Origin of the sequence: Gordonia effusa NBRC 100432 (assembly GCF_000241305.1) — a bacterium.
Classification (GTDB): Bacteria; Actinomycetota; Actinomycetes; order Mycobacteriales; family Mycobacteriaceae; genus Gordonia; species Gordonia effusa.
On sequence record NZ_BAEH01000046.1, the window covers coordinates 1 to 57671 of the forward strand.

At 62.9% G+C, this 57671-nt stretch carries 56 protein-coding genes (1 of these 56 running past the window's edge); 12 read left to right on the forward strand and 44 right to left on the reverse strand.

All coding sequences use genetic code 11. The annotated features are described in order from the left end of the window. Window positions 1–606: 30S ribosomal protein S2 (rpsB, locus tag GOEFS_RS07950; protein ID WP_040524766.1), on the reverse strand; the 606-nt coding region annotated here is incomplete at its 3' end. Window positions 607–835: 229 nt separating this feature from the next. Here rpsB and GOEFS_RS07955 point away from each other — a divergent pair. Beyond that, window positions 836–1132: a DUF503 domain-containing protein gene (locus GOEFS_RS07955; protein WP_040524767.1), complete on the forward strand. Its 297-nt coding sequence runs from the start codon at window positions 836–838 to the stop codon at window positions 1130–1132. Window positions 1133–1347: 215 nt separating this feature from the next. Further along, window positions 1348–1869, forward strand: a complete 522-nt coding sequence (locus GOEFS_RS07960; protein WP_083837265.1) for a M23 family metallopeptidase — start codon at window positions 1348–1350, stop codon at window positions 1867–1869. 46 nt (window positions 1870–1915) lie between these two features. Here the strand turns inward: GOEFS_RS07960 and GOEFS_RS07965 are convergent, their stop codons facing one another. The 3 genes from GOEFS_RS07965 to GOEFS_RS07975 all read right to left on the reverse strand — a co-directional run bounded on the left by GOEFS_RS07965 (window position 1916) and on the right by GOEFS_RS07975 (window position 4470). Beyond that, window positions 1916–2581, reverse strand: coding sequence for a M15 family metallopeptidase (locus tag GOEFS_RS07965; RefSeq protein ID WP_007317385.1), 666 nt, complete (start codon window positions 2579–2581; stop codon window positions 1916–1918). A 20-nt stretch (window positions 2582–2601) separates the two neighbouring features. Beyond that, the gene (locus tag GOEFS_RS07970; protein WP_007317386.1) at window positions 2602–3531 is read right to left on the reverse strand and encodes a tyrosine recombinase XerC; all 930 of its coding nucleotides are present in this window, start codon (window positions 3529–3531) and stop codon (window positions 2602–2604) included. 75 nt (window positions 3532–3606) lie between these two features. Next, window positions 3607–4470 carry a siderophore-interacting protein gene (locus GOEFS_RS07975; protein WP_007317387.1) on the reverse strand — a complete coding sequence of 288 codons (864 nt, stop codon included), beginning with the start codon at window positions 4468–4470 and terminating at the stop codon, window positions 3607–3609. A gap of 161 nt (window positions 4471–4631) precedes the next feature. Here GOEFS_RS07975 and GOEFS_RS22400 point away from each other — a divergent pair, with 161 nt between their 5' ends. Further along, window positions 4632–5804 carry a DUF418 domain-containing protein gene (locus GOEFS_RS22400; protein WP_007317388.1) on the forward strand — a complete coding sequence of 391 codons (1173 nt, stop codon included), beginning with the start codon at window positions 4632–4634 and terminating at the stop codon, window positions 5802–5804. Between the two features lie 8 nt (window positions 5805–5812). On the opposite strand, the gene GOEFS_RS07985 is transcribed toward GOEFS_RS22400, so the two are convergent. From GOEFS_RS07985 to GOEFS_RS08105, 25 genes are all read right to left on the reverse strand, one after another. Beyond that, window positions 5813–6943, reverse strand: a complete 1131-nt coding sequence (locus GOEFS_RS07985; protein WP_007317389.1) for a lipase family protein — start codon at window positions 6941–6943, stop codon at window positions 5813–5815. Window positions 6944–6956: 13 nt separating this feature from the next. After that, a complete protein-coding gene (dprA, locus tag GOEFS_RS07990; protein ID WP_007317390.1) occupies window positions 6957–8084 on the reverse strand; it encodes a DNA-processing protein DprA in 1128 nt (375 codons plus the stop codon). Then, window positions 8081–9592 (reverse strand): YifB family Mg chelatase-like AAA ATPase, encoded by a 1512-nt coding sequence (locus GOEFS_RS07995; RefSeq protein WP_007317391.1) that lies wholly within the window; start codon window positions 9590–9592, stop codon window positions 8081–8083. The genes dprA and GOEFS_RS07995 overlap by 4 nt, the downstream gene beginning before the upstream one ends. Before the next feature lie 8 nt (window positions 9593–9600). After that, a complete protein-coding gene (locus GOEFS_RS08000; RefSeq protein WP_040524770.1) occupies window positions 9601–9999 on the reverse strand; it encodes a YraN family protein in 399 nt (132 codons plus the stop codon). 108 nt (window positions 10000–10107) lie between these two features. Continuing rightward, window positions 10108–11601 carry a MutS-related protein gene (locus GOEFS_RS08005; RefSeq protein ID WP_138917937.1) on the reverse strand — a complete coding sequence of 498 codons (1494 nt, stop codon included), beginning with the start codon at window positions 11599–11601 and terminating at the stop codon, window positions 10108–10110. Then, complete coding sequence (locus GOEFS_RS08010) at window positions 11598–13217, reverse strand: MutS-related protein (protein WP_007317394.1); 1620 nt, start codon at window positions 13215–13217, stop codon at window positions 11598–11600. The genes GOEFS_RS08005 and GOEFS_RS08010 overlap by 4 nt, the downstream gene beginning before the upstream one ends. A 103-nt stretch (window positions 13218–13320) precedes the next feature. Then, the gene (locus GOEFS_RS08015) at window positions 13321–13629 is read right to left on the reverse strand and encodes a DUF2469 domain-containing protein (RefSeq protein ID WP_007317395.1); all 309 of its coding nucleotides are present in this window, start codon (window positions 13627–13629) and stop codon (window positions 13321–13323) included. Between the two features lie 33 nt (window positions 13630–13662). Continuing rightward, window positions 13663–14346, reverse strand: a complete 684-nt coding sequence (locus tag GOEFS_RS08020) for a ribonuclease HII (RefSeq protein WP_007317396.1) — start codon at window positions 14344–14346, stop codon at window positions 13663–13665. Between the two features lie 8 nt (window positions 14347–14354). Then, window positions 14355–15245 carry a signal peptidase I gene (lepB, locus tag GOEFS_RS08025; protein ID WP_007317397.1) on the reverse strand — a complete coding sequence of 297 codons (891 nt, stop codon included), beginning with the start codon at window positions 15243–15245 and terminating at the stop codon, window positions 14355–14357. An 18-nt stretch (window positions 15246–15263) separates the two neighbouring features. Then, window positions 15264–15605, reverse strand: coding sequence for a 50S ribosomal protein L19 (gene rplS, locus GOEFS_RS08030; RefSeq protein WP_007317398.1), 342 nt, complete (start codon window positions 15603–15605; stop codon window positions 15264–15266). Between the two features lie 196 nt (window positions 15606–15801). Next, window positions 15802–17103 carry a hypothetical protein gene (locus tag GOEFS_RS08035; RefSeq protein ID WP_007317399.1) on the reverse strand — a complete coding sequence of 434 codons (1302 nt, stop codon included), beginning with the start codon at window positions 17101–17103 and terminating at the stop codon, window positions 15802–15804. Beyond that, window positions 17103–17420: a YbaB/EbfC family nucleoid-associated protein gene (locus GOEFS_RS08040; protein WP_040524749.1), complete on the reverse strand. Its 318-nt coding sequence runs from the start codon at window positions 17418–17420 to the stop codon at window positions 17103–17105. Before GOEFS_RS08040 ends, GOEFS_RS08035 begins: the two co-directional genes overlap by 1 nt. Window positions 17421–17673: 253 nt before the next feature. Further along, window positions 17674–18351 (reverse strand): tRNA (guanosine(37)-N1)-methyltransferase TrmD, encoded by a 678-nt coding sequence (gene trmD, locus GOEFS_RS08045; protein ID WP_007317401.1) that lies wholly within the window; start codon window positions 18349–18351, stop codon window positions 17674–17676. A 5-nt stretch (window positions 18352–18356) separates the two neighbouring features. Further along, complete coding sequence (gene rimM, locus GOEFS_RS08050; protein WP_007317402.1) at window positions 18357–18878, reverse strand: ribosome maturation factor RimM; 522 nt, start codon at window positions 18876–18878, stop codon at window positions 18357–18359. A gap of 19 nt (window positions 18879–18897) precedes the next feature. Further along, complete coding sequence (locus GOEFS_RS08055) at window positions 18898–19140, reverse strand: RNA-binding protein (RefSeq protein ID WP_007317403.1); 243 nt, start codon at window positions 19138–19140, stop codon at window positions 18898–18900. Continuing rightward, window positions 19137–19607, reverse strand: a complete 471-nt coding sequence (gene rpsP, locus GOEFS_RS08060) for a 30S ribosomal protein S16 (RefSeq protein ID WP_007317404.1) — start codon at window positions 19605–19607, stop codon at window positions 19137–19139. The genes GOEFS_RS08055 and rpsP overlap by 4 nt, the downstream gene beginning before the upstream one ends. Window positions 19608–20034: 427 nt before the next feature. Beyond that, window positions 20035–21123 (reverse strand): amidohydrolase family protein, encoded by a 1089-nt coding sequence (locus tag GOEFS_RS08065; protein WP_007317405.1) that lies wholly within the window; start codon window positions 21121–21123, stop codon window positions 20035–20037. 30 nt (window positions 21124–21153) lie between these two features. Continuing rightward, window positions 21154–22731, reverse strand: a complete 1578-nt coding sequence (gene ffh, locus GOEFS_RS08070) for a signal recognition particle protein (protein ID WP_007317406.1) — start codon at window positions 22729–22731, stop codon at window positions 21154–21156. Between the two features lie 37 nt (window positions 22732–22768). After that, the gene (locus tag GOEFS_RS08075) at window positions 22769–25207 is read right to left on the reverse strand and encodes a [protein-PII] uridylyltransferase (RefSeq protein WP_007317407.1); all 2439 of its coding nucleotides are present in this window, start codon (window positions 25205–25207) and stop codon (window positions 22769–22771) included. Window positions 25208–25243: 36 nt separating this feature from the next. Then, window positions 25244–25582 carry a P-II family nitrogen regulator gene (locus GOEFS_RS08080; RefSeq protein ID WP_007317408.1) on the reverse strand — a complete coding sequence of 113 codons (339 nt, stop codon included), beginning with the start codon at window positions 25580–25582 and terminating at the stop codon, window positions 25244–25246. 58 nt (window positions 25583–25640) lie between these two features. Next, entirely contained in the window at window positions 25641–26987 is a 1347-nt protein-coding gene (locus GOEFS_RS08085; protein WP_007317409.1) for an ammonium transporter, read from the reverse strand. A 206-nt stretch (window positions 26988–27193) separates the two neighbouring features. Further along, window positions 27194–28696, reverse strand: a complete 1503-nt coding sequence (ftsY, locus tag GOEFS_RS08090) for a signal recognition particle-docking protein FtsY (RefSeq protein WP_007317410.1) — start codon at window positions 28694–28696, stop codon at window positions 27194–27196. A 65-nt stretch (window positions 28697–28761) separates the two neighbouring features. Next, window positions 28762–32361, reverse strand: a complete 3600-nt coding sequence (gene smc / locus GOEFS_RS08095; RefSeq protein ID WP_007317411.1) for a chromosome segregation protein SMC — start codon at window positions 32359–32361, stop codon at window positions 28762–28764. Window positions 32362–32445: 84 nt separating this feature from the next. After that, window positions 32446–32727, reverse strand: a complete 282-nt coding sequence (locus tag GOEFS_RS08100; RefSeq protein ID WP_007317412.1) for an acylphosphatase — start codon at window positions 32725–32727, stop codon at window positions 32446–32448. Between the two features lie 5 nt (window positions 32728–32732). Continuing rightward, window positions 32733–33140 carry an OsmC family protein gene (locus tag GOEFS_RS08105; RefSeq protein ID WP_007317413.1) on the reverse strand — a complete coding sequence of 136 codons (408 nt, stop codon included), beginning with the start codon at window positions 33138–33140 and terminating at the stop codon, window positions 32733–32735. 334 nt (window positions 33141–33474) lie between these two features. Here GOEFS_RS08105 and GOEFS_RS08110 point away from each other — a divergent pair, with 334 nt between their 5' ends. The 3 genes from GOEFS_RS08110 to GOEFS_RS08120 all read left to right on the forward strand — a co-directional run bounded on the left by GOEFS_RS08110 (window position 33475) and on the right by GOEFS_RS08120 (window position 35724). Then, entirely contained in the window at window positions 33475–33825 is a 351-nt protein-coding gene (locus tag GOEFS_RS08110) for a hypothetical protein (RefSeq protein ID WP_007317414.1), read from the forward strand. 67 nt (window positions 33826–33892) lie between these two features. Then, complete coding sequence (locus tag GOEFS_RS08115) at window positions 33893–34531, forward strand: ABC transporter ATP-binding protein (protein WP_007317415.1); 639 nt, start codon at window positions 33893–33895, stop codon at window positions 34529–34531. Continuing rightward, window positions 34528–35724, forward strand: a complete 1197-nt coding sequence (locus GOEFS_RS08120) for a DUF6297 family protein (protein WP_007317416.1) — start codon at window positions 34528–34530, stop codon at window positions 35722–35724. The genes GOEFS_RS08115 and GOEFS_RS08120 overlap by 4 nt, the downstream gene beginning before the upstream one ends. A 61-nt stretch (window positions 35725–35785) precedes the next feature. Here the strand turns inward: GOEFS_RS08120 and mutM are convergent, their stop codons facing one another. The 6 genes from mutM to rsmD all read right to left on the reverse strand — a co-directional run bounded on the left by mutM (window position 35786) and on the right by rsmD (window position 40081). Further along, window positions 35786–36673 (reverse strand): bifunctional DNA-formamidopyrimidine glycosylase/DNA-(apurinic or apyrimidinic site) lyase, encoded by an 888-nt coding sequence (gene mutM, locus GOEFS_RS08125; protein ID WP_007317417.1) that lies wholly within the window; start codon window positions 36671–36673, stop codon window positions 35786–35788. Between the two features lie 30 nt (window positions 36674–36703). Next, on the reverse strand, window positions 36704–37417 hold the full coding sequence (gene rnc / locus GOEFS_RS08130; RefSeq protein ID WP_040524774.1) for a ribonuclease III: 714 nt from the start codon (window positions 37415–37417) through the stop codon (window positions 36704–36706). A 37-nt stretch (window positions 37418–37454) separates the two neighbouring features. Beyond that, window positions 37455–38024, reverse strand: a complete 570-nt coding sequence (locus tag GOEFS_RS08135; RefSeq protein WP_245549791.1) for a YceD family protein — start codon at window positions 38022–38024, stop codon at window positions 37455–37457. Between the two features lie 23 nt (window positions 38025–38047). Further along, complete coding sequence (locus tag GOEFS_RS08140; protein ID WP_040524752.1) at window positions 38048–38845, reverse strand: DivIVA domain-containing protein; 798 nt, start codon at window positions 38843–38845, stop codon at window positions 38048–38050. A 107-nt stretch (window positions 38846–38952) separates the two neighbouring features. Next, on the reverse strand, window positions 38953–39441 hold the full coding sequence (gene coaD / locus GOEFS_RS08145; protein ID WP_007317421.1) for a pantetheine-phosphate adenylyltransferase: 489 nt from the start codon (window positions 39439–39441) through the stop codon (window positions 38953–38955). A gap of 91 nt (window positions 39442–39532) precedes the next feature. After that, window positions 39533–40081 (reverse strand): 16S rRNA (guanine(966)-N(2))-methyltransferase RsmD, encoded by a 549-nt coding sequence (rsmD, locus tag GOEFS_RS08150; protein ID WP_040524753.1) that lies wholly within the window; start codon window positions 40079–40081, stop codon window positions 39533–39535. A gap of 187 nt (window positions 40082–40268) precedes the next feature. On the opposite strand from rsmD, the gene ectA reads away from it, so the two are divergent. From ectA to GOEFS_RS08170, 4 genes are all read left to right on the forward strand, one after another. Beyond that, on the forward strand, window positions 40269–40796 hold the full coding sequence (gene ectA / locus GOEFS_RS08155) for a diaminobutyrate acetyltransferase (RefSeq protein WP_040524775.1): 528 nt from the start codon (window positions 40269–40271) through the stop codon (window positions 40794–40796). Window positions 40797–40886: 90 nt separating this feature from the next. Then, on the forward strand, window positions 40887–42158 hold the full coding sequence (gene ectB / locus GOEFS_RS08160) for a diaminobutyrate--2-oxoglutarate transaminase (protein WP_007317424.1): 1272 nt from the start codon (window positions 40887–40889) through the stop codon (window positions 42156–42158). Then, window positions 42155–42592, forward strand: a complete 438-nt coding sequence (locus GOEFS_RS08165; RefSeq protein ID WP_007317425.1) for an ectoine synthase — start codon at window positions 42155–42157, stop codon at window positions 42590–42592. The genes ectB and GOEFS_RS08165 overlap by 4 nt, the downstream gene beginning before the upstream one ends. A 404-nt stretch (window positions 42593–42996) precedes the next feature. Then, on the forward strand, window positions 42997–43878 hold the full coding sequence (locus tag GOEFS_RS08170) for a Sir2 family NAD-dependent protein deacetylase (RefSeq protein WP_007317426.1): 882 nt from the start codon (window positions 42997–42999) through the stop codon (window positions 43876–43878). A 336-nt stretch (window positions 43879–44214) separates the two neighbouring features. Here GOEFS_RS08170 and proB read toward each other — a convergent pair whose 3' ends face one another. The 6 genes from proB to ndk form a co-directional block, all read right to left on the reverse strand. Further along, window positions 44215–45336, reverse strand: coding sequence for a glutamate 5-kinase (gene proB / locus GOEFS_RS08175; RefSeq protein WP_007317427.1), 1122 nt, complete (start codon window positions 45334–45336; stop codon window positions 44215–44217). Continuing rightward, entirely contained in the window at window positions 45333–46787 is a 1455-nt protein-coding gene (gene obgE / locus GOEFS_RS08180) for a GTPase ObgE (protein ID WP_007317428.1), read from the reverse strand. The genes proB and obgE overlap by 4 nt, the downstream gene beginning before the upstream one ends. Before the next feature lie 115 nt (window positions 46788–46902). After that, on the reverse strand, window positions 46903–47166 hold the full coding sequence (gene rpmA, locus GOEFS_RS08185; protein WP_007317429.1) for a 50S ribosomal protein L27: 264 nt from the start codon (window positions 47164–47166) through the stop codon (window positions 46903–46905). A gap of 14 nt (window positions 47167–47180) precedes the next feature. Next, the gene (gene rplU / locus GOEFS_RS08190) at window positions 47181–47492 is read right to left on the reverse strand and encodes a 50S ribosomal protein L21 (RefSeq protein WP_007317430.1); all 312 of its coding nucleotides are present in this window, start codon (window positions 47490–47492) and stop codon (window positions 47181–47183) included. Between the two features lie 259 nt (window positions 47493–47751). Further along, a complete protein-coding gene (locus tag GOEFS_RS08195) occupies window positions 47752–50751 on the reverse strand; it encodes an Rne/Rng family ribonuclease (RefSeq protein ID WP_007317431.1) in 3000 nt (999 codons plus the stop codon). A 426-nt stretch (window positions 50752–51177) separates the two neighbouring features. Further along, window positions 51178–51594, reverse strand: coding sequence for a nucleoside-diphosphate kinase (gene ndk, locus GOEFS_RS08200; RefSeq protein ID WP_083837270.1), 417 nt, complete (start codon window positions 51592–51594; stop codon window positions 51178–51180). A gap of 147 nt (window positions 51595–51741) precedes the next feature. On the opposite strand from ndk, the gene GOEFS_RS23215 reads away from it, so the two are divergent. Next, window positions 51742–52122 carry a hypothetical protein gene (locus tag GOEFS_RS23215; RefSeq protein WP_007317433.1) on the forward strand — a complete coding sequence of 127 codons (381 nt, stop codon included), beginning with the start codon at window positions 51742–51744 and terminating at the stop codon, window positions 52120–52122. Between the two features lie 12 nt (window positions 52123–52134). On the opposite strand, the gene GOEFS_RS08210 is transcribed toward GOEFS_RS23215, so the two are convergent. Genes GOEFS_RS08210 through GOEFS_RS08220 form a run of 3 tightly spaced genes read right to left on the reverse strand, consistent with a single transcriptional unit; the run spans window position 52135 to window position 56599 of the window. After that, window positions 52135–52548 carry a DUF4233 domain-containing protein gene (locus GOEFS_RS08210; protein WP_007317434.1) on the reverse strand — a complete coding sequence of 138 codons (414 nt, stop codon included), beginning with the start codon at window positions 52546–52548 and terminating at the stop codon, window positions 52135–52137. Continuing rightward, window positions 52545–53960, reverse strand: coding sequence for a bifunctional tetrahydrofolate synthase/dihydrofolate synthase (folC, locus tag GOEFS_RS08215; protein ID WP_007317435.1), 1416 nt, complete (start codon window positions 53958–53960; stop codon window positions 52545–52547). Before folC ends, GOEFS_RS08210 begins: the two co-directional genes overlap by 4 nt. Further along, window positions 53957–56599, reverse strand: coding sequence for a valine--tRNA ligase (locus GOEFS_RS08220; RefSeq protein WP_007317436.1), 2643 nt, complete (start codon window positions 56597–56599; stop codon window positions 53957–53959). Before GOEFS_RS08220 ends, folC begins: the two co-directional genes overlap by 4 nt. A gap of 185 nt (window positions 56600–56784) precedes the next feature. Here GOEFS_RS08220 and helR point away from each other — a divergent pair, with 185 nt between their 5' ends. After that, window positions 56785–57671: the 5' end (the start) of an RNA polymerase recycling motor ATPase HelR gene (gene helR / locus GOEFS_RS08225; RefSeq protein ID WP_007317437.1), read on the forward strand. It continues 1339 nt past the right edge of the window; the window shows 887 of its 2226 coding nt (coding positions 1–887); the start codon lies at window positions 56785–56787; its stop codon lies beyond the right edge, outside the window.

Genomic DNA, 57671 nt, shown 5'->3' on the forward strand with positions numbered 1-57671 from the left:
ACCCGGAATCGGGTAGTCGACGAGGTCGGGATCGCAGTTGGTGTCCAGGATAGCGATGACCGGGATGTTCAGCTTGCGTGCCTCACCAACAGCAATGTGCTCCTTGTTGGTGTCGACAACCCAAATTGCGGATGGCACCTTGGCCATATCGCGGATACCACCGAGTGTCCGCTCAAGCTTGTTCTTCTCGCGGGTCAGCATCAAGATTTCCTTCTTGGTGCGTCCCTCGAAGCCACCGGTCTGCTCCATGGTCTCGAGTTCTTTCATGCGCTGCAGGCGCTTGTGAACGGTCGAGAAGTTGGTGAGCATGCCACCGAGCCAGCGCTGGTTGACATACGGCATCCCGACGCGCGTCGCCTCGGCCGCGATCGACTCCTGGGCCTGCTTCTTGGTGCCGACGAAGAGGACGGTGCCACCGTGGGCGACAGTCTCCTTGACGAACTCGTAGGCCTTGTCGATGTAGGTCAGCGTCTGCTGCAAATCGATGATGTAGATGCCGTTGCGGTCGGTGAAGATGAATCGCTTCATCTTCGGGTTCCATCGGCGGGTCTGGTGACCGAAGTGTGCGCCGCTATCCAGCAGCTGTTTCATTGTTACGACAGCCATGTCGAAACACGTCCTTGTTGTTGCAGTTGTCATCGACGACGGGTTGCCGTCGATCCTGGCGCCCGCACCGGTAGAACCCAGATGACTGGGACTGCCCACACGGTGGTCGTAAACTTCCTATCGCAGGCGCGCGAAGTCACCCCGCCGAAGGCGAAGTGCATCGGTTAGCCTACGCCGCCGCGCGAGCTGGGCAAAATCGCCGGTCAGCGCACCGCGTATGCTCGTGCGAATGTGGATCGGCTGGATCGAATTCGACGTCTTGTTGGGGGACGTCCACTCACTCAAAGAAAAGCGTTCGGCTATCCGGCCGATCATCGCGGAAATCAAGCGTAAGTTCAGCGTCTCGGCCGCCGAGGTGGACAACCACGACCTTCATCGTCGGGCAGCGATCGGGGCCAGTGTGGTGGGGCCGGATCGTCGGCATGTCTCCGACGTCCTGGATTCGATCGAGCATCTGGTGGCCCGCCGTCCGGAAATCGAAGTCAATTCAGCGCGACGCCGGGTACTGGCGTCGGACGACTTCTGAGGCCCGGCGGCTGAAGTCTGCGGCGCCAAGGCTCCCCGAGGGATGCCTCCCCTCGCCTGACGTCAGATTGCAGACTCCAGCGTGCTAACTGCCGCCCGAGACCTGCAACGCCAACTCCCCCGAGGGGCATCTCCCCTCGCCCGACGTCAGATCGCAGTTTCCAGCCAGTTGCAAAGTCGCTGGATCCATCCGCCCCTACCGTGCGTCTAATAGAGATGACGCCTCTCTTCCGCTGGTCAAGTTTGTGTCTATGCCTCGCTTTCGTCAGCGCGGTAGCCCCGACCTTGGCCGACGCCGCACCACGCGGCTACGGGTGGCCACTGTCGCCCCGACCACGGGTGGTCACGCCCTACGATCCGCCCGACCAGCGGTGGCAATCCGGGCATCGAGGGGTCGACCTCGCCGCATCAGCGGGCTCATCGGTTCTCGCCGCGGGCAGCGGCACGGTGTCGTTCGCCGGTGATGTCGGCGGTAAACCCGTCGTGTCGATCAGGCACGCCGACGGCTTACTAACCACCTACGAGCCTGTCGACGCAATCGTGTCGAAGGGGCAGACCGTAACCCGAGGGCAGGTAATCGGCACCGTGACCTCCGGACACGCCGGCTGCCCGACGACGACCTGTCTGCACTGGGGCGCTCGGCGCGGATCAGGGTCGAGTGCCGTTTACCTCAACCCGCTGGCGTTAGTCGACGCGGTCCGTGTTCGGCTCAAACCCGTTGGCACAGTGGCCAATTGACCGCTGCGCGCAGCAGCGGTCAATTGACTGCTGCGCGCAGCAGCGGTCAATTGACTGCTGCGCGCAGCAACGGACGGTCTACTCCGGCACCCGGACCGTCGAAGTGCCACCATTCACCGCTATATGGCGCGAGGCCGCCGGCCTGCATCGCCGTTCGCAGTCGAGCGCGGTTCCCAACGGCGCTCGCGCTCACTCCGGCCGTCGCATAGGCGTGTGCACGGGCACTAAAGTCGTCGAATCCGGTACCCATGTCGAGCCGACGTCCATCGCGGGTCGCCAGGGTGACATCCACCGACCTCCCCGACTCGTGACTGCGCGCGTAATTCGTCGGCTTGGCGACCCAATTGGCGTCTGGCACAACCTGATACATGCGCACCTGCGCAGAATGCGGCCGATAGCAATCCCAGAAGACGAGACGATTGCCGGTTACGCGAAGTCTTGATGCCGCAACTCGTAGGCCATTCGCCATCGATCGATGTACCAGGCAGCGCGCATTGGTCGGATACAGCCGCTGTTTGACGAAATTCGCCGACGTCGCATAACGCAGATCCACGATGGCGTCGGGGACGACACTGCGGACATCGAGCAAACCCTCTGATGCGGCGGTCGGTGACACGGGCGCAACAGGTTCGGCATGGGCTGGTGCGGCAACCGCGCCAATCGCGGCAATCGCGGCAAGGACGGTGAACGTTAGGACCAGTCGGCGCAGCATGGCGTCAAGCGTAACTGCCATCACGCTCGCGGATGCGCTTGCTGGTGTACTTTGCGCAGACGTTCCACGCTGACATGCGTATAGAGCTGTGTGGTGGCGAGGGACGAATGCCCCAGCAGCTCTTGCACAACGCGAAGATCGGCGCCGCCTTCGAGCAAATGCGTTGCGGCGCTGTGCCGTAGGCCGTGCGGACCCATGTGTGGACCACCGGCGCGCTCGACGGCGTCAGTCACGACGGTTCGGGCCATCCGCTGGTCGAGTCGTCCGCCCCGCGCCCCCAGCAGCAAGGCCTGCCCCGAGCGATCGTTGGCCAACGCCGACCTCCCGCGAGTTACCCAGTCGTTCAAAGCTTTTCGCGCCGGCTCGCCGAACGGCACAGTTCGCTCCTTGTCTCCCTTGCCGATAACACGCAGGACCATTCGGTCCACGTCGACATCGCGCAGATCGAGCCCGCACAACTCCCCCACCCGAATACCACTGGCGTACAACAGCTCTACGATCACGCGGTCACGTATGGCGATGGGATCACCGACATCGCGCACGCCCTCTTCGACATCCGTTCGTGTCGACGACATCACCGCACTCGCCTGATCCGGCGCGAGGACCGGTGGAAGCGTGCGCCGACCTTTCGGTGCTACGAGACGTTGCGCCGGATCGACATCGAATACGCCTTCGCGGGTAGCCCACGAGCAGAAGGTTCGCGCCGACGACACCTGCCGGCTGATCGACGCACGCGCTGCGCCGCGTCGCGTGCTTTCGGCGAGCCACGCACGCAACAACGCGAGATCGATACCGTTGACGTCGACTCCCCGAGCGCCTGCGAACGAGACGAGCGCGCGCACATCACCGACATACGCGCGGATCGTGTGATCACTATGCGCCTTCTCCCACCGCAGGTAGTCGGTGTAGTCGGCGATCAGGCTGTGCTCGCGGGACGTCGAATCAGGCACCCAACCAGCAAACTCCGACGCCACCGCGCGAGCAAGCGCGACACTCGGTCCGTGATCAGATCGGAACGACGATGATCAGGCCGACGCTTCTTCGGCAGCGCGCAGGTCCGCCTTCCACGTCCGAAAACCTTCTTCGGTCCGACCGCGTCGCCAATATCCGGAAATCGACGCATTTTTCGCCCCGACGCCGCGCTCTTTCCGGATGTAGCCGCGCAGATTGTGCATGACGGCCTGCGCCTCTCCGTGGATAAAGACTTGCGGCTCGCCGTCGAGCCATTCGGCGTCTCGCACCGCTGCGATCAGCGGAGCGTTATCACCGGCGACATCGTCGGCTACCTCGCCCGCACCACCGCCGCGATGCACCCACGTGATCTCAGCGCCCGCGGGCGCGATCAGATCCAGTTCGTCGTCGACGCCGGCGACTTCGATGAATACTTTCGCGATTGCGTTGTCCGGCAACGCTTCCAATGCCGCGGCCACCGCCGGCAACCCCGCTTCATCGGCGGCCAGCAGATGCCACGGCGCGTCGGATCGAGGGCGATATCCACTGCCCGGCCCGAAGAAGTCGACAGATTCACCCGGTTGCACCGACGCCGCCCACGGTCCGGCGATCCCCTCATCGCCATGTACGACGAAATCAATCGCGATCTCTCGGTTGTCGCGGTCGTACTTGCGGACGGTGTAGGTCCGCAGAACTGGCTGCTGTTCCGGCGCGAATTCGTCGCGCAGGGTGCGTGGGGACGCATCCGCGGGCACCTCGACGCCAGGCGGCGCGAAGATCAGTTTGACGTACATGTCGGTATCCCAGGTCGCGCCGTCGTCGCTCAATTCGGCCGGAATGAAGTCGTCGAATCCGCTGCCGCCGAGGAATACCCGAACCATATGCGAGCCGATCTTTTCGCTTCGCAGGACGGTCATCGTGTTCTTACGTCGGGCCATTGCTGGCCTCCTTTCGGAGCAATCACTTCACTAATTACAAGCCCCATCCACGGTACACGGCAGAATTTAGGTGAGCCTAAGTCGAGGACTCCCGTCGCCATCCCATCCGGAGTGAATTATCATCAATTCGCATTTTCCTATCACAATTTTCGGGGGATCGATTGGAATCACACACCGCCAGGACCGGCCGAGACCGCCTGCACGGCATCGACGCCGCACGCGCGATAGCTATCTTCGGCATGTTCGCCGTCCATATCTTCTCGTTCGGCGATGTCCGGTGGAGCGACCCACATACGTATCCCGCACTCATCATCGGCCATTCGGCACCGACGTTCGTGATGATCGCCGGCATATCCATCGCGCTGTTCACCGGTGGCGTCACCCCGGTAACCGGCGACGAGTTGGTTCACGCTCGTCACACATTGCTCGTGCGAGCCTGTCTGATCGCCCTACTCGGCGGAATACTGCAGATGATCGGGTCGCCGGTCCTGATCATTCTGCTCGTCTACGGCTTCCTGTTCGCCGCATCGATCCCGTTGATCTCGGTCTCACCGCGACGACTATTGAGGGCGGCGCTCATCATCGCGGTCGTGATGCCCATAGCGATGCCCCTTCTCCATGCTGTCGTCGGAGCATGGGGCGCGCCGTACTACGTCCTGCCGGAAATCCTGTTCAACGGCGGATACCCGTTGCTCACATGGTCCTGCTATTTCCTCGTCGGGTTAGGCCTTGGCCGACTTGACCTTTCGGCTCGACAGATGGCGAACACACTCATTATTCGAGGCGCGGCAATCGCCTCGGTCGCTTACCTATCCGTCGCGGCGCTCGTGCCGATCCGCAACGCCCTGGACCCAGCGGGGACGGCACCAACGCCGAACGAGTTCCTTGCCCCATTCGAACGTCCGGGTGAGGGATTCCTCTGGACGCCGGCCAACCTCACGGGGCTAATCGCCGGGGATCCGCATTCGTCAACCCCCTTCGACCTATTCGGTTCGACCGGAATCAGCCTGGTCCTGATTGGTCTGTGCCTCAAGGTCTTTCACAGCCCCGGTGTGTTGAGTTGGCCGTTGCGCGCAGTCGGCAGAATGCCACTGACGATCTACATCGCACACGTCATCGCCCTGTCGGTCCTAACGCCCAAGTCGCACGCGGCCCCTGGGCAGGATCCGCAATGGTCTGATTTTTCGATCTGGGTCGCGTTCATGGCGATTTCCCTAGTGGGCGCCGCCTGGTGGCTCAGTTATCACCGCCGCGGTCCAGTCGAAGGCTGGATCGCAAACATCGCCCTCAGGAGCGCGGGGCCGCCGAAACGCGACCTCGTTCAGGATCCGTGACGTAGCGGCTACCGCCGGAAGTATCCGCCGATCGTCGACAGCGTGTCGTTTATCGAGCGCGGCACCACCTGCATATGGTTGGCGCCCGGGTAGGGCACCAGCGACACCTGAGCGCCGCCGACCTTCATCTCGGCTGCCAGCGCTGCGGTGACGGGATAGAACACGGTCTCATCGCTTCTTCCCTGCTCGATGCGAACCGGTGTAGTCCAGCCCGATGTCGGGACCGCCATGTAGTCGCGCAGAGCGGCAGCGACCGTCGGGTTCGCGAGTGACTTGGCGAAGAGCGAACCCAATGGCCGATTCGCGAATAGCGGCGACAAATCGAAAACGCACATCGACTTGACCCGCTGCGCCAACGCTCGCCCGGCCGGCGTCAGATAGTCGAGGATCCGCAAGTCCGGCCGGGCCACATCGAGGCCGTTGATGCCGTAAAGTCCAAGCCCGCCAAAGCCGTTGAGCGCACTGTTGGCCGGAATGTAGGGACCGAAAGCGGTAAACATCAACTCGATATGTGATGCCGGCGCGAGTGCGACCGTTCCACGCAAATTGAGGTCCGGCGCATAGCTTCGAGCCAGCCAGGCACCCCACAATGCCGCATGTCCGCCCTGCGAATGACCAAGGGACACCCAGTCTTTGGAGATCGCCGTGTCGCTGCGACGAGCCGCACGAACCATATCTAATACGGAATGTCCTTCTGATCGCCCGCCAAGATATTCCGCCTTGCTGCCGCCGCCGAGGCCGATGTAGTCCGTTGCGACGACGACGTAACCCGCTTTGAGCGCTGCTCCGATGGTCGGCTCAAGGCGATCTCGTTGCGCCCCCACAGACCGGCTGGGCGCACATTTCTCGGTGATACCGCTGGTGCCGTGTGCCCACGAAACCACCTTCCAGCCACCTGCTGGCGCCTTTCCCCGCGGGTAATAGACCGCTCCGAAGGAGCGGGCCGGGCGACCATTCTGGTCACGCGTCTCGTAGAGAATCCGCTGGCCTCGGGCCGCCTCGGCGGGGAGTTCCACGCGCGAGAGCGCCTCGGTGCTGATCACCGAGCCAGCTGAAGCCGCATTCGCGGGCGGCGCGACAAACAGCGTCGCACACACGGCAACCATCAATGCACCGAAAATTCCCCAGAACCGTCGCATAGGTGCGACGCTACTACGCCAACTTCCACCCGCCTTCGCTCGCCACCACCACGCCCGCAACATCCATCGCGGCCAGCGCAGATCGCACTACTGCCAGATCGATTCCCGCGGAGTAGGCAATCTGATCGACCGTCGTCGCCCCGCGCCGCGGAATAGCGTCGTGCACCTGCCTTTGTATCGGCGTCAGTCCATCCGTTGATCGGCTAGGGCTTTCGTTAGAACCACCCGCACCGTCTGGTCTGACCAACGACATCACCTCCGATGCAGTAGTCACCAACGTCGCCAAGCCGTCGGCAATCATGCTGTGGCAGCCGACTGACATCGCCGACGTCACCGGCCCGGGCACCGCCCCCAGCGGCCGGCCCAACTTACGCGCCCACGCCGCGGTGTTCGCCGCTCCGCTCCGACGTCCCGCTTCAACAACGACAACCGCCGACGACAGCGCCGCCACCAGTCGGTTGCGAGTCAGGAACCGATGCTTGGCGGCCGTTGTGCCAGGCGGATATTCGCTGATAACCACACCCGACGCCGCGATCTGTGCCAGCAGACGTGCGTGTCCGGCCGGATAGTCACGGTCGATGCCGCAGGCCAACACCGCGGCGGTAAGTCCGCCGGACGCCAGGACCGAGCGATGGGCCACGCCGTCAATCCCGTATGCCGCGCCGGACACTATCGGGCTTCCGTCCGCGGCAATTCCCGCCGCCAGGGACGCCGCCACGTACTCGCCATAACTACTCGCCGCACGCGAACCCACCAGCGCGACAGCACAATCCGCGGCGACGGTCAGTGTCGGCGACCCGCGCACCCACAACGCCAACGGCGGTCCGCCACGGTCCGCGGTATCCGCCTGCGCGAGAGCCATCAGAGACCACCCCGGCCACTCGTCGTCAGCCGGAGTAACCAAGCGCGCACCCACGCGGGACGCCGCGTCGAGATCGCTTATCGCCGAATCAATTTCGTATCGTGCCCGCGTGTTTGTCAGCAGACCGCCGTAGCCAGGCGGCACCACACGCCGACGTACCGCCTGCGCGGCGTCGATCGCGCCAATCTCCTCCGTGAGCGTACGCAGCGGGCCACACGGCGGCTCAGCAACTCGCGCCAAATACGCCCACGCCCGTTGCTCTTCGCTGTACGCGCTCATCGATACCCTCCCCGGTCGCGAAACAACAATGCCTGTGCCACATCGTCTTCGGTTGGCTGGTCACCGCCGCGCAAATCGGTGAGGGTCCAGGCGAGTCTTACCGCGCGGTCGGCACCACGGGCGGTCACCCGACCATCGCGCAGAAACAGTTCCACAGGATGTAAGACTTTGGGCGGCAGCCGAAATCGTTGGCGCAGTACCGAACCGGGAACCTCTCCGTTGGTCAGCCAACCAAATTCTGCCCATCGGTGCGCCGCTGCGGCGCGGGCCTCGACGACCCGGGTCCGGACCGCCGCGCTGGACTCGCCGGTCGCGGTCATCAGAGCCATATTCCCCGGCGGCTCCATCCGAAGCCGGATATCGACTCGATCCATCAGTGGCCCCGACATCTTCCCGAGGTAGCGTCGACGACTGATCGCCGAACATATGCAATCGACGTCGTGGGCTGGCGCACAGGCACATGGATTCGCGGCGAGTACCAATTGGAACCGCGACGGATAGTTGGCTTCGCCATCACGCCGCGCCACGCGAACTTCGCCCTCCTCAATCGGTTGGCGCAGGGAATCAAGAACTTTCGCGCCCATCTCGGCGCACTCGTCGAGAAACAACACGCCGCGATGTGCTCGCGATACAGCTCCCGGCGCGGCCATTCCAGTGCCACCGCCGAGCAGCGCGGTGATCGACGTCGAATGATGTGGGGCGATGAACGGCGGCTCGGTGATCAACGGATTCTTCGCCGGCAGAGTGCCGGCAATCGAGTGAATCGCAGTAACCTCCAACGATTCTTCGGTCCCCAGCGAAGGCAAAATGCCCGGCAATCGTCGCGCCAGCATCGTCTTTCCGATACCCGGTGGGCCCGTCATCATCAAGTGATGTGCTCCGGCGGCGGCGATCTCCAACGCGTAGCGTGCCTCCGACTGGCCCACGACATCGGCAAGGTCGGGCACCGGCGTCGGGTCGGGCGGCTCGGCGTCGGCGATAGTGTCCAGCGCCCGATCCCCCGCGAGCCAGGCCAGAACGTCGGAAAGGAAGTCGGCGCCTCCCACCTCGATATCCGAAATCAGAACGGCCTCAGCGACATTCGCGCGGGGCACCACCACCCGCGAGTATCCGGCACGACGCGCTTCAATCACCGACGGCAATACTCCGCGGACTGGCCGAACCCGACCGTCAAGTGCTAGTTCGCCGACAAACGCTGTCGACGCCAGTTTCGCTTCGTCAATCTCACCACCGGCAGCGATGATGGCCAAGGCCATCGCAAGGTCGAATCGTGACCCCGACTTCGGCAGATCAGCGGGAAACAGCATGATGGTGATCTTCTGATCAGGCACCTTATGCCCGGAATTGGTTACCGCCGCCCGGATACGCTCGCGTGACTCACGAATGCCGCCGTCGACATTGCCGCCAACAGTCACTCCCGGCAGTCCCTGTCCAACGTTCGCCTGCACCTCAACGACAGTCGCCGAGAACGCGTTGAGACCTATCGCGTACGACCTTCCGAGTGCCATCTCGCCGCCTATGCGTAGACGCCACGATGGTGTCGGATCTCAACTGGATGGCCATCCGGTGGTGCGGACAGATTCAGTTGCACCGCAACAACATCGAACCTGATCGACCGCCAATGCCGATCCTGGGCGGCCAACCACATGCGGGTCAACTTCCGCATCCGAGCCAACTTCGCCGCGGTGACCGCGTGGGCGGCGTCGCTGAACTTATCGGTAGATCGAGTCTTCACTTCGACGATGATCAAGTCGCAGCCGTCGGCCGCAATGATATCCAGCTCACCGTATCGATTGCGCCAGTTGCGTTCCAGCACAGTCCATCCCAGCTTCTGGCAATGGATAGCCGCAATGTCCTCGCCGCGCTGACCGACCGTTGACCGCCGGTTCGACGCGGGTACTTGGTTTCTCCCCATGACGCACACATTGACACCGCGGGCCGTCAGCCAGAAGAGTCATCGACGCCTCCCGTCAGGCTTCTGTGTACAACCTTCGACCTGTGGAAAATGCCGGGCAGCAATCCCCTACGACGCGGGCAAGTCCACTCCGAACACCGCCCGATACAAGTCCACGCCGTAACTCGTCTCCATCGGTCCAGAACTGACCAAGTGAAATGGCCGTGACTCGTCATCACACCGCTGTGCGCGGATGAAATGACCTTTGCCCGCGTCGTAGAAGCGTCGTGCCAACTCATACATATGTGTGACGTAACAGAGCTGATGCCCCGAATCGATAAGCGCCTCGACAATCTGAGCGGCTAATCCGGTCGCTTCGTGTTCGTTAGTCGACGCGAACGACTCATCGAGCAGGATCAGTGCGCCCGGCGCAAGGCGGTCGATGATCCGACTCATCCGCTCCAACTCCTCGTCGAGGTGCCCCTTGGTCATCGACGGATCTTCGGCATGAGTGAAATGCGTGTGTACTCCGGATCGGACTCCTGCTGCGAATTCCGTTGCGGCAATGGGCAATCCGGCCTGCATCATCATCTGCGCCACCCCAATGCTGCGCAGAAAAGTCGATTTTCCACCCTGATTGGCACCGGTGATCATCAATAGCGCCGCTCCGCCGGTATCGGCGTCATTGCCAACCAACGGCCCGCCGCGACGTAGTGCGAACCCCGCGTCGTACAGTCCACGACAGCGCCATTTCATGGAACCGCGCGGCTCTGGGACCGGCCAGCACATCGCGCCGCCCAACTCCAGCAAGGTGTGCTGTAACCGAACCGCCCCCAGATGAAATCCGAGTTCCCACTGCACGGTGGCGAAGAAACGCTCGAGGTTATCCGCGGCATCGGCCAACGTTGCCGCCACTTCGTGTAGACCTCGGCCTCGCACGTCGCCGAGGAGTTCACTCGCGGTCGGATCGTGTCGATCGACTCGGAATCCGTATCCGCGATCGGTAGAAACCAAGTCGCTGATCGCTTTTCGATGGGGTTGACGCACCAGATAACCTGTCGGTGCGTTACCCCGCCCCAGACCGGCACTGATCAACGCCCCTTGAGTGAACTCCAAATCGTCGAGATGACGTCGGACAGCGGCGAGATAGTCACGGTCGAAGGTGTCCGCAAGATACGCACAGAATGCGCTGAAGGGCGGCGACGTGAATTTCTCCCGATGGTCGCGCATGAGCGCGGTCAGTTGCGCTAACCTACGGGACAGTAATTCGACCGCCGACCGCGAGCGATACATAAAACGCTCAGGCGAGGTACGACCGATCGAGATTCGTACATGCTTGCGCAGGTCCTCCCCGGCCGCGACCGCAATGGCATACGCGCTCTGGACCGTAGCGAGATTCGATGCCGCGTCGGCGACGCCCTGCTGCCGGTAGACGATCGAATCCACACTCGCCGCCGCGTCGAATAGGGACACCGTCGCAACCTTGCACAGATACGGGTCGTCGCCACCCATAGCCGCGATAATCGGAGACAAACCAAGATCGGCCATCACCTCGTGCGCACCGTCGGGAGCTCGGGCGGCGACATCGCAGTCGCGGTCGGGGTACATCAGCCGGACTCTCACGGTCTACAGCGTTCGGTCACGTCTGAATAGGTCAGACGGTACTTCGCCGCAATAGCGGTGGCGTATGCGGTTCCCGGGGCACTGCGTCGCTCTACCCGAAATGTGCGCCGTGCGGGGTCGGCGCGATCAACCGCACTGACCATGCTCACCACGCCGTCGGCGGACTGTTCCAGCGATCCGACGGCGCTCACGTAGACGCAGACGCCACATCGCTCACGGAGTCTGCTCAACACAGCTTGGCCAAGTGCCCGTGCGTCTTTCAGCGACGTCGAGGCAAAGGTGTCGTTCAAAATCACCACCGAGTGTTCATCACCAGATTCGAGAATCTGCTCCATGCGCATCAATTCGTCCGCTAGTCGGCCACGGTCATCGATCGCGTTCTGCGCACGCTCGAAATGAGTGAAGATCCTTCCCACCGGCCGCACCCGAACACGTCGAGCGGACACCGGAACTCCTACGGCCGCGAAGTGATGAATCTGCCCGATCATGCGCGCGAAGGTCGACTTGCCAGCCTGATTCGGCCCGGACACGATGGCCGCCCACTCCGGTGGATCGAGATGAAAGCTGTTACTTACCAACGAATCTGACGACCCCGCGGAGCGGACCTGCGCCAGCAGCAACGCGACGTCGTATGCGTCGGAAATCCATGTCGAGGCCGTGTCTTCGACAATCTCCGGGTAACAGAAGATGGTATCTCGTCGGGTACTCCGCTCAGAAAGCTGCGCCATGAAAGCCCGGTAGCAGGTGTAGAACGACAGCTCGGATTCGGCCACGGCGATACGCCGGTCGACTAGTGAACGCGTCGTCGCGCGGAAGCGCTCGAGTTCGGCGAATTCGTCGGGGAAAAGCTTGCCAACGCCGGCAAGTATCCGCGATTCGACCGCGTTGAGATCAGCCGGTCGGCCTTCGCCGGCCGCGATATCGGGTCGAGCGAAGCGCGCTGAGAACGGGTCCGGCGTCGAGTCGGTAAGGAACCGACCGAGAATCTGTCGCGTCAAGATATTGAAGTCGCGCTCGTCGCGATGGTGCCGGATGGTCACATGATCGCCGGTCACCAGCAGGCAAAATCGTATGCGCTCCAACGCTTCTCGCATCCGCGCGGCGTCTTCCTTCATCTGTGCGTGGTTGCCCTGACCGACGTGCACACTGAGTCTTGCCGTCAACTCACTCAGCGGGGCCGACTGGGGTTGTGCCGCAATAAGTCCCGCGACAAATCGTTGCACCACGTCGAGATAGCTTTCGGCTGCGGCCAGATGCCAGCCAATCGCCTCAAACCTGTTGTGTACCTTATCCGCAAGTGCCATGAGCCGCCGGGTTTCACCCATCTCGCTGATGAAACGTTCGATCACCCACACTAATCGCTGGTTGGCGTCGAGGTCACGAAAAATACTGTGCCGCAACGCTATTGACGCGGGGCTGACCGGGGTGCAGAAATATGACCGGAGTGCGGTATCGGCGGCGATCGCGGAGATGACCGGTTCCAGGTTGAGATCGTCGAAATACGGCTGAGTCTGTACGAGGGGCTCAGCGATCCCCGCGTATAGGAGGCTGGGAAATGGCCCATCGGTCACGCGACCAGCGAGATCTGGCCCCGCGACCGCAGCTACGTCGACCATAATCACCCGCTCCAGTCCCGGTGGCTACCGGGAGTTCGACCTCAGTGAAATCCCAACGCTACGCCTGGACAACGCAGCGCGCAGGTCGATGTACTGGCCGCAATCAGTTGTCCGGTAACCTCAGTTCTGGCTTTTCCAGCTCTTCGACGTTGACGTCCTTGAATGTGACTACCCGAACTTGCTTCACGAACCGTGCCGGCCGGTACATATCCCAGACCCAGGCATCGCTCATCCGGAGCTCGAAATAGACCTCACCGTCGGCGTTGCGCGGTATCAACTCGACCGAATTCGCCAGGTAGAAGCGCCGTTCGGTCTCCACAACGTAGGTAAACTGTCCGACGATGTCCTTGTACTCACGATAAAGCGAGAGTTCCATCTCGGTTTCGTACTTTTCGAGGTCCTCAGCGCTCATTCTCACATCTCCCGTCGCATAGCTCGCCCTACCCTACTTCGGAGTCGCGGCGGCTCGCGCAGCGACATTCCGGTACGACATCCGGTGCTCCGCGCAGGGCCCGAGACGATCAAGACTGTCCATGTGCAGGCCCGTGCTGTACCCCTTATGCACCGCGAAGGAGTATCCGGGAAAGTCGTCATCCATGGCCTTCATGATTCGATCGCGAGTCACCTTGGCGATGATACTGGCGCCGGCGATGCAGGCGGCCGCGCCGTCGCCGCCGATGACAGCCAACGACGGTGCGGTGAGACCCGGAACGGTGAACCCGTCGGACAAGACGTATCCCGGGGTAACGTCAAGCCCGCTGATCGCTCGTCGCATCCCCTCGATATTCGCGACATGGATACCAATACGGTCAATCTCAGCCGCCGGGATAACCACGGCGCTGTAGGCAAGCGCGTACTTCGTCACCGAGCGATACAGCGCCTCACGCGTCTTCTCGGACAGCTTCTTGGAGTCATCAAGATCAGCCAACGACGCCAACTGCGTCGGCTTGAGAACACACGCCGCGACGACCAACGGGCCGGCACAGGCCCCGCGGCCCGCTTCGTCGACACCGGCCACCGGCCCTAATCCGTTGCGGTGCAAGGCGAATTCGAAGGTACGCAGGCTCGCCGCACGGCGTACCGGAGATCTCGGCGGCCACCGGTCGGCGCGACTGACGGTTCGCGACATTCCGCTGCTCATTGCTGCGGATTGATCGAGCCGACACCGCCCATCCGCGAGAACGGGAAGATGATGGTGCGCACCTTGCCGCGGATATCCGATACGGGCACCGAACCGCCGGTCAGGAAGTCTTGATCAGGTGTCGCCGGATCGTCGGTCATATGAAAGCGCGAGTCCGACGAATTGCTGCGATTGTCACCCATGACCCACACCGCGCCGTCGGGAATCTTGTACGGCCCGAAGTCGGGGCCGAGGCAGCTACCCAAACCGGGGTTCTGCAAATTCATATCGATATACGGCTCGCGCAGAGCCTTGCCGTCGACTTTCACTCCGACGCCCTCGGCATTACGGCAGGAGACCGTCTGGCCGCCAACGGCGATGACTCGCTTGACGTAGTCGTTCTCGTCCGGTGGCGCAAACCCGAACCAGGACAAGACATCTTGGAACTTGTGGACGACAGCGTTCGACGATCGGGTGGACAGGTACGGCTCATTCCACGAGTCAGGGACCTTGAACACCACAACATCGCCCGGCTGCGGATCACCGAACCGGTAGGCCAGTTTGTCGGTGATGATGCGATCGTTGGAGCACCCAGTGCAACCGTGCAGGGTGGACTCCATCGACTCGGACGGAATCACATACTGCCGACCTACGAACGTGGTCAGCACAAACATGACGACGAGCACCGCACTGACGATGACTACCGTTTCCCGAAGGAACGTGCTCCCCTTGCTCCGGCCCTTGCCCTTGCCGTCAGCGGCGTCGTCTTTTGTGTGCCACGGTTTCGCGGTCGAGTCTGAGGAGTCTTCGGCGCGAGCATCCTCGCTGTCAGCAACACCCCGGGCGAGCGGATCGCTTGCCTCGGGGTGTGTGCCGTCGGATGAATGCTTGCCGTGTGAATTAGCCACGACGCCAGCGTAGTCGGGTCAGCGCTTCTCTTTGATCTTGGCTGCCTTGCCGCGCAGGTCGCGGACGTAGTACAGCTTCGCGCGACGCACGTCACCGCGGGTGAGCACCTCAATCTTGGCAATGTTGGGGCTGTGCACCGGGAAGGTACGCTCAACGCCGACGCCGAAGGAAACCTTGCGGACGGTGAACGTCTCGCGGATACCGCCGCCTTGGCGACGAATCACGACGCCCTTGAACACCTGGACACGCTCCTTGGAGCCCTCGATCACCTTGACATGTACGTCGAGGGTATCGCCAGCGGCGAAGGCCGGAATGTCGTCGCGGAGCGACTGCTTGTCGAGAAAGTCGAGAGTGTTCATTGCGGTATTGGTCCTGTTCTGGCGTTTGCGTGAGTAGAGGAACCTGGCGTTCCCGCTCTGCGATGCAGTGGGCGTCGACCGGTTCGTGCTCCGATTCAGTGCGCAACCCAGGCGGCACACCATAGAGTGTGCGGCTCCGAGCAACCCGTCTATTGTGCCAGAAACCCCGGCCGAGGCGAAATCGGCCGCGGGATGCCTATTCCGCGACTTTCACCTGGTGAGCAGTCAGTGTTTCTCGCACCGATTCCGGTGGCGGAGTAGTCCAGGCGATGGCTACCAGTCGCGCCCCCGATTGTGCACCTAGACCGAGTAAGGCGAGTTCGGGAGCGCCCCCACGCCCGACGAACCATTCACTACCGGAGACGGTAATGCCGGGACGCAGATAGTCGTGGTCGTCGCTGGTCGCGGTTGCGATCAGCTCCCCGCCCGCCTCGGTCACCAGAAGACCGACAGCCATCCGCACGGCGATTTCAGCGGGCAGCCGCTGGGCCAGTTCGCCGGCGCGACGTCGGATCTCAGTTGTATTCACCGGTGCAGATTCGCGCCGCGCGCGACGGCGTGAGACGTCGAGCGCCCGCGCGCCGTCGGTGGCACCAAGCCCGCCGAGCAGACCAGAGGGAGCCGCGGCGCTCGCGCCAGGGTTACTCAGTTGATCGATATGCCGTCGTCCCACGTCGTCGACTTTCGCGCGATAATCCTCACCCGCAGCCGCTAGGGCCAAGCGCCCGGCTGCTGCTGGCTCCACCAATGCCGGTTCCGCCCCGAGCGCGGCAAACACTCGACCGCGAGCGTGATCGGTATCCACTCGCGCCGCGATGGTTCGCATCTCGTCCCGCGTCATCGACGCCGCATCGGCATGGGCATCTGACGCATCTGCGACGATGCCCAGCGATCGCACCGCGTCGCCGATGACGTGGCAACCGGCAAGTGTGCCGCCGCGCTCGACCATCGCGTCAGTAGCTCGTCCCCGCGAGAACACCATCGATGGCGCAATCCGATCCGCCGCAGCCGCGAGGTGCTGTGCGTCGAGACGTAGTGCTGTGGCGAACAGTCGCAGCCCCGCGACGTCAACTGTCGGCCACACGCCCGGACATAATGTGTCGACAATCGTCGGCGGCAGGTCATCTTCGGCGACCGTTGGCGAATCCATCGGCGCACCAAGGGTTTTCCACGAATGTGACGGCCCAGGGTGCGCCGCTATCGGCGGGTGATACTCGCCGTCGGCCGCAGCGATTCGCCGGCCCGAGGTCGCGACGTTCCGGGTGTATTCGCCCAGCTTCCCGACGCATGATCGCAACGTGGCGACCAGAGTATCGATTAGCGTCGCCATGCCCGCCCGCCCGGCAACGAGACCGTCGATGATGGACGTCCCGTCGCGGCCGATAGCCGCGACACCGTCGGCGAGCACGGAAACGTCATCGCGAAGCGCGGCGGCCCGATCGGCCACCGATTGCCATTCGGTCGCATCGTGAACAACCATCGGATTCGCCGACATCATCACCCCTCCTGAGCACCTGAATAGTCGCTCAAGGATTGGACGGTGGCGGCGATCGTTTGGTTCCGTATCGTGGCAATTTTCTTGTCTGCGAGCCCGACCAGACTCACGATCTCGGCCGCGAGCTGGTCAGCGCGATAGCGGCGAAGTGCCGCAGGCTCGATGCGCAGCTCGGTCAGCAACCCACGGGCGTTGATATGTACCGACACCAGTTGGTCGCGGCTAGTCGCGTCGGCGGTCAGACACTGCACTGCCTGAGCAATTCGATCTAGTTCAGCCCGCTGACGCGACAATTCCGCGCGCAATCGTTGTCCATCCAACGTCGCTCCCCCTTGACCTCTTCGGGAAACAGTGCCACGCCTTGCGGACTCACGCCCAAGATATGCGCAAAAAGTCTGCGTTACAACAGATTTCGCTGACGATCGGTTGCGGATACCGACGATAGAGCGCTCTTGAATTCCAGTGATCTCGTACGCGTGGCGGCAAGTTGGCAACGTCGGCTCGCCGCGTCTCGATACACCGCGCCTCGCAAGCTCGACGCGGCACTCGACGATCCGGCGTAAAATCTCTGCGCTACAACAGATCTGGCCGGCGTTCGGTGGTACGCGCCACCGACTGCTCGCGGCGCCATTGCGCCACCTTCGCGTGATCACCGCTGAGCAGGACGGGCGGCACCGACAGGCCGCGCCAGGTTTCCGGACGCGTATAGGACGGACCTTCGAGGAGACCGTCGGAGAACGAGTCCTCCTGATGTGATGCCGGATTGCCCAGCACTCCGGGAATCAGTCGGACCGTAGCTTCAACCATCGCGAGTACCGCGACCTCGCCGCCGATCAACACGAAGTCACCGATGGAAACTTCTTCGACGCGTACCCGCCGCGCGGCATCGTCGACGACGCGCTGGTCGATGCCCTCGTACCGCCCGCATGCGAAAACGAGATGCGATTCATTACTCCACCGCTGCGCTGTAGCTTGGGTAAAGGGAACGCCCGCCGGCGTGGGAACGACTAGCAACGCATCGTCGGGGCATACGTCGTCCAGGCACGGTCCCCACACGTCGGGTTTCATCACCATCCCCGGGCCGCCGCCATAGGGCGAATCGTCGACGCTACGGTGCACATCGGAGGTCCACTCACGCAGATCATGAACCGAAACGTCTACCAGTCCGCGATCAATTGCCTTGCCCAACAACGCAACTCGCAACGGTTCCAGATACTCCGGAAAGATAGAGACGACGTCAATCGTGAACATCTACGTCACCATTGCTCGGGATTGAGCAGACCGTCGGGAGGATCGATGACGATCCGTGCGGTCGAAACTTCGGGAACTATCTCGGCGACGAAGGGAATCAGAATCTCCCTGCCATCGGTGGCGCGCACCGAAAGCAAATCCGATGCGCCCAGATGCAAAACCGATTCCACGGCGCCAACGTTGGCGCCGTCGACAGTCACGACGTCAACGCCTTCGAGTTCGTGATCGTAGAACTCGTCTGGATCATCACCCGACGACACATCCGTGGTGTCGATCAGGAACAGCACGCCGCGCATAGCGTCGGCAGAATCTCGGTCGGCGATTTCGTTCAACGACAGCAGCAGCCGCCCGGAATGATTCCGGGCGGCTGTCACCGTATACGTCTGCTCGCCGCCACCACGCGGTGCGCGACCGCGAAGCTTTGTCCCCGGCGCGAATCGGGTGTCCGGATCATCGGTCCGGACGTCAACGACCATCTCGCCACGTATGCCGTGGGATTTCACCACACGTCCGACGACGAGATCCACCTGGCAGGCCTCTAAAAGCTCAGCGATCAGTGTCGACGATGTCGACACGGACGCCACGACCGCCGATGCCGCCCACCAGGGTGCGCAGCGCGGTAGCGGTGCGGCCATTGCGGCCGATCACCTTGCCGAGATCATCGGGGTGCACATGTACCTCGACCATTCGGCCGCGACGTCCGGTGATCATCTCAACGCGGACGTCGTCGGGGTTGGAAACGATGCCGCGAACGAGGTGTTCGACGGCATCAGCGACGACAGCACTCACGCGTCGCCCTTGTCACCCTCGGCGGCCTCTGCGGCAGGCTCGTCGGCCTTGGCTTCGTCGGCGGCCTCGTCCTTCTTGGCGGCCTTCTTCTTCTTTTCGGTGGTCGCAGCGGCGACCGGCTCGTTGTCGGCGGCGGCCAGCGCAGCGTTGAACAGGTCGAGCTTGCTTGCCTTGGGCTCCTTGACCTTCAGCGTGCCCTCGGCGCCGGGCAGGCCCTTGAACTTCTGCCAGTCACCGGTCACCTTGAGGATCGCGGCGACAGGCTCGGTCGGTTGTGCACCGACACCCAGCCAGTACTGCGCGCGCTCGGAATCGACCTCGATGAGGCTCGGCTCTTCCTTCGGGTGGTACTTGCCGATGGTCTCGATGGCGCGACCGTTGCGACGGGTACGCGAGTCGGCGACGACGATGCGGTACTGCGGATTACGGATCTTGCCCAGACGAGTGAGCTTAATTTTTACAGCCATATTTCCTCTTTGGTCACGGCGCAATTCAGCGACGCCGCCAGCTGGCGGGCCCGGTTTTGCGTTACTTGTGGTGTGACCGTCGGGCGGCACGTAACCGCAACCGACGAACCAGCAGGTAATTGTGCCAGACCGAGCGTCAGAAACCTAAATGCGATGGGTTGATGTGTGGTTACCCCACCCCACGCGGGGTAACCACACTAACGTTGACGCCGACTTCAACTGCGGTCATGGAATCGACGGCCCGGGCGCACCTCGTGGTTCCCCCCAAAGACTCCGCACCCGGCCCCGCAACGCTGAGGAGTGATATTACCACCGTGTTGTGGTGCCGCCAATAGGAATATTCACGCGCGAAGATTCTGTCAATACAGCCGACTACCAGGTAACACTTCCCCTTCCCAAGACGGCCAGTTCGTGTTCCGGCATCCGTTCAGGCCAGGACCTCGCCCGAACTTACGACTGCGGTCGGCCGACGCAGAGCCGACGGATCGACAATCGGATTAGCATCGAGTACTAAGAAATCCGCGCGATCTCCATCGTCGAGCAATCCAGCACCCAGCCAACGCCGTGGCGCGACGCTCGCCTGCCACAATGCCTCGCGCATCCCGAACCCCAGCGCCGTCATCGCCTCGACCTCATCGACGATCCGGCCGTGCCCGACAAAACCGCCGGCGTCGGTGCCCGCGTACATCTGTACCCCGGCCTCACGCGCCGCACCGAAGATGTCGCGCGCACCCGTGTATAGCGCGCGCATATTTGCCTGATAGGTCGGAAACCGGTCGGCACCGTCGGCGATAGACGGGAAGTTCTCCACCTGAATCATGGTGGGCACCAATGCAATCGACTCTTCCACCAATCGATCGATGTGGTCGGGACGCAGACCGGTGCCATGTTCGATGCAGTCGACGCCGGCGTCGATCAGATCGTCGAGCGCCGCGGTCCCGAACACATGCGCGGTGATCCTGGCGCCAGCGTCGTGGGCGGCGGCTACCGCTGCGGATAACTGCGACGACGTCCACAACGGTGCCAAATCGCCGACGTCGCGGTCGATCCAGTCCCCGACGATCTTGACCCAACCATCACCGGCTGCCGCTTGACGGGCGACCTCGGCGGCCAACTCATTGGGATCATCCAAGTCGACGCCATAGTCGCGCAGATACCGTTTGGGGCGTGCGATATGTTTTCCAGATCGAATAAACCTGGGGCACAACGGATCCGAGTCGAGGGGATGAGTATCCAGTGGCGAGCCGACCTCGCGGATCAGTAGCGTGCCCGCCTTGGCGTCGAGGTAGGCCGATGCCCGGGCCTGCTCGATAGTGACCCCGAGCCCCGGCGCGATACCGACATGATTGTGGGCATCGACCAGTCCGGGAATTAACCAGGCATCGTCTGCGACGGTAACTGCGTCGGCGACTGATTCGCGAGAGATGACACCCTCGTGAACCCACAACTCGAGCGGTTCATCGGTGAACGGATCACGCCCGCGGTAGTGGCGCACGCTAGTGTCGGTGACGGTCATCGATCTCAACCTCCGGCCAAAAGTGTTGCGCTACTTCTTCTTCGGCGCGAACTTCGACACGTCGAGGTCGTTGAGGTCAATCCCCTGCAGGCCGGGTGGCAATTCGTCGAGGCCGGCGGGCATATTCGACAGATCCGGGAAACCCGCGGGCATGCCCGGCATTCCCGGGAAACCACCGCGCGCCTTTGGCGGCGTTGGGCCGCGATTCTTTCCGCGCCCCTTCTTACCTTTGCCCTTGTTTTTCCGGTTTGACTTGCGATTGACGCCGCCCATGCCCATCCGCCCGGACATCTGCGCCATCATCTTGCGGGCCTCGAAGAACCGATCGACAAGCTGGTTGACATCGGTGACCGTGACACCCGAACCGTTGGCGATACGCATCCGGCGCGAGGCGTTGATTATCTTCGGGTTGGCCCGCTCAGCGGGAGTCATACCCCGAATAATCGCCTGGACTCGATCGAGTTGGCTGTCATCGACAGCAGCCAGGGCATCCTTCATCTGACCGGCACCGGGCAGCATGCCGAGGATATTGCCGATCGGACCCATCTTCCGGATCATCAGCATTTGTTCGAGGAAGTCTTCCAAAGTGAGGTCGCCGCCGACGATCTTCTGCGCGGCTTCCTCGGCTTGCTGTGCGTCCCAATGGGTTTCAGCCTGCTCGATGAGCGAAAGCACGTCACCCATACCGAGGATCCGGCTGGCCATCCGGTCGGGGTGGAAGACGTCGAAGTCATCGAGCTTCTCGCCCGACGACGCGAACATGATGGGCTGTCCGGTGACTTCGCGCACCGAGAGAGCCGCACCGCCGCGCGCATCACCGTCGAGTTTGGTCAGCACCACGCCGGTGAATCCCACGCCGCTTTGGAATGCCTCGGCAGTGGTCACCGCGTCCTGACCGATCATCGCGTCGACGACGAACAGCACTTCATCCGGCTCAGTCGCGGCACGAATGTCAGACGCCTGACGCATCAACTCGTCGTCGAGGCCAAGTCGCCCGGCGGTGTCGATCACGACCACGTCGCGCTGATCAGCCCGAGCCTGCTCGACGCCCGCGCGTGCGACGGCGACTGGATCGCCGGAACTGACCCCCAGCGCTCCCTCGCCGCCGACGCTGGTCCCCGGATGCGGAGCGAACACCGGAACGCCAGCGCGCTCGCCGACGATCTGTAGCTGCGAAACCGCTCCCGGACGCTGGAGATCACACGCGACCAGGAGCGGCGTGTGGCCCTGCTTGATCAACCAATTGCCAAGTTTTCCGGCCAGAGTCGTCTTACCGGCACCTTGCAGACCGGCCAGCATGATGACCGTCGGCGGTGTTTTAGCCAACGAAATACGTCGGGTCTCGCCGCCGAGAATGCCGACGAGTTCTTCGTTGACGATCTTGACGACCTGCTGGGCGGGATTGAGCGCGCCGGAAACTTCCGCCCCTTTCGCGCGCTCCTTGATCTTGGCGATGAAGGTGCGTACAACCGGCAGCGCGACATCAGCTTCGAGGAGTGCCAGCCGGATCTCCCGGCAGGTCCGGTCGATGTCGGCGTCGGAGAGGCGCCCCTTGCCCCGCAGATCAGAAAGTACGCCGGTCAAGCGGTCGGACAGCGAATCAAACATTCCCCTAGGCTACGTGAGCGCTTGGTCCGCGGTGCCGTCAGTGTCGCTCTGTGGTCTCCTGATCGGGAGCCGATGGAACCGACAGTGGCGTGGTAGCCGCGATCACGTCCTTCTCGATCCGCTCTTTGGCGGCATCGGCTCCGCCGGTCAGTCGTAACCCGAAGGTGTCCACCACCGTGCCGCCCAAGGTGATTGCCTTGGCCCACACCACTTCCCCACCTCGCCGCTCGATAATCGCGGTCACCTTGCACAACAATCCGACCGCATCGGCGGCGCGCAATTCCATCACGACGACGTCGGAGTGCGGCTCCGACCAGGTCACCCGTGACGGTGCGACGCCGAATAGCGCCGGTAGGCCCTCAGTTTTGTCGACACCAGCCCGACTTGCTTCTTCGGCCGCCGCTCGCTCGGCGAGCCGGGCCGCGACGTCGGTTTTACCCTGCACAGCCGAAATCAATTGCTGGCGCAGCACGACGTCCTGGGGCGGCTCGCCGAACCGCGGCACCACCCGGAAGGTATTTATCGCGCTGCCGGCATGCCCAGCGATTGTCGCGGCCAGCACCCGCAACCCACTCAGTGCCAGCACGCCTGCCATCCTCGACAGCAAGCCCAACCCATCCGGCGCAACCATCGTCACTAGGTAGGTATGCGGACCATCGGGAGCCTGCACGAGGGTGACCGCGAAACCTCCGGTTTCGGCAAGGTGCCGCTGTTCCGCCGTCAGTTCCGCTGGCTCCATCGACGTCTCGCCTTCGATCAGCGCACCGGTCCGTCGGACTAGTTCGGCGATGAGCGATGCCTTCCAGTCGCCCCATACGCCGGGGCCGGTGGCGCGCGAATCCGCCTCGGCGAGTACCGACAGAAGTTCGAGGAGTTGGCGATCGTGTCCGAGCTTGTAGGCAACCTCGGCCGCGGTTGCCGGATCGGCGAGGTCGCGACGTGTCGCGATCTGCGGGAGTAGCAGGTGATGCCGGACTATCGCGGCTAACGTTTCCGTGTCCTGCGGCCACAACCCCATCCGCTGGCCGATGGCGACTGCGAGCTCAGCACCAACGACACTATGGTCTGCTTCGCGGCCCTTGCCGAGATCGTGGATGAGCGCACCGAGCAACAGCAAATCCGGTCGCGATACCCGTGTGGTCATGGTCGCCGCGTACGCGACGGTCTCCACCAGATGGCGATCGACAGTCCACGTGTGGATGGCATCGCGCGGCGGGAGATCACGTACCGCGCCCCATTCGGGCAATAGGCGTCCCCACAGCCCGGTGCGATCGAGCGCTTCGATCGGCCCCAGAATCCGATGGCCGGTGGACAAGAGTCCCAATAGGTCTTCTCGTGCTTCGGCCGACCATGGTGCGCGTAACTCCGGAGCGAAGTCAGCGAGCCGCCCCAAGGTCGATGCGCGGATCGGCAGACCGGTGCGCGCCGACGCCGAGGCGACGCGCAGCACCAAGCCGGGGTCGCGACTAGGAATAGCGTTGCGCGCCAATACGATTTCGCCGTGATGTTCGACGACACCCTCATCGAGGGGACGCCTGATCGGCGTCCGCCGCAGCGCTGCGAGGCTACGTCGGGGCACCGCATTCGACGCCGTGCGGATGCCGACTTCGAGGGAATAGGTGATGGTTCGCGACGCGTCACTGATGACCCGCGATAGGTCGAATCGATCGCCAACACGTAGCGCGGCACCGATCTCGTCGGCATCCTGTGCCCGTACCTGCTCGCGGGCGCGCCCGGCTATCCGGTGTAACTCGGTACGAATGTCGAGGAGGCGCGCATACGCCAATTGCGGTGCGGCGCCCGGAGAATCGGCCCGCAGCGAGCCCATGCCGTCGGTTAGCTGACCAAGCGCGAGTGCCGAGAGAAGCTGCACATCCCGGAGTCCACCGCGACCGTTTTTCAGATCAGGTTCGGTGCGGTGCGCGATGTCACCCGCGCGTTGCCAACGCCCCTGAGCGTGGGCGATCACTTCGGGCAGTCGGCGTCTGATCTCGGTCCGCCACTGTTGACGGGTGCCACCGATGAGCAACGACGACAGATCTTCGTCGCCGACGATGTGCCGCGCTTCGGTCATGCCGAGTGCGGCACTGACGTCTTCACGAGCCACGGCCAACGCCTGCGGCACGGTGCGAACACTGTGGTCGAGACCAATGTTGGCGTCCCACAACGGATACCAGAGCCCGTCGGCCACCTCGGCGACCCGATCGGGATTCATGTCGTCGTGCAGGAGGATCAGATCGAGATCCGAATACGGCACGACTTCCCGGCGACCGAGGCCACCGACGGCGACGATCGCGAATCCACTGCGTTCAGTTATTCCGAGTTCGGTTGCCTTGGCGGCCAACCAGAACTCGTAGAGATCGCCGAGCGCCCGCCGCACTCCGGGAGCATCGAGCTTGCCACTCGCGTTGCGCTCCAACAGATTACGGCGGGCGATCGTCAGATCCTTCGCCGAGCCGATTGGGGATGTAGTCACCGAAGTTGCCCTCTCGGCTCGAAGAATGTTGTTGTCTTACAGCGCCTCTGCTCCACGCTCGCCGGTACGCACGCGCACCACCGAGTCAACCGGAGAGACCCAGACCTTGCCGTCGCCAATCTTGCCGGTGCGCGCGGCTTCGACGATGACGTCGACTACCCGGTCCACAGCGGCGTCATCGACGACGACCTCGACTCGCACCTTCGGCACGAAGTCCACCGAGTATTCCGCGCCGCGGTATACCTCGGTGTGGCCTTTCTGCCTTCCATAGCCTTGGACTTCGCTGACCGTCATGCCGACAATGCCGGCCTGCTCCAATCCAGCTTTGACGTCCTCCAGGGTGAACGGTTTGACGATTGCGGTGATGAGCTTCATGAGTTAGTTAGTCCTCTCCACACGATTCAGCGTAGTCAGTAGCCGGATAGGTGATGCGCTAGGCATATTCGTACGCGGTTTCCGCGTGTTCGGACTCATCGATGCCCTGGGCTTCCTCGTCAGAGCTGACGCGCCAGCCAAGCGGCTTGAGTGCGAGTGCGATGACCGCGGTAAGCACGCCGGTAAACACCAGCGCGAACAGTGCGATGACGACCTGGACCGCGAGTTGTTTGAGATCGTGGCCGTAGAACAGGCCGGTCTCCTTGGCGAACAGTCCGATGGCGACTGTTCCCCAGAGTCCCGCGACCAAGTGCACACCGACGACATCGAGCGAGTCGTCGTAGCCCAGCTTGGACTTGAGTCCGACGGCCAAGGCCGCGAGGACGCCGGCGATAACACCCAGTCCCAACGATCCGACCGGAGTCAACGCACCACATGCAGGAGTGATTGCAACCAGGCCGGCGACAACACCGGACGCCGCGCCCACGCTGGTGGGATGACGATCGCGGATCCATTCCACCGCCAGCCAGCCGATCATCGCGGCTGCCGTCGCGGCCGTCGTGTTGATCCACACCAGACCGGCGGTAGCGTCGGCCGCCAGCTCCGAGCCAGCGTTAAACCCGAACCAGCCGAACCACAGCAGCGCCGCACCCAGCATGACGAATGGGATGTTGTGCGGACGGAATGCGGTCTTACCGAAGCCAAGTCGCTTGCCGATGATCAGTACCAGCACCAGCCCGGCCATACCGGCATTGATGTGGACCACGGTTCCGCCGGCGAAGTCGATCGGAGCGACCTTAGCGGCGCCATCCTCGGACCCGAACATCCACGAAGCGAATCCATGTTCGGCCTTGGACATGATGCCGCCGCCCCAGACCATGTGTGACAGCGGGAAGTAGACGATGGTCGCCCACAACACGGTGAAGACCAGCCAGGTGGAGAATTTCACTCGCTCGGCGATTGCGCCCGAGATCAGCGCGACCGTGATCACCGCGAAGGTGAGCTGGAAGGCCAGGAACACCGTCGACGGGATGGTAAGCCCGCCGGTGACAACGTGGGTCGCTCCGCCGACCTCGGTAGTTTCGGTCAGTTGGTCAGAACCGAAGAGCGAGAACGGATTTGCGAAGATCCCCCAAATGTCGTCCTCGCCGGTTATCCCGTTGCTGAAGGACATCGAAAAGCCCCACAGTACGTAGACGACGCTGATGGTGGCGATGGCCCCGAAGGACATCATCATCATATTCAGCACGGATTTGCCTCGCGATAAACCGCCATAGAAAAACGCGAGAGCAGGCGTCATTAGCAGAACCAATGCCGCACTCATGATTATCCAGGCAGTATCGCCGGAGTCTGGCACGCCAAATGATTCGGGCGGCAAAGCCAGCACAGTTTGAGCCACATCCACGGTCGGAAACCTCCTTGAGCGACGCACCGGACGGGGGTCGGTGCTTGCTCAAAAGACTGTCGTCGTGGAGTTTCGGTGGTGGTGCACCCGCGTTTCTGCCGTGTGAACCAATTGCCGATTTTTGTTGCGCGCAGGTAACGCCGCAGAGACGTCGGTCTCACATCATCGATTCGCTGGCCGCCCGCAGAAACGCTTTGACGTGCGAACTAAAGGAGAGCGTCGACGAAGGCCCCCGGTTCGAACGGGGCGAGATCGTCGGCGCCTTCACCGAGTCCGACCAGTTTCACCGGAACGCCAAGTTCTTCTTGGACGTGGAAGACGATGCCGCCCTTCGCCGTTCCGTCAAGTTTGGTCAGCACAACGCCCGTGATGTCGACGACCTCGGCGAACACCCGTGCTTGGACCAATCCGTTCTGCCCGACAGTGGCGTCGAGGACCAATAGCACCTCGTCGACTTTGGCCTTCTTCTCCACGACGCGCTTGACCTTGTCGAGTTCGTCCATGAGACCGGTCTTGGTGTGCAGGCGTCCGGCGGTGTCGATCATTACGACGTCGACTCCGCGATCGATACCGGTGGCGACCGCGTCGAAGGCTACCGATGCGGGATCGGCCTGCTCCTTACCGCGCACGATGTCGGCACCCACGCGTTCACCCCAGGTCTGCAGCTGGTCGGCCGCAGCCGCTCGGAACGTATCAGCCGCGCCGAGTAGAACTCGGCGCCCGTCGGCGACCAGCACTCGCGCCAGCTTGCCGGTGGTCGTGGTCTTGCCGGTGCCGTTCACCCCGACGACCAGGATGACCGACGGATGATCGTCGTGCGGGAGCGCACGTACCGACCGATCCAGGTCGGGATGCAGTTGTTCGACGAGTACGCGCCGCAAGAGCGCGCGGGCGTCGTCGGCGCTGCGGACACTATTCGCGGCCAATTCGGTCCGTAGTTTCTCGACGACAGCCATCGTCGACGCGGTTCCAAGATCAGCCATCAGCAGCGTGTCCTCGATTTCCTCCCAGGAGTCCTCGTCGAGATCGCCGCCGCCGAGCAGACCGAGCACACCTTTACCGATCGCACCCTGCGACCGCGACAACCGACCGCGCAGCCGGGAAAGACGTCCGGCGGTCGGCTCGATTTCATCAAGCTGCGGCTCTGGTTCGGTGGTGACCGGCGCGGCGACGGTCTCTGGTTCGACCGCGGGCTCGTGGTCTGGAACCGCAGGCTCCTCGACAGCGGGTTCTTCGGCTGCGGGCTCTTCTGCGACCGGTTCAGCGACTGCTGGCTCGGAATCCTCGATCGGCTCGTCGACTGTGGGCACCGCAGCGGCCGGTTCCTCGACTACCGACTCATCGGTGACGGGTTCTTCGACAACGGGTTCTTCGACAGTCGGCGATTCAGCAACCGGCTCGTCAGCAACGGGCGCTTCGACCACCGGTTCAGGCAGCGGCTTTTCGATAACCTTGGGCGGCTCGGGAGTGGTCGGCTTGGCCGGCGGCTCGGCGACCGCTGTTCCGGGCCCCTGGCTGAAGCTGAAACCGGTGTTGGTTTCATACCCGCCGGACTTGTCGAGCTGAGCTGTGGCGTCATCGCCGACGGCGGGAGTCGTGTTGTCGGACAACGAGATTCGACGACGTCGCGACAGCACCAGGCCAAGCGTGACCAGGGCGATCAACACAACGACGGCGACCACGATGCCGATGATGAGGTAGCTGTTCATAGAACAATCCTCGCTGATTCGCGATCGCCCGCGCTCGGCAGGGGCACTTGACCGCGCGGGCGCGGTTACTCGGTGACCGGTACCGCGAGGTCGACGCCGCGTAGGCGCTGCGAGATCACCGTTGTGATCCCGTCGCCGCGCATACTCACGCCATACAGTGCGTCAGCCACTTGCATCGTCGGCTTCTGGTGGGTGATGACTATCAACTGCGACTTTTCGCGCAGCTGCTCGAACAGGGTGATCAGACGTCGCAAGTTGGTGTCGTCGAGCGCCGCCTCCACCTCGTCCATAACGTAGAACGGAGATGGGCGGGCGCGGAAGATTGCCACGAGCATGGCCACCGCGGTGAGTGACTTCTCGCCACCGGACAGCAATGACAGTCGCTTGACCTTCTTACCCGGCGGCCTCGCTTCAACTTCGATGCCGGTGGTCAGCATGTCGCTCGGATTGGTGAGTAGCAGACGCCCCTCACCACCGGGGAACAGTGTCGCGAACACCTGGGTGAATTCGCGCTCGACGTCGGCGTAGGCATCGGTGAACACCTGAAGAATCCGGGCATCAACATCTTCGACGACGGCGAGTAGATCGGCGCGTGCCGCTTTGACGTCTTCGAGCTGCGCGGACAGGAAGTTGTACCGCTCCTCTAGCGCCGCGAACTCTTCGAGGGCGAGCGGGTTGACCTTGCCGAGCGTATTGAGGTCCTTCTGCGCCTTCTTCGCGCGTGCCTCTTGCGTCGGCCGGTCGTATGGCATCGGTGCCGGCGCTACAACGAGTTCGCCTCGTGCCTTGGCGTCCTCGTATTCGCTGATCTCCAGCGCCGATGGGGGCATCGGCACATCCGGTCCGTACTCGGCGACCAGATCGTCGGGGGCGATCGCATACGACTCGAGAATCTGCTCCTCGAGTTGTTCGATGCGCAACGCCGCTTGCGCCTTCGCGACCTCGTCGCGGTGCACGGTGTCGCGGAGTGCATCAAGCTGGGCGGTCAGCGACGACACCTTTTCCTTGACGAGATTAAGTGCCTCGGTGCGCTCGACGCGGATCTGTTCGAGTCGATCACGGGTGGCCTGTGCGTCGGCAACCGCAGCGGCGAGACGATTGGCAACCTGCTCCCCGGAGGTCGCTACGGCGGATGCGACGGCAGCTCCTTGTCGTCGTGCTTCGTCGGCCCGACGCGCCCGCTCCCGTGACTCACGCTCATTGCGGGCGGCTCGGCGCAGTGAATCAGCCTTGCCCCGGACCGACGCCAACCGTTCTTCGGCGGTGCGTAGCGTCAGCCGTGATTCCATCTCTGTGCCGCGTGCGATGGCAACGGCCGCAGCCGCTGCTTCGCGATCCACCGTGCCGGGCAGTTCGACCGCATCGGGATCGTCGGCGACTGCCTGCGCCATCAGTACGTCTTCCTCAGCGGTCGCGATCTTCGCGATGGTCTCGGCGTGACCCTCAGATGCGTTGTCGCGCTGGCGATTTAATCGTGCCGCTTCGTCTTCGGCCGCACGAACGTCGTGGCCGAGGCGAGCAAGTTGTTCGTAGGCGGCACCGAGGGTGGAGTCCGACTCGTGCAGCGCCGCGAGCGCTTCTTCGGCGGCATCGACCCGCTGCTCCTGCTCGACAAGCGCGCCAGCCAGTGCAGCGCGAATTTCTTCGACGCGATGGCGAGCCTCGGCGAGTTCGGTTGTGGCAGTGTCGATTGCGGATTGCACTTCGAGAGTGGACTGTCGGTGCGACGAACCACCATCGACAGTCGCTGCTCCGACTCGATCTCCGTCGCGAGTAACCGCGAGGACGTCGGGGTGTGCGGCGACAACAGCTAGTGCGTCGTCGGCGGTTTCGACGACCGCCACCGAGCCGAGCAGCACGTCGACGGCACCGACAACCGAATCCGGGCAGGTGACGAGGTCAGTCGCCCAACGGCCACCGGCCGCGAGTGAAGGACGCGTGCGCTCGCGGACCGGCAGCCCTCCGACGATTAAGGCAGCCCGGCCACCGTCGCCTTCTTTGAGGGCTGCCAATGCGCGGACCGCGGCCAGCGCGTCGACAGTGGCGATCGCGTCGACCGCAGGACCTAGCGCACTAGCGATCGCTGTCTCGAAACCCGTTGTAACAGTCAGCAATTCGGATAGGGGCGCCACCAGTCCGGAGGCACCGTTCTCCATTAGCCAGGCGCCGCCGTCGCCGCGCTCCAACCCGACGGCCAGGGCTTCGATACGAGCGGTGAGCGACGCGACACGCTGTTCGGTTTCGCGCTCCTGCGCCTGCAGGGTGGCGACTCGCTCATTCGCGCTCTCCAGAGCGCTGACCGAGCGTTCGTGGTGCTCGTCGAGGCCTTGCTCAGAACTCTCGAACTCGCTGACGCGGGCGGTCACCGCCTCCATCTCCAGTGAAGCGGCAGCGGCGCGATCTCGCGCGGCGGCGATAGCGGTCGTCAGTCGATCCACTTCCGCGCCAACGGAATCGGCCCTGGTGCGCAGCGTCGTCAGTTGCCCTTCCAAGCGCGCCAAGCCTTCTCGGCGGTCGGCGACCGCGGCGATCGCCGCGCTATGTGCGCGCTCGGCGTCTACCGCCGCCGATTCTCGTTCTGTCAGTTCGAGTTTCGCGCTTTCGAGAACCTCCATGGCCATTTCGACCGCTGCCGCCAATTCGGCTTCGTGTAGCGCCGCCTCGTCGGCTTGGCTGTCCAGAACTTCGGGATCGGTGCCGGACTGACGGGCGCTCGACTCGCTCAGATAGCGACTACGATCAGCGGCGATGCGGATGGTCGCATCGACGCGTTCGGCCAACGCCGACAACCGAAACCAGCCCTGGCTGGCAGCGGTTGCGGCGGGAATGACCTGCTGTAGATGTGTCTCGTGTTCGGTAAGTTCCTGGGTGAACGCATCGAGGTGGGCGGCTACCTCATCCTGTTGCGCACGGAGCATGTCCTCTTCGGCGGTCTGCTCGGCCATCTCGCTGCGGCGCGTCACCAGATCGTCGGCGGCCAGCCGGAGCTTGGCGTCGCGCAGATCCGCCTGGACGGTCTGAGCTCGACGAGCGACCTCGGCCTGGCGACCGAGCGGCTTGAGCTGGCGTCGCAGTTCGGTGGTGAGGTCGGTCAGGCGGGCCAGGTTGGCCTGCATACCGTCGAGTTTGCGGACCGCCTTTTCTTTGCGTTTGCGGTGTTTGAGCACACCGGCTGCCTCTTCGATGAAGGCCCGGCGATCCTCGGGTCGCGATTCGAGAATCGCCGCCAGACGCCCCTGCCCGACGATGACGTGCATTTCGCGGCCGATACCCGAGTCGCTGAGCAACTCCTGCACATCCATCAAGCGGCAGGAATTGCCATTGATCTCGTATTCGCCCGCACCGTCACGGAACATGCGACGAGTAACCGATACCTCGGAGTATTCGATCGGCAACGCGCCGTCCGAGTTGTCGATGGTGAGAGTGACCTCAGCGCGGCCCAACGGCGGGCGGCCCGACGTTCCGGCGAAGATGACGTCTTCCATCTTTCCGCCGCGCAGCGCTTTGGCCCCTTGCTCCCCCATCACCCAGGTCAACGCGTCGACGACATTGGATTTACCCGAGCCGTTCGGACCCACCACGGCCGTGATCCCGGGTTCGAAGCGCAGCGTCGTCGACGACGCAAACGACTTGAACCCTTTCAGGGTCAGGCTTTTGAGGTGCACGACCGTACAGATTACCCGTTGGCCCTGATCGCCCCGGACCAAGGCGCGGCATCGGGCAGGTGCGCTGGAGGCTCGCCCGCGAGCCTATTTCTCGACGAAGCCGGTCAAATCGCCGCGGACATCATCGAAGCGTTCGATCACCGCATCGACACGTCCGGGTGTGTTGCCCGATCGCAGGGCGGCCAGGAGTGCGTCGACCGATTCGCGCGCGCCCTCGGCGACGACGAGAACCCGACCGTCGCGTTGGTTGGCCGCATAGCCGACCAGTCCCAGTTCGAGCGCTCGCGAGCGGGTCCACCAGCGGAATCCGACGCTCTGCACATGTCCGTGGACGAAGGCCGTCATCCGAATATGCGACGCCGACATAATGGCTAGTCCGTTTCGATGGCGAGAGTGACTTCGGTTCCGGCTTTCAACGTACGGCCGACGGTGCAGACGCGGTCGACGGCACGTTCGACCACTACGAGTAACCGTTCGACGGCCTCGGCGTCGAGTTCAGACATATCGACTTGCAGGATCTCGTCGAGGCGAGGATAGAGCTCGTTTTCCCGGTCGGCCGCGCCGCTGACGCGAACCGTGGCGTCGTAGTCGTCGCCAAGGCGACGCGAAAGCGGACGATCCGACGACATACCAGTACAAGCCGCAAGTGCGATCTTCAGAAGTTCGCCCGGGGTGAAGACGCCCTCGACATCTTCCGATCCGATCAAGACCTCCGCGCCGCGCGAGCTCTGACCCGTGTAGCGGCGAGTTCCGGTGCGCTGCACCCACAATTCCGTCATAGGACTATTCAACACGGAGGGGTGAGGATTGTTCCACGGAGGATCGCGGCAGACTCCGATCGAAATACCCGGACTCCCCGTTGACGTTCACGTAGAGCGCATCAAACGAGTACCAGCCTGATCGAGGTGTTCTGCACCATCCCGGGATGAATACAAACGCTTGGTACCTACCCACCGCTCCGGGACGCCGTCAAAACCCGACGACATCTTCGCTCCCAGGCCTCCCCCTCGGAGAGTACGGCGAATCCAATTGCGAGGGTGAGCCTCAGACCACAATGTTTGGAGCGGGTAGGTTGGCTACGTCCGACATCCCGACGCGGCGAGAGGAGTGATCATGACCGAACCCCAACGTCATCACACTCTGGCAGCGCCGACCTATTGGCTGACAATCGCGCTCCCGGTCGTCCTATTGCTCGGGCCGACAGTGTGGCGCGCGTCCGACGCCGCACCGCATGCGCTTCTTCCCGCGATATGCATCGCAGTTGTGGGCACCGCAATCGTCGTCGGCGTCGGAGCGTCGTCGCCCGAGCGGGCCCGATACATCACATGGCTCATACGTCCTCCCGTCTTCGCGCCGCCGAAACCACCTGGCCCACGTAGCGAACCGCTACACGCTCAGCTCGATGCTTTCATCCGGGGCCCTCGTGCGCCCCGAGCCCCGACGTCGCAGTTCGTCGCCGCCTGACCCCGCTCCGTGCAGGGTCGGGTGCTCTCGTTGCCCCGATGAACTCGACCTGTTCGGAGTCTCTTTCATGCTGCACATCAGCTCTGCCCGGCGTGCGCTGGGCGATCATGTTCTCTTCAACAATCTCTCGCTCGACCTCGATGCCGGACGCTTCGGCGTCGTGGTCGGTCCGAACGGCGTAGGCAAGTCGACGCTGCTGCGATGCATCGCGGGCGACGGTCCGCTGGACGCGGGCACGATCACCGTCGACGGTCTGCGTCCCGACGACGCCGACCCCGCGTTCCGAGCGGCGGTCGCTGCGGAACTCGGTGACGACGCGGTCTTCACCGACTTGTCCGTCGGCGAGCATCTGCGGCTACTCACCGCCGCACACCGGATGTCGCCACCGCGCACCGACGACCGTATCGCAGACGTCCTCGCCGACGCCGGTCTCGGCGACCTCGCGGACCGATTCCCGCACACACTGTCCACCGGTCAGCGACAGCGGTTCGCGCTCGTGGCGGCGTTCTGGCGACCGGCACAGCTGGTGATATTCGATGAGCCCGAACGTGGGCTCGACGCCGCCGGGCAGGACTGGGTGGCGAGCTGCATCGCGCGCGCCACCGACCGGGGAGCCGCCGTTCTGGCAGCGACTCACAGTCCGATGCTGGCCGAGGCGGCCGACGTCGTCGTGGACCTGAGCCTGCAGGCCGGAGATGCGCGGTGAGCGGCGAGGACCGGTATCTGCTCGGACTGTCCCTCACCTATCTCGTCTTCTATTACGGCGGGGTGGTTCGGCCGTCGGTACTGGGGCGAGTGGTGTCGCTGGACGTCGCCGGTACGGGCGCCGCTGTCGTCGTGCTGGCGGCGGCCGGGCTCCTCGCGGCCTGCGGCGTCGGGTATGCGCTCCGGCTGTGGGGGCCGGTGCGGATCGACCGCGCAACCGCCCGGTGGCGCGCGAGCGGTCCGTCGCCCCGGAGTCCGTTGATCCGCACGGCACTGTCCCGGGCGGTCGCAGCGGCGGTGCTGTCGATGGCGACGATTGCGGGCGCGCTCGTCGCCGTCGCGCCCGATAGGTGGCCGGTCGTCGTCGTAGCGTGCGCTCTGGGGACGGTCGGAGCGATCGCGATCCCCATTGGAGCGCAATCGGTCCGATCGATGCGACGGCGCGGAATCGCAGTGTGGAACCGTCGTTCGCTTGCCGAGGCGGCGATACCGTCGCGCCTGCATCGCGCGGAGATCGCACCCGCGGACGGACTCGTCGCAAGCCTGACTCTGGGGGCGTCGACGATGGACACCACGTGGTTCGGCGGCGCCCGCACGCAGCTGTGGTCGGCGCGTCACGCGATCGCGCGATCGCGGCGGCTGACCGGTGGTGTGCTCGGTGCGGCGACCGCGGGGTGGTCGACGCTTGCGGCGGCCGACGTCACGCGTCTGGGCAGGCATCCGGCAGCGTTGCTGCGTTGGGCGGGGTGGATCGGCGTCGGAGTGCTGACCGGCACCTCGTTCACGTTCGCAGCGGGTGGTTCACTGATCGTCGCCGTCGCAGCATACTGCGCTGGTCTCGCGGTGTCCGACGGTCTCTGTCGACTAGCCGAGTCGTCCGCTCTGCGATGCGCGCTAGGTCGCAGTGACCGGTTTCTGACATCGGCGCACGCGGTTGTACCCGCGACAGCCGTGGCGATCGCGAGCGTGATCGTCGGTTCCGCCTGGTCGGTCTCGTGGCTCGGTGTCGCAGTGCTGACGATCGGCGTCACGGGCGCCGTGTTGCGTCGGGCCACGCGTCCGCCCGTCATCTACGACGGCGTACTGGTGATCGATCCATTCTTCGGGCTGTCGTTCTCACCGGGCATGGCTCGCCAGTTGATACGTGGTCCGGTCGCTCTCGTACTCACGTCAGCGGTGCTCGCGATGACCTGAGGTGCGAGCGGGAGCAGACCCATTTGGAACGCGTAGGGGAAAGCGCTAGCGAGTCAACTAGCTACCGACGCCGAGGGACAGTCTGGCAGCGCGGGCAGTAGAACGAACTTCGGTTCATGAACTGCTCGCGGACGATCAGTGTGCCACACCGCCGACACGGCTCGCCTTCTCGCCCATACGCATCCAGGCTCCGGTCGAAATACCCCGACTGCCCGTTCACATTCACGTACAGCTCGTCGAACGACGTTCCCCCGACGTCGATCGCCTCGGCCATCACGTTGATCACATGCCCGACGAGTTCGTCGAGTTTGGCGCGGCTGATCTTGTCGGTCGCTCTCCTGCCGTGCAGTTTCGCCCGCCATAGCGACTCGTCGGCGTAGATATTGCCGACCCCAGAGATCAGAGTCTGATCGAGCAACGCCCGTTTGATCTCGGTATGGCGCCGGGAAATGTTGCGCAGCAATGCTTTTCGGTCGAACAACGGATCGAAGGGGTCGGGTGCGATGTGCGCGATACTGGCCGGCACCGCGTCGCCGACACCCGCGGTGATGTCTCGATCGTAGTCATCGAGGTGCCAGCCGCCGAAAGTCCGCTGATCGATGAAGCGCAATTCGCCGGCCGCCGGATCACCGTCCAGCTGCAGACGTACTCGCAGGTGCTTCGGGTCGTCGGTGCCGCCTGCGGAAACCAATAATTGACCGCTCATCCCCAAGTGAATCACTGCGGCAACCGCGTCGTCGGGCCCGACCGCGTCAAGCCACAGGTACTTGCCCCGACGTCGGGCAGCGGTAAATGTCTTGCCGCGCAATCGAGTTGCGAAGTCGACCGGCCCGCTCACGTGCCGACGAATGGCTCGCGGATGAAATACCTCGACGTCGGTTACCGTGCGACCAACCACGTGGTCCTGCACTCCGCGCCGAATAGTTTCGACTTCGGGAAGTTCAGGCATCGACGCACTCAGCGGTCAACAACCCGACGATCATTTCTGGGCGTCCCGATCGCTGATCTGTTGCCACGCCGCTTCGGCCGCGTGTTGCTCAGCTTCTTTCTTCGTGCGACCGACGCCGCGGCCCAGCCCCTGTCCACCGACCACCGCTAGTGCGGTGAATTCCTTGTCATGGTCGGGGCCCGACGAGGTTATCTGATACTGCGGTGGTCCGAGCGACTTCTCGGCGGCAAGTTCTTGCAGCGAGGTCTTCCAGTCGAGTCCCGCCCCGAGTGCTCCGGCCCGACGAACGACGTCGTCGAAAAGGCCGACGATCACTCGCTTGGCTTCGTCTATACCGTGATCGAGAAAGATTGCGCCAAAAAGGGATTCGAGGCCGTCGGCGAGAATCGAGTCTTTGTCGCGGCCGCCGGTCATCTCCTCGCCTTTGCCGAGGTACAGGTGCCGTCCTAGACCTCCGGGCCCCAACCCGCGGGCGATACTCGCCAAAGCATGACCATTGACGACACTGGCGCGAATCTTCGCCAACTCACCCTCGGGCCGATCCGGGAAGTCCACATAGAGCTTCTCGGTGATAACGACGCCCAGAACCGAGTCGCCGAGGAACTCTAACCGTTCATTGGTCGGCAAGCCGCCATGCTCGTAGGCGTATGAGCGATGGGTTAGCGCCAACCTCATCAAGTCATCCGACAGCGTCGCCCCGACTGCGGCCAACAATGCGACGGTATCGCGCCCCTGTGCCGTCACGCGGTTTTCCTCAACGCCCGTCACGGGTGCTCCCGCCTCAATTCTCTGGTGTTTTTAGATCGGACAACTTGTCGGCCAGGCCCGCCCAGCGCGGGTCGATGATGTCGTGGCCGTGTCCGGGTTCCGCGGTAGCCAGCCGGACACCACACTCGGGACACAGTCCCGCACAATCGTCCGAACACAAGGGCGAGAGCGGCAACTCCAGACCGACGGCGTCGATCACCGCCTGTTCGACGTCGATTCGATCGTCGTCGATTCGCGATACTTCGTCGGCGTCGGTGGTCTGCACCGTCTCACTGTCGGGATACGCGAACAGCTCGGTAAGGAAAACATTGACCGTGCCTTCGACGGCCTCCAGGCAACGCGAACACTGCCCCTCGGTGTCGCCACTGACGGTGCCAGTAACCAGCACACCCTCCGACACCGACTCCAACCTGAGGTCGAGATCGATCTCACTTTCGGCGGGAATGCCGATCATCTGCGCCCCGATCCGGTCCGGCGAGGACACGGTGCGGTGCACTTCGCTCATGCTGCCGGGTCGACGTCCGAGCGAGCGGATGTCGATCGTGAAGCAACCCTTGTTGGGGTAAACGGTGTGATCAGCCACGAAGGAGAGGATACGCGCCGCGATCAACCCGCGAGTACAGAGCGCTCCGGATCCTCGCGTCGAACATCGTCGTCCACGCTGCGGGGGTACTCGACGTAGTCGTGCATGCCGGCGCCGGTTCGCAACTGGTGGCGACCGCGGTTCACCGACCGCAGGGTCCCGGTCAGCACTTCCTCGAAGTCCGCGAGTTTCTCGTCGACGTAGACATCACAATCGCCGCGCAGGCGGTCAGCCTCAGCGTGCGCCGCGTCGATGATCCGGTCTGCCTCGGACTTCGATGCCACGACGACCTCGGACTCCGAAACCAGACGCTGCTGTTCGGCGATGCCGTCGGCGACCGACTTGTCGTAAGTGTTGTTGGCCGAATCAATGGTGCGTGCCGCTTCGGCACGTGCCCGTCCGGTAACCGCCTCGAACTCGCGCGCAGCCGACTGACTGAGGCGCCGAGCCTCTTCAGTGGCGTCGTCGACAAGCGACTTGCCATGTGCGCCAGCCTCATCGACCATACGGTCGGCCTGAGCCTTCGCATCTGCCAGGATGCGATCGGCCTCTGCGCGTGCATGGGCGACCATGTCGGTCGACTCAGCCTCGGCGGTGGTGATCGTCTTGTCAGCATGGTCACGCGCATTGCCGATCATCGAGTCACGTTGATCGAGAACGTCCTGCGCGTCATCGAGTTCGCCGGGGATGGAGTCCTTGATGTCGTCAAGTAACTCCAGCACATCACCTCGCGGAACGACGCAGCCTGCCGTCATCGGCACACTTCGCGCCTCCTCGACGATCGCGACGAGTTCGTCCAAAGCTTCAAATACGCGGTACACGGCTACCCCAATCTGGCGGTGTGATTGATGGGCCCATTGTGCCTAATGTGACTAATGTGATTTGGGAGGCGCCTGGGGTCGGCGTGTCGTGTGTTGCGTCTGCGTAGTCAGACCTGACGCTCGCCGGTCACCTTTGCCGACAGACGCGCGAAGATCTCCGCCGATAGGAATGGCTCGACGTCGCCGCCAAGTTTGGCCACTTCTTTAACGAGCGAACTCGATACATGCGAGAACTTCGGATCGGTGAGCATGAACATTGTCTCGACGTCGGCGAGGTCGCGATTCATCTGCGCCATCGGCACCTCATAGGCGAAATCCGTCTCCGACCTCAGACCTTTGACGATGGTGTCGATCGACTCCTGACGGAGATAATCCACTAACAAACCGGTCCATTGGTCAACGCGAACATTGGGCAGATCGGCACAGTCCTGCGCAATCAATTCCAACCGCTCGGCCACGCCAAACATCCCCTGCTTATTGGGATTCACCACGACCGTAACCACTACTTCGGCGAACCTCGATGCCGCGCGTTCCACGACATATCGGTGACCGAGGGTAAAGGGATCAAACGAACCGGGCACGACTGCTTTGCTCATGGCGATCAACCTACCGCCAGCTACCGCATCACTGCGCCCGCCGCTCGGGTTCAGATCCCGTCGCTACGCTCGCCCGCCGCATTTCCCGTCGCTACGCTCGCCCGGCCAGTTCTACGCGCGTATCTCCATAGATTTTGATCACTAGCGATTCCAGTCCTTCCGGCCAGACCGTCACTGCTGACCGCTTGCCACGCTCCAAGACCACCAATCCCTCTTCGCTGATCGACGTGGCCAAGTGCAACAGCACCTTTGCCAACTCGTCGTCATCAATCGCGTACGGAGGATCAGCCAGAACAAGGTCGAAACTGCGGCGCGACCCAGCGAGAAAGTCCGTGACCCGGCGAGCATCGACCGTCGCGCGGTCACCCACACCGCATACCCCGATATTCGCGCGGATCGCCGCTGCTGCCTTCCGATCGGACTCGACGAACACCGCGTGTTCGGCACCTCTCGAGATCGCCTCCAAACCGAGCGCCCCCGATCCCGCGTACAGGTCGAGTACCGACGCTCCATCTAGGTCCATTCGGACGTCCAGCATTGAAAACAGCGCCTCGCGGACACGGTCCGAAGTGGGTCGGGTCTGCTCGCCGCTCACTGTTAGCCTGCGGCCACCAAGACTTCCGGCAATAATTCTCGTCATTTGGACGCCAGTATCCCATTTGCAGCCGTGGCTGCGGGTCCTGCATGGCGGCGGCCGTGTTGGTAACGACACAAAATGTGACCTACTTCACATTCAATGCCTGAGCAGTGCGGAACATGAGTTCCCGCGAACCGATTAGGTAACGAGGATGACATCGCTGGGACTCATTGTTACGTTCGAAGAACATATGAGGCCGTTCCCCAAAAGCGCGACCCCAGATTCAGAATCCACGGTTGTTTACCGACAGCCGCGGGTGGTCGATGGTTCCCGAATCCATCAAATCGCCGAAGACAGCAAGGTTCTCGACACCAATACCCCGTACGCCTACGTGCTGTGGTGCCACGACTTTGCCGAGACCTCGGTGGTGGCCGAAATCGATGGCCGCACAGTCGGATTCGTCACCGGATACCTCCGACCGACCGAGCCGTCCACGGTGATGGTCTGGCAGGTCGCCGTTGATGAACAAGCTCGTGGCAAACGAGTCGCAGCGGGCTTACTACACAGCCTGCTAGACGCTGTCGCGCCTCGTGGCGTGCACACGCTCACGACAACGATCAGCCCGGATAATGAAGCGTCCCAACGACTTTTCGCTTCGGTGGCTAAGGCACGCGGAATGAGCTTCACTCGCGATCCCCTATTTTCGGCATCGGATTTCACCCTTGGTGACGCCCCCGCCGATCATCAGCCCGAGGATCTCTACACCCTCGCGCCGTAGCTCACCGCGCCGTTCTCGACACCACCCACGTTCACAGCCAGCCAGTCATAGATACGAAACGAATGAGAAAGCAGAATACGGAGTAAGCAGATGAACCTACTTGACACTATGGTCGACGAGTCGATCTTCACCAAACACGAGTCCGAGGTACGCAGCTACTGCCGAAACTGGCCGACGGTGTTTAATCGCGCCAGCGGCGCGTGGCTAACCGACGTGCACGGCCATAACTATCTCGACTTCTTCGCTGGCGCAGGCGCGTTGAACTACGGGCACAACAATCCGATCCTCAAAGAAGCGCTGATCGAGTACATCGCCGACGACGGAATCACACACGGTCTCGACATGTCGACGTCGGCCAAAGGCGACTTCCTGCAAACCTTCAATGACCTGATCCTTGCGCCGCGCGGTCTCGACTACAAAGTGCAATTCCCCGGTCCGACCGGAACCAATGCGGTGGAATCGGCTCTGAAACTTGCCCGCAAGGTCACCGGTCGCGAGTCGATCATCAGTTTTACCAACGCTTTTCATGGCATGACCCTCGGCTCACTGTCGGTGACCGGTAACTCGATGAAACGAGCGGGCGCGGGCATTCCCCTGGTGCATGCCACTCCGATGCCATTCGATAACTACTTCGGCGGCGTCATGGAGGACTTCGCCTGGTTCGAGCGAGTCCTCGACGATTCCGGCAGCGGTTTGAATCGGCCAGCAGCGGTGATCGTCGAGACGGTGCAGGGTGAGGGCGGCGTGAATGTCGCACGCGCGGAATGGCTTCAGGCACTAGCCGACCTCTGCAAGCGGCGCGACATTCTGCTCATCGTCGACGATGTGCAGATGGGCTGTGGGCGAACCGGCTCCTTCTTCTCGTTCGAAGAGGCAGGCATCGTTCCCGACATCGTCACAATGTCCAAATCCATTGGCGGATACGGTCTTCCATTGGCACTCACCTTGATCCGGCCCGAGCTAGATGTTTGGGCCCCGGGCGAGCACAACGGGACTTTCCGCGGTAACAACCCCGCATTCGTTACGGCCGCAACCGCTTTACGCACCTATTGGTCGGATGACAAGCTGTCCCAAGAAGTGGCGGCCAAAGGCGATCGCATTGCCTCAGCTTTCGCCGAGCTGAGCGAGCAATACGAGGGGCTTCGTCATCGGGGTCGCGGCATGGTTCAAGGTCTTGTGTTCGACGAACCCTCCGACGCCGGCAAAGTTTGCACTGCTGCGTTTGGGGCTGGACTGTTGGCCGAGACGTCGGGTCCGACTGATGCGGTGGTCAAACTGTTGCCCCCGTTGACAATTGGCACCGATGACCTCGACGCGGGCCTCGCGATTCTTTCCGGTGCGGTTCGCGAGGTGCGCTCATGATCGTGCGTACCACCGAAGAGATCACCGGCACCGACCGCGACGTCGCGGATCCCAAGGGCAATTGGGTCTCCAAGCGCATTGTTCTGGGCGGTGACGGCGTCGGCTTTTCGTTCCACGAGACCACCATCGCCGCCGGTTCGGTCAACGAATTCCACTATGCCAATCACATCGAGGCCGTCTGGCTTGTCGAAGGCGAGGGAACGCTGACCGATCGTGAGACGGGTGAAGAGTATCCGCTGGCAGCCGGAACGATGTACCTGCTGAACGGGCACGAGCGACACACTGTCGTCGCAAAGACACAGTTGCGCATGCTGTGCGTGTTTAACCCCCCGGTGGTCGGCACCGAGGTGCACGACGAGAACGGCGTCTACCCGCTCGTTTCCGTGCCAGCACCCGAGTCGTCGGGCAAACATCGCGCGGGCGCGGAGACGTAGGGGCGGCGCGAACACGCGAGCATCCCCGACTGTCGAGTGCCGAGGCGAACTCGTAGTCACCGCCGATCAGCGAATGCCCACACAGGCACACAACCACCGCCGATCAGCGAATGCCCACACAGGCACACAACCACCCGCCGATCGTCGAGTGCCGAGGCGAGCTTGCGAGCATCGGTGTATCGAGACGTGGCGAGCCGAGGTCGACAACCCAGCAACGTCGAGCGGCCGGTTTGGGAACAGCACCTCACGACGCCTCGATACACCGCGCCTCGCAAGCTCGGAGCGGCACTCGACGATCAAACGGGGCGTCAGCACTGAATTCGACGATAGAACGAAGCGAGCTTCGACATATGTAGAGATCGCGCGCCCCCGTCTCCCGCGCAACACGGCGTACCCTTTAAAGCGTGCGTACGCGGTTGCAGCTCGGTGAACAAGCCGTACCGACACAGCCCGACGCCGATCTGGCGTCGCTGGTCGCTCGCATTGCCGAGGTGATCGGCACCGGCCGGGTCGTCGCACTCACCGGAGCAGGCATTTCCACACCATCGGGAATCCCGGACTACCGCAGCCCCAATGCTCCGCCGCGCAGACCGATGACCATCGAGCAGTTCATGTCCTCGCCAGATTTTCGACGACACTACTGGGCGCGCAACCATCTCGGCTGGCGGCATATGGATGCGGCCAAACCCAATGACGCACATCGCGCGCTGACGGAGTTGCAACGAACGGGCCGATTGGTGGGTGTGATCACTCAGAACGTCGACATGCTTCATCTGAAGGCCGGAACGCGAAATGTCGTCGAACTCCACGGCTGCTACGGCAGGGTTCGTTGCATGACTTGCACCTGGCGGACGACACGGCACCGACTTGCTGAGCGACTTGAAGTCCTGAACGCCGATTTCGCCACCGGCATCGCGGGACAGGGCGCCATCGAAGTAGCTCCGGATGCCGACGCCGTAGTCTCTGACACCGCCGGGTTCGTAATGATCGACTGCCCAGGGTGTGGCGGCATCCTCAAACCGGACATCACGTATTTTGGCGAGAATGCTCCCAAAACCACAGTCCAACAAGCGTTTTCACTCCTAGATTCCGCTGACTCCATTCTCGTCGCGGGATCGTCGCTGACGGTGCAATCGGGACTTCGATTCGTCCGGCAGGCGCACCGAGAGGGCAAGTCGGTGATCATCGTGAATCGCGGAGCGACGCGAGGTGACGAATTCGCGACGCTGAAGGCGGATCACTTCTGCGAAGAAGTGCTACCGCGGCTATGTCGCAAGTTGAGTTGACGACGTCGGCTCACCGCGTCTCGATACACCGATGCTCGCAAGCTCACATCGGCACTCGACGATCTAATTAGGGTGCGCCACAACGTACCGACCACATCGGCACTCGATAATCCAATTGGGTTGCGCTGCAACGTTGCCCGATATTCAGCTTGACGGCCCAATTAGGTTGCGCCACAACGTTACCCGCCACGCCAGCTCGCCGATCCAACTGAGCTGCGCTACATCCATATCCGACGTCACCCCGACCGGTCGTCGAGTGCCGCGACGAGCTTGCGAGGCGCGGTGTATCGAGACGTCGCAAGATGACGCTCCCAACCCAGCCACTAAGACGACAAATCAGTGCACCAGGACCAGGTCGTCGGCGTGTACAACTGGGCGTCGCAGATCGGCCGACAGTTCCGACGTCGAGCGTCCGAGCATCGTCGCTACGTCATCTGCGCCGTAGGACACCACCCCCCTGGCCCGGATTACTCCATGTCTATCGACCAGTTCGACCACGTCGCCATCGTAAAAACGGCCCGACGTCGCGACCAGACCCGCTGCCAACAACGACCGACGACGCGAAACTGCCTGTACCGCACCGTCATCGAGCATCAGTCGGCCCGACGTTTCCGCCGCGTGACGCACCCAGAACTTGCGCGCCGACAATCGCTCGGGACGCCCGGCAAACGCTGTGCCGACCGACGCGTCGGCAAGGGCTCGATCGGCTTCGGCGGCAGCCGCCAACAGAACCGGTACCCCCGAGTCAGCCGCGAGTCGTGCTGCAGCGAGTTTGGATGCCATACCGCCGGTTCCCAACGCACCACCGGCTCCGGCGATGACGCCGTCCAAATCCTCGGGACCGGACACTTCCTTGACCAGCCGAGCCGGCGGCTGTCCGTCGATCACGCGTCGCGGATCGCCGTCGTACAGGCCGTCGACGTCGGACAGCAGTACCAGCGCATCCGCGCCGGCCAGATGCGCCACCAGCGCCGCGAGGCGGTCATTGTCGCCGAAGCGAATCTCGTTGGTTGCCACGGTGTCGTTCTCGTTGACCACAGCCACGGCGTGCAGGCTTCGCAGACGATCGAGCGTCCGTTGAGCATTCGCGTGATGGGCACGATTGGAGATATCGTCGGCGGTTAGCAGTACCTGCCCGACGGTTCGGCCATAGCGGGCGAACGATGTTCCCCAGGCATTGGCCAGGGCCAACTGCCCGACACTCGCGGCGGCTTGCTTGGTGGCCAGATCGGTGGGTCGCCTCTTCAATCCGAGTGGAGCGATACCCGCACCGATCGCACCCGAGGACACCACGATTACGTCTGTCCCCGCCCGCATCCGAGTCTCCAGAGCGTCAGCAAGCCGATCGAGTCGCGTGGTGTCCAGTCCGTCGCGCAGATCGGTCAACGCCGACGACCCGATTTTGACGACGATGCTGCGTGCCGACGAAATGAACGTGCGTACCGGCGAGGTGGTCACTCCAGTTCGCCATGTCGCTCGGCACGTCGCAGCCGACGTTGCTCCTTGCGTTCCTCGGCGCCCATCCGATCACTGCGATCGAGTCGAATGTCGGTGCCACGACCCGTCACCGGGACATCGTCGCCCATCGGAGTCATCGGTTCCCAATCGAACGTCACCGCACCGATAGTGACAGGTGCTCCCGGTTGAGCGCCCTGCTTCACCAGGGCGTCCTCAACGCCGAGTCGGTTGAGTCGATCGGCCAGATAGCCGACAGCTTCGTCGTTGTCGAACGCGGTCTGGGCTATCCAGCGTTCCGGACGTGTGCCGCGCACGATGAAGCCGCCGGGCTCGTTAGGATCGGGGGTGACGGTGAAACCGGTTTCGTCGACGGCCTTCGGGCGAATAACGGCGCGTCGGGCCACTGCCTTGGGATGCGCCCGCCGGTATTCTCCGACCATCTTCGCGAGCGCAAAGGTTAACTCGCGCAGCCCTTCCCGAGAAACCGCCGAGATCCGAAAGATGGGCCAGCCGTATTTGGCGAGTTCCGGCTCGACTATATCGGCGAGTTCGGCGCCTTCGGGGACGTCTATCTTGTTGAGGATGATGATGCGTGGCCGATCGGCCAGATCGCCGAGTCCATGGTCGGCGTCGAGAGCAGGCTGATAAGCCGCGAGTTCTGCCTCCAGCGCGGCAATGTCGGAGATCGGATCGCGATCGGATTCCAGTGTCGCGCAGTCGACTACGTGAGCCAACACCGCGCATCGCTCCAAATGCCGCAAGAAGTCGAGTCCCAGACCGCGGCCGGTCGACGCTCCCGGTATCAGCCCGGGAACGTCAGCGATGGTGAACACGTCTCCCGCGGACTGTACGACGCCCAGATTGGGCGCCAGAGTGGTGAATGGGTAGTCGGCGATTTTGGGTTTGGCGGCCGAAAGTACCGATACCAGTGAGGATTTGCCCGCCGATGGGAATCCGACCAGACCGACGTCGGCAACCGACTTGAGTTCTAAGACCAGGTCACGCTCTTGCCCCTCTTCGCCGAGCAACGCGAAACCTGGTGCCTTGCGGGCTTTCGACGCCAATTTGGCGTTCCCGAGTCCACCGCGGCCACCTTCGGCAGCGTCGAAAGTTGTTCCGGCACCGACCAAGTCAGCAAGAATCGTGCCGTCGGCGTCGAGAACGACGGTGCCGTCGGGCACCTTCAGTATCAGGTCCTCCCCCATCGCGCCGTCCCGGTTATCGCCTTGGCCGGGCGTCCCGTTTCCGGCTCGTGCGTGTGGGCGGAAATGGAAATCGAGCAGTGTATGCACCTGCGGGTCGACGACAAGTTGAACGTTGCCACCGTTGCCGCCATTGCCGCCGTCGGGTCCACCCAGCGGCTTGAACTTCTCGCGGTGGACCGAGGAACAACCGTGTCCACCGTTACCCGCGGACACGTGAATGGTTACCCGGTCGACGAACCGCGACATCTGGGCTACCTCTTTCGATTGGCTGATGAAAAGCAAACAGGGCGGGTCAGGATCGCTTGGATCCTACCCGCCCTGTTCGCAGAGCTTATTGCAGAACTTCGTGCAGCGGATCCGCTTATACCGACGCGGTCTCCGGGACGATGTTCACGGTCTTGCGACCACGCTTGCTGCCGAACTCAACGGCACCAGCCGCGAGCGCGAACAAGGTGTCGTCGCCGCCACGGCCGACGTTGACGCCGGGGTGGAAATGTGTGCCGCGCTGGCGGACGAGGATCTCACCCGCGTTGACCTGCTGGCCACCGAAACGCTTCACACCGAGTCGCTGAGCATTCGAGTCGCGACCGTTGCGCGAGCTGGATGCACCCTTCTTATGTGCCATGTCTCTGGTCTCCCTTACTTGATTCCGGTGACCTTCAGGACCGTCAGCTTTTGACGGTGGCCCTGGCGCTTGTGGTAGCCGGTCTTGTTCTTGAACTTGTGGATGCGGATCTTGGGGCCTTTGACGTGCTCGACCACCTCGGTGGTGACCGAGCGCTTGGCCAACGCATCGGCGTCGGTCGTCAGGTCAGAACCGTCGACAACAAGCGCAACCGGCAGATCCACCGTCGCGCCCGGTTCGCTGTCGATCTTCTCGACCTTTACAGTGTCGCCTGCAGCGACCTTGTACTGCTTACCGCCGGTCTTGACGATCGCGTACGTTGCCATCGGAGCGTTCCTCTTAACGTCGTTGCTACTTCTTAGGTACTACATCTACTGGTATTGCGACGATGCCGACCGAACAAGGCCGCACTCAACTCGCATCCACGAAGGACGACCAGATCAGTGAATCATCGTCATTGCCTCAAACCTCTACGGCCCACCTCAGGCTCATGGCACAGCATGGACCGATCGCGGGAGGCGACTTATCAAGATTACGGGAGTGTGACCTTTTGGGTCAAACTGACGCACCTCGGGCCGCGTGAGGTCAGTCACCCGTGGGTGGGCCAGCCGCCCGACCTGCGCTTCGCCGGCGTGGCCGACGCTGCGGAACCGTCACCGTCGTCGGAGCTTCTTGCAGGGGCCCAGACGTGGTCACCGCTGGTGTCTGCACGGCCACGGCAGGCTCGTCGTCGCTGATCACGATAGTCTCCGACGCCCCGGTTGACGCCGCGGGACGTCGCGCTGCCCGACGTCGCTTAGGCCGCACCGGCCCGGTGGGAACGGTGTCCTCGATCACGGAGTCGACAGGTGCGACGTCTGCGGATTTGGCGGGTTCGGTGGCCGGAGCAGCTACCTCGACCGCACCCGGATCGGCGCTTGCACTGCCGGCGTCGTCGCTGATCACTTCGATGTCGTCGTCGGCAGAGTCGATGAGCTCAGCCTGATCGTCGTGATCATGCGCGTGCGCGGCCATCGCCCGGAACATCGGATGCTCACCGGCCGGATGGTGCGCGGCAGGCGCTGGACTGGGGCTGCTCGTCTCTGGCGCGGCGGTTTCGCCTTTACGCCCCTTGCGGCGCGAGCGCTTTGACGAGCCCCCATCGCTCCGCGAGCCGGTGTCATCGGTCGGGCGGACTTCAACGGGATTCGCGTGCACGATGACGCCGCGGCCTCCGCACGCGGTGCACGTCGTCGAGAACGCTTCGAGCAGTCCAGTTCCCAACCGCTTACGTGTCATCTGCACCAGGCCGAGCGAGGTCACCTCGGAGACCTGGTGTCGAGTTCGGTCACGCGCCAACGCCTCGGTCAGACGACGAAGTACCAGGTCACGGTTGGACTCGAGAACCATGTCGATGAAGTCGACGATGATCATGCCGCCGATATCGCGCAAACGCATCTGCCGCACGATTTCCTCAGCGGCCTCCAGGTTGTTGCGCGTCACGGTTTCTTCGAGGTTGCCGCCCGAACCGGTGAATTTTCCGGTGTTGACGTCGACGACGGTCATCGCCTCGGTGTGCTCGATGATCAGGGTGCCACCCGACGGCAGCCATACCTTGCGGTCGAGCGCCTTAGCCAACTGTTCGTCGATGCGGTGCACGACAAAAGAATCGGGAGCATCTGGACCGGTCTTTTCGAACTTCTCGACACGCTCCATCAGGTCGGGGGCGACATCGGAGATGTAGCGCTCGACCAGGTTCCATGCCTTGGGACCTTCTACGACCAACTTGCGGAAGTCTTCGTTGAATAGATCGCGAACCACGCGAACCAGCAGGTCAGGCTCTTCGTAGAGGGCCTTGGTGCCGTTACCCTTCTTGCTCTCGACTGCCTCCGAGATCGAGTTCCACTGCGCTTCGAGGCGCTCGATATCGGCACCGAGTTCTTCGGCGCTGACACCTTCGGACGCGGTGCGGATGATTACGCCAGCATCGTCGGGTACGAGTTTGCCCAGAATCGATCGCAGCCGCTTACGTTCGGTATCCGGGAGTTTGCGGCTGATACCGGTCGACGATCCACCCGGTACGTAGACCAAGTAGCGTCCCGCGAGCGAAATCTGGGTGGTCAGTCGGGCACCCTTATGACCAACTGGATCCTTGCTGACCTGCACTAATACGCTGTCGCCCGGCTTGAGCGCCTGCTCGATCTTGCGCGAGCCGCCGTCGAGTCCGGCGGCATCCCAGTTCACCTCACCGGCGTAGAGCACGCCGTTACGACCGCGACCGATGTCAACGAACGCCGCTTCCATACCGGGAAGCACGTTCTGTACGCGGCCCAGGTAGATATTGCCGACCATCGACGACGATGTCTCGGTAGTGACGAAGTGTTCGACCAGAACGCCGTCTTCGAGAACCGCGACCTGGGTGTAGTCCTCACTCGCACCCTGGTGGTCGGCGCCCAGTGGCCCACGCTCGCGGACGACCATGACGCGGTCGACGGCCTCGCGGCGGGCCAGGAACTCCGATTCACTCAGAATCGGCGGTCGACGGCGACCGGCGTCACGACCGTCCCGGCGGCGCTGCCGCTTGGCTTCCAGGCGCGTCGAACCGGAAATGCCCTGAACCTCGTCGCGTGCCCGCTTGCTCCGCGGTTCGCGTTCGTGGACAACGGTATTCGGCGGATCGTCGGGTGAGGCCTCATCGGAATCGTCGGTGCCACCTTTGCGGCGACGGCGGCGACGCCGACGCTTCGACGTCGGCTCGTTGGCGTCGTCCTCGGCATCGCCCGACTCTGACTCGGCGTTTTCGTCCGATGCGCCCGCGGCCTCATCAGCTGGAGTCGATGCTGCGTCAGTCGACTTGGCATCGGAATCACTTGTCTCAGAATCATTTTCGCCATCCGCGGCCTGCTCGCCGCGGCCCCGGCCGCGCCCACGCCGACCACGTCGACGTCGGCGATTACGGTTGCCGTCAGCGGAGTCGTCGTCGGAGCCGTTGGCGTCCTCACCAGCTTCAGAAGTCTCGTCCGTGCCCGCGGATTCCGGCGACTCAACGTCGGATTGGGCAGCGTCGGAGGCGACATTCGCGGCGTCAGCGTCGGTTGCGGTTTCGTCGGTGGAGACCTTCGAAGGTTTCGCCGGTGCGTACTGCCCCGGCTCTGGCGGGAGGAAGAGCGGTGCTACCGAAAACGGCGCCGGCTCGGGAGTCTCAGCCGCTGCCAGTAGCGGCGCGTGGCGCTGCGCCTCGGCCGCGGAGAAGAGTGAGGGCGTTTCCTCCGACTCGACCACGTCGGCGTCCACTTCGATGGTCGGCGCACTCGCTTGTGCATCTGCGGGCTCGACGCTTTGCGACGATGCCTCGGCGACCTCGCTGGTCTCGTCGGATGCCGGCTCAGGGTCGCCGACGCGGGAACGAACCGCGTTCGCGGCGTCGCGATCGATGCTCGACTGGGGACTGCGCGCCGCGTGCCCGAGTTCGGCAAGATGCTCGAGGACGGTGCGGCTGGTCAGTCCCAACGCTCGAGCGAGCGCGTGAACGCGCAACTTAGCTGGAAAATCCTCTGCCGAGTCTGACGCAGCGTTCGCGTCAGCCGGCGACCCATTATCGGTCACGTTGTCTCCTCGCGCCCCCGGGCGCGTCGCTGCTGGTAGAGCAGTTCTGACGCGGCCACGCGAGGGCTGCCTATGTGTGGTTGTCCGGTCAGTTATTGACCGGTTAAGTGGTCTTCGCGTCTTGTCGTCGTGTTCGCCAGAGGTTACTGGCCTCTCACACGGCTGACGCCTTGCTGGTGACGATGCGTCCGGACGTCGCGAAAATACGTTCAGTCTCGGGCCGCCCGCGCGCTGAGTCTAGATAGAACCCGCGGCGGTGGGGCTGCCACCGGTTGCCGAAGCCAACTTAGGTACCGACTCACCCACGTTGCGTGCGAGCTAGATGTCGACAACGGCCAAGCAAGTATCCCACACCACAGAGGTTTCAAGAATTCAGGTCGGCGAAATCGCCTCTGACAATTCCCTGAACTCGGTTATGCGCGCTGGTCAGGCGCCCAGGTTCGGAAACCAGAGCGCAATCTCACGCGCCGCCGACTCCGGCGAGTCTGAGCCGTGAACCAGGTTGTTCTGCGTTTCCAACGCGAAGTCACCGCGAACTGTTCCCGGTGTGGCCTTTTCTACCGGGTCGGTGCCACCGGCGATCTGACGCCATGCCGCGATGGCGCGTGGTCCTTCGACCACGGCGGCAACGAGTGGGCCGGAGGTGATGAACTCGATCAACGATCCATAGAACGGCTTACCGTCATGCTCGGCGTAGTGGCCGGCAGCCACTTCCGCGGTCGCGGTACGCAGATCGAGCGCGACGATCTTGAGGTCTTTCGCTTCGATGCGGCGGATGATCTCCCCGACGAGGCCACGGGCGACGGCGTCGGGCTTGGCTAGTACGAGGGTGCGTTCGGTCACGATGAGCATGGTAGCGGTGGCACATCCGGCCCTCGACGCCGGCATATCGCCGAAGCTTCGTCCACACTCCTGACGGTTATCCCCAGACCTGGACCCACACCCGAATTGACGTCGTCTGAACGCGGCCTCGGGCGTAATATTCGCCGCATGATCACGTCCGAATCAGATAGTCGATTCACCCAGATCTACAGCGATATCAACGAGATCTACGGACAATTGAGCCAGCACACCACGACGCTGGACCAGCACACTGAGAAGCTGGACCAGCATACGAAAATCCTGGACCAGCACACGAAGATACTTGACGAGCATACGAAGATACTCAACGAGCACAGTGCGATACTCGCGCTGCACACAGCGAAATTTGAGGAGATCGATCGCCGGTTCGCACAAATCGACGCCCGCTTCGACCAAATCGATCAGCGGTTCGAGCAAGTCGAGGCCCGGTTCAAGCACATCGATACGAAGCTTGAGAAACTCGATTCCAAACTCGATCTCATCCTGGAGCACGTTGGTGGCCGGAGTTGACGCTGACCGAAACTACTCGTCGATAGGCTCTTGCCCGAATAGTTCGCCGCGCTCCATCCGCCGCTCGACGTCTCTCTTGATGTACGCGATGTAGACCCACACACAGCCGAACACCACGCCCACCACGGCGATTGACCAATGGAACAGTCCGCCCGCAATCGTCACCACCTGCAGTGCCAGATCGAATCGCAGTGCCCACGGCCTGCCCTGCAGCCCTGAGCCCAGAATCATCACCAGACTTAGCCCAAGCAGAAAAGTCAACGACCACGGTCCGAGGCCGGGGCCTACCTTCGCGACGATCGGAAGCGCGAGCAGCACGATGATCACCTCGAGGATCAACGTGCCGGCCATCACGCCGCGTAAACCCTTCCACGGATCATTGGTCGGCTCGGTGAATCTCTGTTTACCCGGCGACGATGAACTCATGCGGGATCCTTCCCAAACAATGTCCGCGCGGCCCCCGCAGTCATAACCGAACCGGTGATCACCACTCCGGCGCCCGCAACGGGCGATCCGTCGTCTGCCTCTTCGGCCCACGCGATGGCCACCTCGACGGCGTCGGGCAGAAACGGTTCGACCCGCACCCGCTCTTCGCCGAACACCCGATTCGCGATGTCGGCGAGGGTGTCGGTATCCAATGCCCGCGGCGACCCATTGTTGGTAAGCACCACGCCGTCAAACACCGGCTCCAGCGCCGCAAGCACACCCTCGACATCTTTGTCGCCCAAAACTCCCACCACCCCGACGATCCGTCGGAAATCGAATTCATCGGTGAGCGCCTGAGCTAATGCCTGGGATCCATGTGGGTTATGCGCGGCGTCCAGGTATACCGTCGGCGCGCTGCGAACTCGCTCCAGCCGACCCGGAGCGGTCACCGCCGCGAAACCGGCCCGCACCGCCTCAGCATCCAATTGGCGGTCCGCGCCAGCTCCGAAGAATGCTTCGACCGCAGCCAGTGCGACCACCGCGTTGGACGCCTGATGCGCGCCATGCAGCGGCAGAAAGACCTCGGGGTATTCGCCACCCAAGCCCTGCAATCGCAGCAGCTGACCTCCGACCGCGGTCTTCGACTCCAGCACTGCGAACTCCGAATTCTGGCGCGCCACAATGGTTTCCGCATCAACCGTGGCACGGAGCAATACGTCCAACGCTTCCGGTGATGACTGCTGGGCAATGATTGTGACCGGATCGACGGGGACCAGTGCCTCCGAATCACCCTTCTTGATGATGCCTGCCTTCTCCCCCGCGATCGCGGTAAGCGTGTCGCCGAGGTAATCCGCGTGGTCCATCGCGATGGGCGTGATGACGGCAACTGCCGCATCGATGACATTCGTCGCGTCCCAGCGGCCGCCCATTCCCGTCTCGACGACAGCGACATCGACCGGCGCCTCCGCGAAGGCGGCATAGGCCATCGCGGTGAGAACCTCGAACTTACTCATCCGCGGACCACCCGCGGCGATAGACGAGTCGTCGACCATGGTGATGAACGGTTCGAGTTCACGATAGGTATCGACGTAACCACGTGGCGAGATCGGTTGTCCGTCAACCGAAATACGCTCGGTCGCCAATTGCAGATGCGGGCTGGTGATCCGCCCGGTCCGACGATGCAGAGCGGTCAACAGAGCATCGATCATCCGAGTCACCGACGTTTTGCCGTTAGTACCGGCGATGTGGATCGATGGATAGTTGCGCTGCGGCGACCCGAGCAGATCGAGAAGCGCGTTAATCCGCGTTAACGAGGGCTCGATCTTGGTCTCCGGCCAACGCGTATCTAATTCGGCCTCGACGACGGCAAGATCTTCGAGATCCTCTGGCGTAGGCGACGCAGACGCCGTCATCCCAGCGAATCCAGCTTGGCAGTCAACCGTTCGATCTCCTCCTGTGCGAGTTTCTGCCGCGCCCTAATCTTGTCGACAACATGATCGGGCGCCTTCGAGAGGAATTGCTCGTTGCCCAGTTTCCCCGACGTCTGCGCGAGTTCTTTTTCGGCGACAGCGAGATCCTTTGCCGCACGACGTTTTTCAGCCTCAACGTCAACGCTGCCGGATGTGTCGATGCGCACCACGACGGTAGTCGACGACAGTCGCACCTCGATCGTCGCCGTCGCGGTGAAGCCATCGCCCGCCGTGTCCAACTTCGCCAACGAATCGATGTAGGCGCGTGATTGCCCCAGCCCCGCCGCGTCGGTGCCCTCTAGCTCGGCGGAAACGCGCTGATTCGGCGCCAATCCCTGATCGCTACGGAACCGGCGGACCTCGGTGATCAGCTTCTGCAGATCCTCGATATGGGTGCGTGCGACAGCATCGACAGTTGCTCCAGCTGCCTGCGGCCACGGCGCCACAACCACCGATTCGCCGCCGGTCAATGCCTTCCACAGCGTTTCGGTAACGAACGGGATGACCGGCGACAAGGCACGCAAGAGCGGATCGAGAACATTGCCGAGGACGAGCGCCGTCGCATCGGCGCGAGCCTGATCACCCGAATTGATCTGCACCTTGGCAAGTTCGAGATACCAGTCGCAGACCTCGTCCCATGCGAAGTGGTAAAGCGCCTCGCAAGCCTTCGAGAATTCATAAGACTCAAAGCCCGAATCCGCTTCTGCCAGAACCTCATCGAGCCGATCGAGAATCCAGCGATCGGCAACGGTCAACTGATCTCGGGGCGGAAGATCCCCGACTTTCGCCCCGTTCATCAACGCGAACTTGGTAGCGTTGAACAGTTTCGTCGCGAAGTTTCGGGACGACGATGCGTGGTCCTCACCAACGGAGATATCGCTGCCAGGGTTGGCGCCGCGCGCCAGAGTAAAGCGCAATGCGTCGGCGCCGAAACGCTCAACCCAATCGAGCGGATCGATACCGTTGCCCTTCGACTTACTCATTTTGCGGCCGTGTTCGTCGCGCACCAGCCCGTGTAGGAATAGGCTGCCAAACGGCACCTTGGCTTCTCGATCAGCAAGTCCGGCAACATCTTTGGCACCAACGTAGGTGCCAAACATCATCATCCGGGCGACCCAGAAGAAGAGAATGTCGTAACCGGTCACCAAGACCGATGTCGGATAGAACTTCTGCAGGTCCGCGGTATCGGTTGGCCAGCCGAGTGTCGAGAACGGCCATAGACCCGACGAAAACCAGGTGTCGAGGACGTCGGTCTCCTGCGTGTATCCCTCGGGCGGCGCCTCTCCGGGTGCCGGGCAAACCACTTCACCGTCCGGCCCGTACCAGATCGGGATCCGATGCCCCCACCAGAGCTGGCGCGAGATACACCAGTCATGCATATCGTCGACCCAACCGAACCAGCGCGATTCCATCGATGTCGGATGAATCACGGTGTCGCCGTTACGAACCGCGTCCCCCGCGCTCTTGGCCAGCGGCTCGACATTGACCCACCACTGCATCGATAACCGCGGTTCGATCGGTTCGCCGGTCCGCTCTGAGTGGCCGACGCTATGTAGGTACGGCCGGACTTCCTTGACGATCCGTCCCTGTTCCGCCAAAGCCTCGCGGACCTTGACGCGAGCTTCGAAGCGGTCCATCCCGTCGAATTGCGTTCCGGTGTCGGTGATTACACCGGTCTCGTCCATGATGGTCGGCATCGCCAGACCGTGTCGCTGACCGATCGCGAAGTCGTTGGGGTCGTGGGCCGGCGTGATTTTCACTGCGCCCGAACCGAATTCGGGGTCGACATAGTCGTCGACGACAACCGGCACCTTGCGATCAAGGAATGGGTGTTCGAACTCGACGCCCACCAGATCACGGTATCGCTCATCGTCGGGATGGACGGCAATCGCGGTGTCGCCCAACATCGTTTCCATTCGAGTGGTGGCGACGACGATATGGGGCTCGTCATCACTCATCGCCCCGTACCGGAAGCTGACCAGTTCGCCCTCGACGTCGGCGTAGTTGACCTCGATATCGCTGATCGCGGTGCGCAGGACCGGGGACCAGTTGACTAACCGCTCGGCCTGGTAGATCAGTCCGTCGTCGAACATCTGCTTGAAGACCGTGTGGACGGCCGTGGACAATCCCTCGTCCATGGTGAAACGCTCACGACTCCAGTCGACGCCGTCGCCGAGTTTGCGCATCTGCGATCCGATGGTGCCGCTAATCGCGGCCTTCTCCTGCCACACACGCTCGATGAAGGCTTCTCGGCCCAGATCGTCGCGAGTAACACCCTCGTCGGCTAGTTTGCGCTCGACCATCGTCTGCATCGCGATCGCCGCATGATCCATCCCCGGCAGCCACAGCACCTCATAACCCTGCATGCGGCGCCGACGAGTGAGCGCATCCATCAACACGTGTTCGTAGGCGTGCCCCATGTGGAGCGACCCGTTGACATTCGGTGGTGGAATGACAATGGAAAAGGGCGGCTTGTCACTTGAGGCGTCAGCGGTGAAATACCCCGCATCTACCCAGCTCTGGTACAGCCCATCTTCGTGCTCAGCAGGGATCCAGGACTTGGGGAGCGCTTCGTTGGTCACCGGTCAATTCTAGGGAAAGGCGAATGCCGGTCGAACAGCCCCTCGGCCAGTCGTATCGACAGCAGGCTCCACCCCTTGCCACTTTCAACATATATCGCACCCGGGGGCTTGCCGCAAGGCCCGGGTAATGCTGCAGAATCGCTGGTCGTGGCGACTTACCCGGACTCGCCGCAGACGGAGAATCAATGCCCCAACCTGCACTTGGACCGATAACCAGCACCTTCGATCTGCCGCTTCGGCTAGCGCATAAGGGCGGTTCCGTCCTCATCGCCGACGACGATCGTCATTTCGCCGCGATCGCCGCGTCCCTGCGAACGACCACCGAAACAGTCTCCGACCGACTAGATGCCCAACGCCGCACTCCTACTCGCACTGGCAAGGAGGCTGTCGAGCGCGACAGCGAGATCAGGCAGTTGTCGGCACGGCTCCGCACTCTTCGACGATTCGGCCTGGATCTGTGTCTAGGCCGGATGGTCGGCGTTGACGGCACCGTCACGTATCTCGGACGTACCGGACTCACCTCAAGCACTGGTGATCAACTCCTCCTTGATTGGCGCGCTCCCGCGGCCGCACCATTCTTCGCCGCCACCCATGCCGACCCGCGAGGGTTGTCGAGTCGACGTCGGTACCGATGGAAGCGCTCCGGCGACGATTTCCGGGTCGTCGACTACTGGGACGAGGCATTCTCCGACACCACGGACGAGTCCCTCGCACCCGACGACAATTCCGCCTTCATCGCGACTCTCAACTCGGGTCGCTCACCTCGAATGCGTGATGTCCTGGCCACCATCGCGACCGACCAGGACGCGATCATCCGTGCTGGCTCGCCCGGCTGTCTCGTCGTCGACGGCGGCCCCGGGACCGGCAAGACCGTCGTCGCGTTGCACCGCGCGGCGTACCTGCTGTACTCAGACCCACGGGTTTCCGCGCGGCGAGGCGGGGTTCTGGTCGTCGGACCGCATAACCCGTACCTGGCGTACGTAGCAGATGTACTGCCCGACCTCGGCGCCGAGGGGGCCGCGCTGTGCACACTGCGCGACTTGGTACCAGAGGGCGCCGACGCCGTCGAGGA

Coding starts and splice junctions, on each gene's coding strand:
- GOEFS_RS07955 (WP_040524767.1), top strand. CDS start 836: ATGTGGATCGGCTGGATCGAATTCGACGTCTTGTTGGGGGACGTCCAC.
- GOEFS_RS07960 (WP_083837265.1), top strand. CDS start 1,348: ATGACGCCTCTCTTCCGCTGGTCAAGTTTGTGTCTATGCCTCGCTTTC.
- GOEFS_RS07965 (WP_007317385.1), bottom strand. CDS start 2,581: ATGCTGCGCCGACTGGTCCTAACGTTCACCGTCCTTGCCGCGATTGCC.
- GOEFS_RS07975 (WP_007317387.1), bottom strand. CDS start 4,470: ATGGCCCGACGTAAGAACACGATGACCGTCCTGCGAAGCGAAAAGATC.
- GOEFS_RS07985 (WP_007317389.1), bottom strand. CDS start 6,943: ATGCGACGGTTCTGGGGAATTTTCGGTGCATTGATGGTTGCCGTGTGT.
- dprA (WP_007317390.1), bottom strand. CDS start 8,084: ATGAGCGCGTACAGCGAAGAGCAACGGGCGTGGGCGTATTTGGCGCGA.
- GOEFS_RS07995 (WP_007317391.1), bottom strand. CDS start 9,592: ATGGCACTCGGAAGGTCGTACGCGATAGGTCTCAACGCGTTCTCGGCG.
- GOEFS_RS08000 (WP_040524770.1), bottom strand. CDS start 9,999: ATGGGGAGAAACCAAGTACCCGCGTCGAACCGGCGGTCAACGGTCGGT.
- GOEFS_RS08010 (WP_007317394.1), bottom strand. CDS start 13,217: ATGGTCGACGTAGCTGCGGTCGCGGGGCCAGATCTCGCTGGTCGCGTG.
- GOEFS_RS08015 (WP_007317395.1), bottom strand. CDS start 13,629: ATGAGCGCTGAGGACCTCGAAAAGTACGAAACCGAGATGGAACTCTCG.
- GOEFS_RS08020 (WP_007317396.1), bottom strand. CDS start 14,346: ATGTCGCGAACCGTCAGTCGCGCCGACCGGTGGCCGCCGAGATCTCCG.
- rplS (WP_007317398.1), bottom strand. CDS start 15,605: ATGAACACTCTCGACTTTCTCGACAAGCAGTCGCTCCGCGACGACATT.
- GOEFS_RS08035 (WP_007317399.1), bottom strand. CDS start 17,103: ATGATGTCGGCGAATCCGATGGTTGTTCACGATGCGACCGAATGGCAA.
- trmD (WP_007317401.1), bottom strand. CDS start 18,351: ATGTTCACGATTGACGTCGTCTCTATCTTTCCGGAGTATCTGGAACCG.
- rpsP (WP_007317404.1), bottom strand. CDS start 19,607: ATGGCTGTAAAAATTAAGCTCACTCGTCTGGGCAAGATCCGTAATCCG.
- GOEFS_RS08065 (WP_007317405.1), bottom strand. CDS start 21,123: ATGACCGTCACCGACACTAGCGTGCGCCACTACCGCGGGCGTGATCCG.
- ffh (WP_007317406.1), bottom strand. CDS start 22,731: ATGTTTGATTCGCTGTCCGACCGCTTGACCGGCGTACTTTCTGATCTG.
- GOEFS_RS08080 (WP_007317408.1), bottom strand. CDS start 25,582: ATGAAGCTCATCACCGCAATCGTCAAACCGTTCACCCTGGAGGACGTC.
- ftsY (WP_007317410.1), bottom strand. CDS start 28,696: ATGAACAGCTACCTCATCATCGGCATCGTGGTCGCCGTCGTTGTGTTG.
- GOEFS_RS08100 (WP_007317412.1), bottom strand. CDS start 32,727: ATGTCGGCGTCGCATATTCGGATGACGGCCTTCGTCCACGGACATGTG.
- GOEFS_RS08105 (WP_007317413.1), bottom strand. CDS start 33,140: ATGACGGAATTGTGGGTGCAGCGCACCGGAACTCGCCGCTACACGGGT.
- GOEFS_RS08110 (WP_007317414.1), top strand. CDS start 33,475: ATGACCGAACCCCAACGTCATCACACTCTGGCAGCGCCGACCTATTGG.
- GOEFS_RS08115 (WP_007317415.1), top strand. CDS start 33,893: ATGCTGCACATCAGCTCTGCCCGGCGTGCGCTGGGCGATCATGTTCTC.
- mutM (WP_007317417.1), bottom strand. CDS start 36,673: ATGCCTGAACTTCCCGAAGTCGAAACTATTCGGCGCGGAGTGCAGGAC.
- coaD (WP_007317421.1), bottom strand. CDS start 39,441: ATGAGCAAAGCAGTCGTGCCCGGTTCGTTTGATCCCTTTACCCTCGGT.
- rsmD (WP_040524753.1), bottom strand. CDS start 40,081: ATGACGAGAATTATTGCCGGAAGTCTTGGTGGCCGCAGGCTAACAGTG.
- ectA (WP_040524775.1), top strand. CDS start 40,269: ATGAGGCCGTTCCCCAAAAGCGCGACCCCAGATTCAGAATCCACGGTT.
- ectB (WP_007317424.1), top strand. CDS start 40,887: ATGAACCTACTTGACACTATGGTCGACGAGTCGATCTTCACCAAACAC.
- GOEFS_RS08165 (WP_007317425.1), top strand. CDS start 42,155: ATGATCGTGCGTACCACCGAAGAGATCACCGGCACCGACCGCGACGTC.
- obgE (WP_007317428.1), bottom strand. CDS start 46,787: ATGTCGCGGTTCGTCGACCGGGTAACCATTCACGTGTCCGCGGGTAAC.
- rpmA (WP_007317429.1), bottom strand. CDS start 47,166: ATGGCACATAAGAAGGGTGCATCCAGCTCGCGCAACGGTCGCGACTCG.
- rplU (WP_007317430.1), bottom strand. CDS start 47,492: ATGGCAACGTACGCGATCGTCAAGACCGGCGGTAAGCAGTACAAGGTC.
- GOEFS_RS23215 (WP_007317433.1), top strand. CDS start 51,742: ATGATCACGTCCGAATCAGATAGTCGATTCACCCAGATCTACAGCGAT.
- GOEFS_RS08210 (WP_007317434.1), bottom strand. CDS start 52,548: ATGAGTTCATCGTCGCCGGGTAAACAGAGATTCACCGAGCCGACCAAT.
- folC (WP_007317435.1), bottom strand. CDS start 53,960: ATGACGGCGTCTGCGTCGCCTACGCCAGAGGATCTCGAAGATCTTGCC.